Here is a 55,868-nt window from a genome sequence, read left to right as displayed (position 1 = left end):
CGCTGATGGAAATATCAAAGGCCGGCGCGCCGGAGAGAAGATAGGGCGCCGTAGCGCTGGCGTCTGACTCGGCGGACAACGCTTTTTGGCCGACGGATAATGCCGCCAGCCCAATTAAACATAAGGTTGCCCACTTCTTCATGCCCATCTTCCCTTTTTTTATCTGCTGACGATTAAAACGAGAACCGTCACGCTTGTCAAAAAGTCACGCCTTCAGGGTAAACTACGTCGGTGATGATGATAAGGAATAAAACATGACCCTACAGCAGTGGCTATTCTCAATTAAAGGGCGGATTGGACGTCGCGACTTCTGGATCTGGATCGCTATCTGGATAATGACCATGAGCGCGCTGTTCACGCTGGCCGGTAGTAACCTTCTCAATTTACAGACGGCGGCTTTTATTCTGGTGTGCCTGCTGTGGCCGACGGCGGCGGTGACCATTAAACGCCTGCACGATCGGGGTAAATCCGGGCTCTGGGCGCTGCTGATGATTCTGGCGTGGATGCTGCTGGCGGGCAACTGGTCGATGCTGCCTGGGGTCTGGCAGTGGGGCGTCGGGCGGTTTATACCGACGCTGATTATCGTCATGATGCTGATCGACCTGGGCGCGTTTGTCGGTACCCAGGGCGCGAATAAGTTTGGTAAAGAGACGCTGGACGTGCGCTGGAAAGCGGAATCCTGATTACCAGTAGTGTTCGGCGGTCATATGACCCGGCCGGCGACGCAGGTGCTTGCTCATCTGCCGGGTCTCTTTCAGCAGCTGCTGGGTGTCGCGCACCATCTGCGGGTTACCGCACAGCATGACGTGACTGCTCTCAGCGTTCATCGGCAGGCCGACGGCCTCTTCCAGCGCGCCGGTTTCAATCAGGAACGGGATACGTCCCGTGAGCATGCCCGGCGCGGTTTCCCGGCTCACGACAGACTGGATGCGCAGTTTGCCCGCATAGCGCGCTTCCAGCGCCTGCATCTGCGGCAGATAGCTGAGGTCGGCGGCATAGCGCGCGGCGTGCACCAGTACCAGGTTTTTAAAGCGATCCAGGTCCTTCCCTTCTTCCAGAATCGACAGGTACGGGCCAATTGCCGTGCCGGTGGCGAGCATCCATAGCGTGTCGCAATCCGGCACCTCTTCCAGCACGAAGAAACCGGCGGCTTCGCTGACCACCTGGACTTCATCGCCCGGCTTCAGTGCCGCCAGCCGCGGGCTGAGCTTGCCCTCCGGAACCGTCACCAGATAGAACTCAAGATCGGGGTTGCTGGGGGCGTTGACGTAGGAATAGGCGCGCTGCACGCGTTCTCCGTCTACGTCCAGCCCCAGTTTGGCAAACTGCCCAGCGGTGAAGGGCGCAACCGGCGCGTGAACGGTGAGGCTAAACAGTGCATCAGTCCAGTTCTGTACTTTTACCACTTTGCCCGTAACCCAGTTTGCCATAGCGACTCTCCTCTCAATCCTGTTAACGTATCTTCACCGCGACGAGAGCAGATTTCCAGCCCGAAAAGGCTGGAAAGCTCTATTGATCAAATGTTTTTACAGGATGTGCAGCTGAATATCCGGGTCTTTGCGATCGAGATAATGAATCGATTGAATACGGCGGATAGTGCGGGATTTACCGCGGATCAGCAGGGTTTCGGTGGTGGCCATATTGCCTTTACGGGTGATACCGTCCAGCAGATCGCCCTTGGTGATGCCGGTTGCCGAGAAAACCACGTTGTCGCTGCGCGCCATATCGTCCAGGCGCAGCACTTTGCCTGCTTCAATGCCCATCGCCTGACAGCGTGCCAGCTCGTTTTCGCCGATGCGGCGGTTCTCTTCGCTGTCGCCCTTCACGTGGTGACGCGCCAGCAGACGGCCGTTCATATCGCCGTCCAGCGCGCGGATCACCGCAGCGGAAACGACGCCTTCCGGCGCGCCGCCGATACCGTACATGACGTCAACTTCGCTGTCCGGCATACAGGTCAGAATAGAGGCGGCAACGTCGCCGTCGGGGATGGCGAACACGCGCACGCCCAGCTTTTGCAGCTCAACAATGACGTCGTCATGGCGTGGCTTGGCTAAGATGGTGACCGTTAATTCACTCAGCGGCTTATTCAGCGCGCGGGCGATATTATGCAGGTTCTCCGCCAGCGGCAGGTTCAGATCGATGGCGCCCTTCGCTCCCGGGCCGACAATCAGCTTTTCCATGTACATATCCGGCGCATTCAGGAAACAGCCCTTATCGCCTACCGCCATCACCGCCAGCGCGTTCGCCTGGCCCATCGCCGTCATGCGGGTGCCTTCGATGGGATCGACGGCGATATCTACCGCATCGCCGTGGCCGGTACCGACGCGCTCGCCAATGTACAGCATCGGCGCTTCGTCGATTTCGCCTTCGCCAATCACGATAGTGCCGTCGATGTTGATCAGGTTGAGCATAATGCGCATGGCGTTGACGGCGGCGCCGTCGGCGGTATTTTTATCACCGCGGCCTAACCATTTGTAGCCTGCCAGCGCGGCGGCTTCGGTTACGCGCGAAAATTCGATGGCCAGTTCTCGTTTCATAATCCACTCATCTGAATAAAAATTATGCGCAGCGTGGCGAGATGACGTTCGCGCTACGCGTTGGAATAGCGTTCGGTTTCCGGCATCCAGCGCTCTATCAGCGCCTGTGCCTGCTGGGGATAGCGTTCGTGAATATGGCGGGCGATGCGCTGAACTTCCGGGATCATGGCCTGATCGCGCAATAAGTCCGCGACTTTAAATTCAGCGTTGCCGGTCTGACGGGTGCCGAGCAGCTCGCCGGGACCGCGAATTTCCAGGTCTTTTTGGGCGATGACGAAACCGTCATTGCTATCGCGCAGAACCTGCAGGCGCTTCTGGGCGGTTTTTGACAGCGGCGATTTATAGAGCAGCACGCAGTGGGAGGCTACCGCACCGCGCCCGACGCGCCCTCGGAGCTGGTGCAGCTGCGCCAGCCCCAGACGCTCCGGGTTTTCGATGATCATCAGGCTGGAGTTGGGCACGTCCACGCCGACTTCAATCACCGTGGTGGCGACCAGCAGATGCAGCTCGCCCTGCTTGAACGCGCTCATTACCGCCTGCTTCTCGGCGGATTTCATACGCCCGTGCACCAGGCCGATATTCAGCTCCGGCAGGGCGAGCTTCAGCTCTTCCCAGGTGGCTTCCGCCGCCTGAGCTTCCAGCAGATCCGACTCTTCAATCAGCGTACAAACCCAGTAGGCCTGGCGGCCTTCGTGAGTGCAGGCGTTACGTACGCGGTCAATAATATCGCTGCGTCGCGTATCCGGAATGGCCACCGTCGTAACCGGCGTTCGGCCCGGCGGCAGTTCATCGATGACCGAGGTGTCGAGGTCGGCATACGCGGTCATCGCCAGGGTGCGCGGAATCGGCGTGGCGGTCATAATCAGCTGGTGCGGATGAAATCCCTGCTGTTGCCCTTTCTCCCACAGCGCCAGCCGCTGATGGACGCCAAAACGGTGCTGCTCGTCGATAATCACCAACGCGAGGCCGTTAAACTGGACCTGCTCCTGAAAGATGGCGTGGGTACCGACAATCATCTGCACCTGTCCGCTGGCGATAGCCTCCTGCTGCGCCAGGCGCGCTTTGCCTTTTTGTTTGCCCGCCAGCCAGCCCACCTCAACGCCCAGCGGTTCGAACCAGCTGCGGAAGTTATTGGCGTGCTGTTCAGCCAGCAGCTCGGTCGGCGCCATCAGCGCTACCTGTTTGCCGTGAGCGATGGCGCGCAGGGCGGCAAGCGCGGCGACCAGGGTTTTACCGGAGCCCACGTCCCCCTGCACCAGACGCATCATCGGCACGTCCAGCGCCATATCGCGCTCGATTTCAGCCGTGACGCGCGCCTGCGCGCCGGTCGGCGTAAAGGGGAGGGAGGCCAGCAGCTTATCTTTTAGCGTGTCGTTAGCGCTGAGCGCGAGGGCGTGGTAGCGCTGGGCGCCTGCCCGCAGCGCCAGCATGCTGAGGTTATGCGCCAGCAGCTCTTCCAGGATTAAGCGCCGCTGAGCCGGATGTTTGCCGCTTTCCAGCTCGCTAAGCTGTAAAGAGGGCGGCGGGCGATGCAGCGTGCGCAAGGCGTCCGGCAGGCTCATCATCCCCTGCGCCAGCTCAGGCGGCAGCAGTTCGGCGATCGCGCAGGTTTCAAGCAGCTCCAGCGCCTGGTCGGTGAGCTTACGCAGCGTAGCCTGCTTGATGCCTTCGGTGGTGGGATATACCGGGGTCAGCGTTTCCTGTAAATCAGGGGTACTCATGTCGCCCTGAACCCGATATTCCGGATGGATCATCTCCGCCCCGTGCTTACCGCGCTTCGCCTCTCCGTAGGCCAGCACGCGACGCCCGGTTGCCAGGCTATTTTTCATCGCTGCGCTGAAGTTAAAAAAGCGCATGGTGAGGATGCCGGAGCCGTCGCTTATCTGGCAGGTCATCATCCGGCGGCCGCCGAAAGTGATGTTGCAGTTGAGGACTTCGCCTTCAACGGTGGCGTAAACGCCGGGCAGCAGTTCGCCGATGTGATACAGATGGGTGCGGTCTTCGTAGCGCAGCGGCAGGTGCAGAAGCAGATCCTGTACCGTATGCAGGCCGATTTTTGCCAGCTTACTGCTCTGGGCCGCGCCAACGCCCGTCAGGGAATTGAGCGGCACCGCATCCAGCAGACGGCCCTGCATGATTACTTCGCCGCCTGCATGGTGGCCCACCACGCGGCATCGGCTTCGACTTCGCCCTGCTCGTTGACGTGGGGGTAGGGAAGTCCCTTGCGTTTAGCGACCTTCGCCAGCACCGGATAGCCGCCTTCAAACAGCAGGCGCTGCTGGTCTTCTTCCGGCAGCATACTGTTCTCGCGCCGGTACATGCCGGCATTCTGCCGCTGGCGCTGGGCTTCGTAGAGGATAAGCGCTGAGGCGACGGAAACGTTCAGCGACTGCACCATGCCAATCATCGGAATGATGATGTCCTGGTCCGCCAGGTCTAACGCTTCCTGCGTAATGCCGGTTTTCTCCTGCCCCATCAGGATACAGGTGGGACGGGTATAGTCGATTTCACGGAAATCGACGGCGTTATCAGAGAGATGGGTCGCCAGGATCTGCATGCCCTGGCCTTTTAAATGCGTGACAGCCTCGCCAATAGTACGGTGGGTTTTGACCTGCACCCAGCTATTGCTGCCGGCGGCCGCGGAGGCCATGGTACGCATACGGCTACCTGGCCAGATGGCGTGCACTTCATGCACACCAACGGCGTCTGCGGTACGAATGACCGCAGAGACGTTATGAGGCTTATGGACCTGCTCCATGCAGACTGTCAGGTCAGGCTGGCGCCTGGCGAGCATCTCGCAGATACGCGCATAACGCTGTAAATTCATGATACTTCCATCCTTCGAATGACTCTTTAATCGCTGCGGATTACGCGGCCCATTCCTGGGCCTTGCCCTTTACGGGGCCGCTGTAAGCAGCGTTCAAATCTGCTCCCGGCAGATTTGTCATTCGCTTGCCGCCTTGACGCAATTCGAATGATTTTGTGGAAGAGCTAGTTTCGGTTACGGGTGACTTTTATTACATCCGGCATGACGCGAATTTTGCGCATGATATTCGCCAGATGCACGCGGTCGCGCGCGGTAAGGCGAATAAAGGCGCTGTAAACGCGGCCATCTTTCTCTTCCGTATTCAGGCTTTGAATATTGGAAGAAGCGGTGTTGATCGCCGCGGTAAGATTTGCCAGGGCACCCTGATGGTTGAACATATCCACCTTGATTTCGGTGATAAATTCCTGCGCTGTCTCTTTGTCCCACTCGACCGCCATAAATTTCTCCGGCTCTTTCTGATAGCCGCGAATGTTACGACAGGACTCATGGTGAATAACCAGGCCTTTGCCCGGGCTGACGTGCGCGATAATCGGGTCACCGGGGATCGGACGGCAGCATTTGGCGAAGGTGATCAGCACGCCATCCGCGCCTTTAATCGGCAGATGATTATGGCCGACAGGCGCTGGCTGTACAGGCACGGCGGTGGTTTCACCCTGCTGCAGGTTTTTTGCTACCACGACGCTCATGGCGTTGCCGAGGCCGATTTCGGCCAGCAGATCGTCAAGCGTGGTCAGCTTCATGCGTTCAAGTTCACGCTGAATGTTCTCTGGCGGGATCTCGGCCAGCTTGCGGCTACCGCCGAGGGCGTGATTGAGCAGGCGGCGCCCGAGGCTTACGGAGTCGTCGCGCTTAAGATTTTTCAGCAGCTGGCGAATTTTGGCGCGCGCTTTCGAGCTGACGACAAAGTTCAGCCATGCGGCGTTCGGACGTGCGCCCGGCGCGGTGATGATTTCCACCGTCTGGCCGCTGGAGAGCGACTGCGACAGCGGATACGGCTGGCGGTCGACGCGGGCGCCGACGCAGGCATGGCCGATGTCGGTATGCACCGCGTAGGCGAAATCCACCGGCGTCGCGCCGGCGGGCAGTTCGACAATGCGCCCTTCCGGGGTGAAAACGTAAATCTCATCCGGGAACAGATCGGATTTCACGCTCTCAATAAATTCAAATGAACTACCGGCGCTCTGCTGGAGCTCCAGCAGGCTCTGCATCCAGCGCTGGGCGCGGATTTGCGCCGTGGTGCTGCTCTCGCCGCCGTGCTCTTTATAAGCCCAGTGCGCCGCCACCCCCATTTCCGCCATCTGGTCCATGTCTTCGGTACGAATTTGTACCTCAACCGGGACGCCGTGCGGGCCGATCATCGAGGTGTGCAAAGATTGATAGCCGTTCGCCTTTGGAATGGCAATATAGTCTTTGACGCGACCCGGACGCGGCTTGTAAAGGCTGTGCATCTGGCCAAGCACGCGGTAGCAGGTGTCGGAATCATGGACAATCACGCGGAAAGCGTAGATATCCATAATCGAGTGAAAGCGCTGCTCTTTGAGCACCATCTTGCAGTAGATGGAGTACAAATGCTTTTCGCGACCGCTAACGCGACAGGGAATTCCCGCTTCCTGCAAACGCCCTTCGATTTCGGAGAGGATCTTTTGAATCATCTCCTTACGGTTGCCGCGCGCCGCTTTAACCACCTCTTTAATGACGCGGTAGCGGTTAGGATACAGCGCCTCAAAGCCCAATTCTTCGAGCTCGGTTTTGATGTGATGGATACCTAAACGGTGCGCCAGAGGGCTGTAGATTTCCAGCGTTTCGCGGGCGATGCGGCGGCGCTTGTCCGGGCGCAATGAGCCCAGCGTGCGCATGTTATGGGTGCGGTCAGCGAGCTTGATAAGGATGACGCGGATATCCTGCACCATCGCCATAATCATTTTGCGAAAGTTCTCAGCCTGGGCCTCTTTCTTGTCGCGAAACTTAAGCTTATCAAGTTTTGACACCCCCTCTACCAGTTCAGCAACGCTTTTACCGAAAAGCTGCTCCATGTCCTGGTAGGTGGCGGGGGTATCTTCTATCACGTCGTGCAGCAGAGCGGCCATCAGCGTTTCATGGTCGAGTTTCATCTCGGCCAGGATACAGGCTACCGCTACCGGGTGCGTGATATAGGGTTCACCGCTTGAACGTGTCTGGCCCTCGTGAGCGTCACGTGCAACGAGATAAGCCTGCCGAAGACGTTTAATTTGCTCTTCGGGCAGGTAGTTTTGAATCAGCTGATTCAGGCTTTCAAACAGATACAAGGGCGACCCGCAGTGTGATTAACGACGACCTTCAGCAATAGCGGTAACGGCTTGTAATTCAGCGGCTTCCTGCTCTTGCTGTTCCTGGCGCTCACGAACGTCGAGGATCTTGTTGTTGATCAGACCTTCTTCGATTTCGCGCAGTGCGATAACGGTAGTTTTATCGTTTTCTTCCGGTACCAGCGGATCCTTTCCGCCTACCTGCATCTGACGAGCGCGACGCGCGGCGACCAGTACCAGGTCAAAACGGTTACCAATTTTCTCTACAGCGTCCTGAACAGTTACGCGTGCCATACTTAAAATGCTCCACAGGTGAAGAAATGACTGGGCATGATACTGAATGTGGGTTCAGTCTGCCAACAGTTTGGTGATTAAAGCGCCATGTCGCTGCTTTTGGCGGCTCATGCGCAGACGTTCGGCGCGAATAATAATTTTCAGATCGCTCAGCGCGGTATCAAAATCATCATTCACAATCAGGTAATCATACTCCGCGTAATGGCTCATTTCTGCAACTGCCTGCGCCATACGTTTTGCGATAACCTCTTCGCTGTCCTGACCGCGGCCGCGCAGGCGACGATCAAGCTCATCTTTTGACGGCGGCAGGATAAAAATGCTGCGCGCGCCGGGCATTCTGTTGCGGATTTGCTGCGCGCCCTGCCAGTCGATATCGAGGAAGACGTCGACGCCGGTCGCCAGTACCTGCTCGATAGCTTCGCGCGAGGTGCCGTAATAGTTGCCAAAGACTTCTGCATGTTCAAGAAAAGCGTCTCTGCCAATCATCGTCCTGAATTCGTCGTGATTCACAAAGAAATAGTGTTCACCGTGCACTTCACCCGGGCGCGGAGCGCGCGTGGTATGCGAAACAGAAACCTGAGAGTCGTACAACGGTTGGGTTTTTAATAAAGCCTGAATCAGGCTGGATTTACCCGCGCCGCTAGGGGCGGAAACAATATAAAGCGTGCCTTGAGCCATGAGTGTCTTTTGTATGTGGTGGTCGAAATAGAGCTTACATACGAGCCTATTATACACGGCGGCGCAGCGTGACGCAGTCCCTGTCACACTTTTTACGTTCTTTCTTTCATTTTGCTTGCTGTTTTCCTGATTTCTCCGGGCGTTGCAGAAACAACGCAGAAAAGCCGGAAGCATGCTCGCAGCGTTAAAAATCCCCTCTCGCCGATGAAAATAAGCCTGCGGCACAATTGCCGACGAGAAAACAGGAGGGCATCGCGATGCAAAAAGGAGTCTGGGCGCTGGTGCTGTGGATGCTGGTGGGATACGGGCAGGCAGCCTGCCCCGCGTGGCCGCAGGCCAGGGCCGATCGGGAGATTGAACGTCTCAGCCAGCAGATAACGGAATGGAAAAACGCCTACTGGCAGCAGGGGAGCAGTACGGTAAGCGATGAGGTCTATGATCAGCTTGCGGAGCGGCTGGCTTACTGGCGGCGCTGCTTCACCGGCGAGGCTCCCGCTCACGATGCGTCTCCTCCCCTAAAAGGGGAGGCCAGACATCCGGTGGCGCACACCGGCGTGCGTAAACTGGCAAATCATGCCGACGTGGCGCGCTGGATGCGCGGTCAATCCGGCCTGTGGGTACAGCCTAAAGTCGATGGCGTCGCGGTCACGCTCGTGTATCGGCAGGGGCGTCTGACCCAGGCGATAAGCCGGGGTAATGGCCTGGCCGGGGAAGACTGGACGGCCAGGGTCTTGCAGATCCCCTCCGTGCCTAAAGTCTCTGACGGCGTACTGGCGAATAGCGTTCTACAGGGTGAGCTGTTCCTGCTCCGCGAGGGGCACGTGCAAAAACAGATGGGCGGCATGAACGCGCGGGCAAAAGTTGCCGGCATGATGATGCGCCAGCAGGCTGCGGCGGATCTTAATCAGCTGGGTCTCTTTATCTGGGCATGGCCCGATGGGCCGCAGGATATGAAACAGCGGCTGGCGCTGCTGCGGCAGGGCGGCTTTCTTTACAGCACGCTTTTTTCGCACCCTGTCGCGGATGCGCAACAGGTTCAACAGTGGCGCCAGCGCTGGTTCACTTCACCGCTGCCTTTTGCCAGCGATGGCGTCGTAGTGCGGCGGGAAAAAGCATCTCCCGGACGCTTCTGGGTTCCGGGTCAGGGCGATTGGGTCATCGCCTGGAAATACCCGCCCGCCTCACGCGTCATGGAGGTTCGCCGTATCAGCTTTAGCGTCGGGCGCAGCGGTAAAATAGCCGTGGTGGCGCATCTGGAGCCGCAGATGCTGGACGATAAGCGCGTGCAGCGGGTGAGCGTCGGTTCGGTATCCCGCTGGTACAATCTGGATATCGGTATTGGCGACCAGCTGCAAATCAGCCTTGCCGGGCAGGGAATACCGCGCATCGATTCGGTCGTCTGGCGCACGGCTCAGCGTAATAAACCCCAGCCACCGGCGGCGCGTTTCAATGCCTTAACCTGCTATTTTGCCACGCCCGAGTGTGCGGAACAGTTTCTTTCGCGGCTGGTCTGGCTCTCATCCCGATCGGTTCTCGATATTGACGGCGTGGGAGAAGCGCTATGGCGGGCCCTGCATGACGCGCGCAGCATGGAGCATCTCTTTTCATGGCTGGCGTTTACGCCGGAGCGGCTGCAAGCTATACCGGGGGTCTCGACGCAGCGCGGGCAGAGGCTGTGGCATCAGTTCAATCTTGCGCGCGAACGGCCTTTTCTACGCTGGATCCAGGCGATGGGAGTCCCTATACCGAAGACGGCGTTTGCCCGGCTGAAGGAGGATGACTGGCAACGGATGCAGGAGCGAAACGAAGAGCAGTGGCGGCGCCTGCCGGGGATCGGGGCGGAAAGAGCGCGGCAGCTGGTGACGTTCTTACATCACCCGGATGTTGCCGCACTGGCGAAGTGGCTAAGCGGGCAACGCGTTCCGGGATTCTGAAAGCATTAATGTGCGCTATGGTTGTAGTTAAATACCGGCAGGCCCAGCTTCCAGCGCAGCGCCAGCATGCGGGCGGTAAAGCCGAACAGCAGGGTGGAGATCACCACCACATCGTGGCTGCTGACGTAATGCTGAAGCGCGATGTATAAAATCGCGGCGGCGAATGACACCCCGGCGTAAAGCTCTTTCTGGAATACCAGCGGGATACGCTTGCAGAACATATCGCGCAGCACGCCGCCAAAAACGCCGGTGATGACGGCGGCAATGGAGGCGATGACCGGGCCCTGGCCCATATCCAGCGCGATCTGGGCGCCAATGATAGAGAACACGATCAGGCCGAGCGCATCAAGCACCAGAAACAGACGGCGCAGATGCGGCATCACCGGCGCGGCAATCGTGGTCAGGACCGCAGCAATGGCGACAATAATGACGTACTCGGGGTGCTGCACCCAGCCCAGAGGATAGTGGCCGAGCAGAATATCGCGCACTGAACCGCCTCCGAGGGCCGTCGCGGTGGCAATGATAATGACGCCAAACGTATCCATACGACGGCGCCCGGCAGCCAGCGCGCCGGTCATGGCTTCCGCCGTAATCCCAATCAGATAAAGAATATGAAGCAGCATAAATCCCCCACGGTGATGGCGGAAGGTTAACGATTTGTGCGCAAGATCACGATTGAGATTTTCTAAAGTGAATGAATTTAACCTGATTAAACTAATGCACGATCGGTTTAAATCGGCTGAATTTAAAGGTTCGTTTGTCATTTATTCATTTTTACTGATTATAAAAAGTAATGTGAAAGCCGTCGATGCGTATCGATATTGAAAACGCGATGAATACCTGTTGTTTAACTCTCGACCTTTATCCTTTTATTTTCCTCCTTCAGGGCCTGAGAAAATGACTGCAGCAGCTGGCAATAAAAACTATCTCACCCGCCTGATTGCCGTTGTGCTGACGGGGCTGCTTGCCGGCCTCTCAGGCATGGTTCTGGCGCTGATTTTACACGCGATTCAGCACCTGGCCTTTGGCTACAGCCCCGGGCAGATCGTGAGCGCGGAGTCATTTCTACAGGGCGTCACGGATTCATCCTGGCCTCGTCGCCTCTCGGCAATCGTCGCGGGGGGAGCCATCGCAGGATTCGGCTGGTGGCTCCTTGGACGCTATGGGCAGAAGCGAGTCTCAATAGCGTCAGCGGTGGCGAATCCTTCGGTGGCAATGCCTGCGGGTACCACAACGATTCATGCCCTGTTGCAGATCGTCACCGTGGCGCTGGGCTCTCCGCTTGGCCGCGAGGTGGCTCCGCGGGAAATGGGCGCGCTGGGGGCAGGGATGGTGGCGCGTAAGCTGGGACTGATGGCGGATGAAACCCGAACGCTGGTTGCCTGCGGCGCCGGTGCGGGCCTGGCGGCGGTGTATAACGTTCCGCTGGCCGGTGCGTTATTCAGCCTTGAGGTAATGCTGCTGTCGTTTAGCTGGGAAAAAACGCTGGCGGCGATTATCACCTCGGCGATTGCCGCGTGGACGGCAACGCTCGGGTTAGGCGAGGAATCGCAATACCATTTTACTTCCGACATCCTGCCGCATTCATTTCTCTGGTGGGCGATTATCGCCGGCCCCATTCTTGGCGCCGGGGCCTGGCTCTTTCGCAAAGCGACCAGCACGGCCCGCTCGGGCGTTCGAAGCAACTGGCAGATGCCGGTTTTCTGTCTGCTGGCGTTTTCCCTGCTTGCCGTCCTCAGCCTCTATTTCCCCCAGCTTCCGGGAAACGGTAAAGGGCCTATGCAGTTGGCTCTCAGCGATGACCTGGGTTTCCCCGGGGCGGCGATGCTGCTGGCGCTGAAAATGGTGGTGATTCTGGCGGTGCTGCGCGGCGGCGCGGAGGGCGGCCTGCTGACGCCGGGGCTGGCGGTTGGCGGCCTGACCAGCCTGCTGCTGTGTATGCTCTGGCAACAGCTGCTTCCCGGCGGAGATTACGGCAGTTTTGCTCTCGTCGGCGCGGCGGCGTTTCTCGCTGCATCCATGCAGATGCCGCTCACGGCGGTCGCGCTGGTGATGGAGTTCACCCACATGGATCACAGCTATCTGGCCCCCACGCTGCTGTGCGCCGCAGGGGCATTTTTAACCTGCCGGATATTGGATAAGAACTACGCCTTCTGAAACGCAGCGAAAATAAAAGGCCATGATTTACCATGGCCTTTTGTCCGTGCGTGGGTTGGCGAGCGAAAAACCGTTACTCGATGTTCTGAATCTGCTCGCGCATTTGTTCGATCAGCACTTTTAGCTCAATGGCGGAGTTCGTCACTTCGGCATTGATTGATTTAGACGCCAGGGTGTTCGACTCGCGGTTGAACTCCTGCATCATAAAGTCGAGGCGGCGACCGACCGCTTCTTTCTTCTTCAGGATATTCCACGTCTCTTTTACGTGCGCTTCCAGACGATCCAGCTCTTCGGCGACGTCTATACGCTGCGCCATCAGCACCAGCTCCTGCTCGAGGCGGTTGTTTTCCAGCTGCACTTCCGCATCTTCCAGCTTGGCAACCAGACGCTCGCGCTGCCACTGCAAAATTTCCGGCATATGGGCACGTACTTTAGCCACCTCGGCCGTCACGCCGTCGAGACGCTGTTCAATCAGCGCTTTCAGCGCCTGTCCTTCGGTTTCGCGGGCGATGATAAAGTCATCCAGCGCACCGTTTAACGCGCCCAGAATTTCGGCGGCAATGGCGTCCAGATCCTGTTCATGGGCCGACATCACGCCAGGCCAGCGCAGAATATCGACCGGATTGATTTCGCCTTCGTCGCTCTGCATTTTGACCCAGTTGGCGGCGTTAACCAGCTGCTTTGCCAGTTTTTCGTTAAGGATCAGCTCACCCTGCGCGCTCGGGTCCTGCTCAAAACGCAGGGTACATTCGACTTTACCGCGGGTCAGACGGGAGCGAATACGTTCACGCACCACGGGCTCCAGGCTACGGAACTGCTCCGGCAGGCGGAAGTAGGTTTCCAGATATCGTTGGTTTACCGAGCGCAGTTCCCACGCGGCGCTACCCCATTCACCCTTGATTTCACGCCGGGCGTAGGCGGTCATACTGCGGATCATAGACGTTCCTGTTTTTAAAGGAGAGTGGGGTGGATTATAGCTTTCGAGGCCTTATCAGGATAGGAATAAGCGCGCATTATCCGTATAATGCGCAGCCACATTCGTTTCAAGCCGGAGAACATCATGCGTCCAGCAGGCCGTAGCGCTAATCAAGTGCGCCCAGTAACCCTGACCCGTAACTACACAAAACACGCAGAAGGCTCCGTGCTGGTCGAATTTGGTGACACGAAAGTATTGTGCACCGCTTCTATTGATGAAGGCGTGCCGCGCTTTCTGAAAGGCCAGGGCCAGGGGTGGATCACCGCCGAATACGGCATGCTGCCGCGTTCTACCCATACGCGTAACGCGCGTGAAGCCGCAAAAGGTAAGCAGGGCGGACGCACCATGGAAATCCAGCGCCTGATCGCGCGTGCGCTGCGCGCGGCGGTTGACCTGAAAGCGCTGGGTGAGTTCACCATCACTCTGGACTGCGATGTGCTGCAGGCAGACGGCGGCACCCGTACCGCGTCTATCACCGGAGCCTGCGTGGCGCTGGCCGATGCGCTGAATAAGCTGGTCGCGGCCGGTAAGCTGAAAACCAACCCGATGAAAGGAATGGTGGCGGCGGTCTCCGTAGGCATCGTGAATGGCGAAGCGATTTGCGATCTGGAATACGTTGAAGATTCCGCGGCGGAAACCGATATGAACGTGGTGATGACCGAAGATGGCCGCATCATTGAGGTGCAGGGTACGGCGGAAGGCGAGCCGTTCACCCATGAAGAACTCCTCACCCTGCTGGCATTGGCCCGGGGGGGTATCGAATCCATTGTCACGACGCAGAAAGCGGCGTTGCAAAACTAGTTTTTAAGGCGACTGAGAAGTCGCCTTTTTTTTGTCCGTAGAAAAGTAAGATGAGGAGCGAATCCATGAAACCGTATCAGCGCCAGTTTATTGAGTTTGCGCTTAACAAGCAGGTACTTAAGTTTGGCGAGTTTACGCTGAAATCCGGGCGCAAGAGTCCCTATTTCTTCAACGCCGGCCTGTTTAATACCGGGCGCGATCTGGCACTGTTAGGCCGTTTTTATGCCGAAGCGCTGGTGGATTCCGGGATTGATTTTGACCTGCTGTTTGGCCCGGCCTATAAAGGCATCCCTATCGCCACGACCACGGCGGTCGCGCTGGCGGAACATCATGACCGCGATCTGCCTTACTGCTTTAACCGCAAAGAGGCAAAGACCCACGGCGAGGGTGGAAATCTGGTGGGGAGCGCGCTGCAGGGCCGCGTCATGCTGGTGGATGATGTTATTACCGCAGGCACCGCGATTCGGGAATCGATGGAAATTATTCAGGCCAACGGCGCTGAGCTGGCCGGCGTACTGATCTCTCTGGATCGTCAGGAACGCGGACGCGGCGAAATCTCCGCGATTCAGGAAGTTGAGCGCGACTACGGCTGTAAAGTAATTTCCATCGTGACGCTGAAAGACCTGATTAGCTATCTGGAAGAGAAGCCGGAAATGGCTGAACACCTGACTGCCGTTCGCGCCTATCGCGAAGCGTACGGCGTATAAACATCTGCCCGGCAGGCAACGGTCTGTCGGGTCGATTGCTGGCAAAACGGCCAGCCGCGGCGAGAAGAGCGCCTGGGTATCAATGCGGATAATGCCGGGCATTCCTGCGGGAAGAGATGCAGCCCTTCGGGCTGCACAGAGACAGGCGAGAATTATTTCAGCTGGGCGGCGACCAGCGGCCAGCGGGCGTCAAAATCGTCCGTCGGGCGATATTTAAACTCGCTGCGCACAAAGCGCGATAGCATCCCTTCGCAGAATGCCAACAGCTGGCTGGCCAGCAGGGCTTCATCGACGGTATAGCCTTCGCCTTCGCGCATTTTCTTTTCACGCAACACCTGACGCAGCTGAACTTCAATGCGCTCGAACAGCTGATTGATGCGGTCCTGAAGCCGGTCCTGTTCAAACATCAGCGCATGGCCGGTCAGAATTCTTGTCAGCCCAGGATTACGCTCGCCAAACCCAAGAATCAACAGCACAATCAGACGCAGGCGCGCTGAGGTGTCTTTTTCATCTTTTAAAATCAAATTGATGCGCGTAATCAGGCTGTCTTCGATAAATTCAATCAGGCTGTCAAACATGCGGGTCTTGCTCGGGAAGTGCCGATACAGAGCCGCTTCGGATACGCCAACGGACGCCGCCAGTTTCGCTGTGGTAATGCGCTGACTTCCATCGCTGGATTCAAGCATTAGCGCCAGAGATTGAAGTATTTCTTCGCGACGATTCCTTTTCGCAGTTTGTTTTTCTGCCATGTTTTAAAATACCCCTGAAAAAAAGCACTTGTCAGGCAGGCACCCACAAAGCGACCGCAAGCTGTTGCCTGCGGTGATGTTATTGCATTAGTGCGCTTTGCGATGCTGGTTCCACTTCATCCTTCAGGCAGCCCTTTTGCCGGCAGCGCCCCGAAAGAGTTTTGTCTATCGCCGGGCTTATTGACGCCCTGAGTGACCGAAGCCGCCTTCGCCGCGATCGGTGGCGTCAAAATCTTCCACCAGGTTAAATTCTGCCTGCACAACGGGCACAAACACCATTTGCGCGATACGCTCGCCGGGTTCGATGCTGAAGCTCTGCTGGCTGCGGTTCCAGACGGAAACCATCAGCTGGCCCTGATAGTCAGAATCAATCAGACCGACCAGGTTACCCAGTACGACGCCGTGCTTATGGCCCAGTCCGGAGCGCGGCAGAATCACCGCCGCCAGAGAGGGATCGGCAATATGAATCGCCAGGCCGGTTGGCACGAGGGTCGTTGCGCCAGGAGCCAGCTCTACGGCGTCATCGAGACAGGCTCGCAGGTCAAGTCCGGCGGAGCCGGAGGTGGCATAGGTCGGCAGCGGAAATTGCTGACCAACACGCGGGTCCAGAATCTTAACGTCGATTTTTTTCATCATAACGGGTAACGATCTCGTCGAGTAATAATTGGCCCAGGAGTTCCTTGCGCTCAAGTGGTAAGCGCTTATCTCCCTCCTGCCAGAAAAGGTGTAATGCATTGCTGTCGCTATTAAATCCCTGATTTGGCTGAGAAACATCATTGGCGCAAATCAGATCAAGATTTTTGCGGGCTCGCTTTTGCCGTGCGTATTCTTCCACATTATTTGTTTCGGCGGCAAACCCAACGACGTAAGGGCGGTTGGCCTTAAGCGCGGCGACCCCTGCGACGATATCCGGATTTTTAACCATTTTCAGGGTTAATTCATCACCTTGTTTTTTGATTTTTTCTTCGGCGATGGCGACCGCACGGTAGTCAGCGACCGCCGCACAACCAATAAAAATATGCTGCTGAGGCGCGCTGTTTTGCACCGCGGCTTCCATTTCCAGCGCGGTGGTGACATCAATTCTGTGTACAAACGGCGGCGTAGGCAGCGAAACCGGGCCGCTCACCAGCGTGACGTTCGCCCCGCGGCGTGCGGCGGCGGCGGCAATCGCGAAGCCCATCTTACCAGAACTGTGATTGGTGATATAACGCACCGGATCCAGCGGCTCGCGGGTGGGGCCCGCGGTAATCATGATGTTCAGATGTTGCAAATCTTTGACAGGCGAGAAATGCTGCGCGGCCATATCCACAATGGTCAGCGGGTCCAGCATCCGCCCCGGGCCAACATCGCCGCAGGCCTGGCTGCCGCTGTCCGGGCCCCAGACCAGCAGACCGCGGGCGGCAATGACGTCCAGATTATGCTGGGTGGCGGCGGCGCGATACATCTGCTGATTCATGGCGGGCACGACGGCGACCGGCGACGGCGTCGCGAGACAAATCGTCGAAACGAGATCGTTGGCCATCCCTGCCGCGACGCGAGCGATTAGGTCGGCGGTGGCGGGGGCAAGAATGACCAGGTCGGCCCATTTCCCCAGCTCAATATGGCCCATCGCCGCTTCGGCGGCCGGGTCGAGCAGGCTGTCGGAAACCGGATAACCGGATACCGCCTGTAGACTTAATGGCGTAATGAAGGCTTTTGCGGCTTCCGTCATGGCGACGCGGACATCCGCGCCGCGGTCACGCAGGCGGCGCACCAGTTCCGGCGTTTTATAGGCAGCAATGCCGCCGCTCACGCCAAGAACGATCTTTTTACCAGCCAGACTCATCATGATTTTTTCCTGTTGCGGTACACCAGAATTCGCGCATCTTATCACAATCCTGACGGCATCGTGTGCCTCGCGCAGATACACTTTGCGAGGCGCTACGCAGGGATAAAACTTGCGTCTCGGCGGCGCAAAAAGGCTGTGCCAGGATAGCGCGCAGTGGGAAGGAGATGCCGCGATGGAAATACAAGAATCCCTGATGCCGAGGGAAAAGATGCAGCGCTACGGTATCGAAGTTTTGTCGGATATTGAGCTGTTGGCGCTATTTTTACGTACCGGTACCCGCACGCAGGACGTGATGACATTTTCGCGGGAGCTGCTACAGCGTTTTGGCTCGCTTTACGGTCTGCTATCGGCGGAGGAGTCGCAGTTTGCTGAGGTGGAAGGCATTGGTCTGGCGAAATATGCGCAGCTAAAAGGGATTGCTGAACTGGCGCGACGCTATTTTAGCCTGCGAATGACGGAAGAACCCTCTCTGGTTACCCCGTCGATGACGCGGGAATTTCTGCAAAGCCAGCTGGCCGACGAAGAGCGTGAGATCTTCATGGTGATCTTTTTAGATAATCAGAACCGGGTATTGAAACATAGCCGCCTTTTTTCTGGTACTCTTAGCCACGTTGAGGTGCATCCGCGAGAAATCGTACGCGAAGCCATCAAAGTGAACGCCGCCGCGGTGATCCTGGCACATAATCATCCATCCGGTAGTCCTGAGCCGAGCAAGGCCGACAGGTTGATTACCGAAAGAGTGATAAAATGTTGTCGATTCATGGATATACGTGTGCTGGATCACCTTGTTATTGGCCGCGGAGCGTACGTATCTTTTGCTGAACGCGGCTGGATTTAGCCCCGATCGCGCGATCCATCGGGATCTTTGTCTGTTCGGGACTTGAGCACATCGCCGAGTCAGCGTATACTACGCCACCTTTGAGAATCTCGGGTTTGGCATTTGGGCCTGGCAATCGAGAGTTCGCTTAGAACTGCGATGACCGGGCTGTAAAGCCTGACGAGGCGCCAATACCCCATACGAAGCTCGAGCTAATTTGATTTTTGGAGAATAGACATGTCCCGAGTCTGCCAAGTTACTGGCAAGCGTCCGGTGACCGGTAACAACCGTTCCCACGCACTGAACGCGACTAAACGCCGTTTCCTGCCGAACCTGCACTCTCACCGTTTCTGGGTTGAGAGCGAGAAGCGTTTTGTCACCCTGCGCGTATCTGCTAAAGGTATGCGTGTTATTGATAAGAAAGGCATCGATACAGTTCTGTCCGAACTGCGTGCCCGTGGCGAAAAGTACTAAGTACTTAGAGGAAATAAGTCATGGCTAAAGGTATTCGTGAGAAAATCAAGCTGGTTTCTTCTGCTGGTACTGGTCACTTCTATACCACCACGAAGAACAAACGTACTAAGCCGGAAAAACTGGAACTGAAAAAGTTCGATCCAGTTGTCCGTCAGCACGTTTTATACAAAGAAGCTAAAATCAAATAATTTTAGATTCCTTGTAAAGAAAAACCCCGCCTCGGCGGGGTTTTTTGTTATCAAGACTACGCTACCGTCTACACCGTTGGCGCTGGCGAACGTTTACCCCCTGCGCCAGGCGGAAGAGCATGCTGAACAATAATTGCCCTGAACCTCGTCGCTGAACGCGGTAAGATAGTGCATCCTGCCGTTTTTGTTCGAGAAAAGAATGCCTGAATTACCTGAAGTAGAAACCAGCCGCCGCGGCATTGAGCCGCACCTGGTGGGAGCCACCATCCTGCACGCCGTTGTGCGCAACGGGCGCCTGCGTTGGCCGGTCTCCGAAGAGATCTATCGTCTGAGCGACGTTCCGGTGTTCAGCGTACGCCGCCGCGCTAAATATCTGCTGCTGGAACTGCCCGACGGCTGGATTATCGTCCACCTTGGGATGTCGGGAAGCCTGCGTATCCTGAGCGAAGAGCTGCCCGCGGAAAAACACGATCACGTGGACCTGGTGATGAGTAACGGCAAGGTGCTGCGCTATACCGACCCGCGTCGTTTTGGCGCCTGGCTGTGGACCAAAGCGCTGGAAGGGCATCCGGTGCTGGCGCATCTGGGGCCGGAGCCGCTGAGCGATGAGTTCAACGCCGATTATCTGCAGGCGAAGTGCGCGAAGAAAAAAACCGCGATTAAGCCCTGGCTAATGGATAATAAGCTGGTGGTCGGGGTGGGCAATATCTACGCCAGCGAATCGCTCTTTTCGGCGGGCATTCACCCCGACAGGCTGGCCTCTTCACTGTCGCGCGAGGAGTGCGAGCAGCTGGTGAAAGTGATTAAGCTGGTCCTGCTGCGCTCTATCGAACAGGGTGGGACGACGCTGAAAGATTTCCTGCAAAGCGACGGTAAACCGGGCTACTTTGCCCAGGAGCTGCAGGTGTATGGCCGCAAGGGCGAGCCGTGCCGCATTTGCGGGACGCTGGTTATCGGCAGTAAACACGCCCAGCGGGCGACGTTTTATTGTCGCCAGTGCCAGAAGTAAAGTGCGGGGGTTGCCGTGAACCCGGCTTGCGCTGCGCTTAGCCGGGCTACAGGGCTGCGCTTGGTCCGGTAGCCCGGACAGATGCGCAGCATCGCCTCCGGGAAGAGCCCCGATGGCGCAGGATTACAGCTTCTTCAGCAGCGCCTGGTGAACGTTTGCCGGCAGAAAGTGAGAGACGTCGCCCTGGTGGCGCGCCACTTCTTTCACCAGCGAAGAGGAGATAAACGACCACTCTTTGCACGGCATCAGAAACACGCTCTCCAGCGTCGGCATCAAATGACGGTTCATATGCGCCAGCTGCATCTCATATTCAAAATCCGCCACCGCCCGCAGGCCGCGAATTAAAATGTTCGCCTGCTGTGCGCGGGCAAAATTGGCCATTAAATCGCTGAAGCCAATAACCTCAACGTTGACCAGATGCGCCGTTGCCTGGGTGGCCAGCGCGATGCGCTCGTCGAGAGTGAACATCGGCTTTTTGCTCGGGCTGGCGGCGATAGCCAGCAGCACCTTATCGAACATGCTGGCCGCGCGGGTGACGATATCGATATGGCCGTTGGTGATAGGGTCGAAGGTTCCCGGATAGATCGCTTTTGTGCTCATAATCACACTTTCTCCGAGTAGCCGCGGCTCAGGGCCCACAGCTCGGTGTATTTATTAAACGTGTATTGCGCGTTGACCACCGCCAGCAGCCAACCTTGTTTCCCATCCAGAATGCCCCCGCGCAGCAGCAGCGTTTTCACAAAGGCGCCCAGCGTATGGCCGAAGATAGCGGCCAGCGAGGTCTTTTTGCCTCTCTGATGGCGCTCCTGCGCCCAGGCGGCGGCGTAGGCCAGCTGCTTTTGCTGAAAGCCGGAGAAATCACGGCAGGTCAGATGCAGCAGGTCGCCCGCGAGTTCGATAACCCGCGCGCCCTGGGCGTCGAGAGATTCGTGGACCAGATTATCGTTATAGCGGTAACGGTCGCGTTCGTACAGGCGCATCACGCGGTCGGGGTACCAGCCGCTGTGGCGCATAAAGCGGCCAAGGAAATAGTTGCGCCGGGCGATGCTGTATATCGCGCCGGTTTGCGGCGCGGCCAGCACGCTGCGGATAGACTGCGCAAGCTCCGGAGTGACGCGCTCGTCGGTATCGATCATCAGCACGTAGTCGCCGGTGGCGTAGGCCTGAGCGCGCTGGCGCTGAATACCGTAGCCCTGCCAGTCGCGATTGACATGCACCTGAACGCCCTGGCTACGGGCGAGTTCGACGGTGTTGTCGCTGCTGCCGGAATCCAGCAGCACTATCTCATCGGCCCAGCTTACCGACGCCAGACAATCAGGCAGCAGATCCGCCGCGTTTTTGGCGATCATCACGACCGAGAGTCGAGGCGACATTAGTGGCTCCGCTGCGGCAGATAGGGTTGCAATAACTGTAGCAGACGGGAGAGCGCGCCCTGGTTTTGGTGCAGAACTTCCACCGCATGGCGACCGTACCACAGACGGTAATCTTCATCGGTCAGCAGGTTAGACACCTGCGTTACCAGCGAGTCGGCGTCGGTGACGGTAATCAGTCCATCGTCCTGCTGCAGCTTGGCGCAGATATCTTTGAAGTTGAACGTGTGCGGACCCATCAGTACCGGTATCGCATGGGCGGCGGGCTCCAGCGGGTTATGGCCGCCGCGCTCCACCAGGCTACCGCCGACAAACGCGAGGTCGGCAATACCGTACAGCAGCATCAGCTCGCCCATGGTATCGCCAATCACCACCTGGGTACTGTTAGACGGGATTTCGCCGGTGCTGCGCAGGGTGTAGCTCATTCCCGCTTTCTGCACCATCTCGCGGGCGTCGCCGAAGCGCTCCGGATGGCGAGGGACAAGGATCAGCAGCAGGTTGGGGAAACGCTCCAGCAGCTGCTTATGCGCCTGAAGAATAATTTGTTCTTCGCCGTCGTGGGTGCTGGTGGCAATCCATACCTGGCGGTGCGGCGCCCACTGGCGGCGCAGGGTGATGGCGCGAGCCGCCAGCTCCGGCGTGACCGAAATATCAAACTTCAGGCTGCCGGTGACCGCCAGCTGATTGCGTTTCAGGCCAAGAGCGATAAAGCGGCTGGCGTCTTCTTCATTCTGCGCGGCGATAAGGGTAATGCGGCTCAGCAGCCGACGCATAAATTTCCCCAGTTTGGCATAGCCTTTCGCCGAGCGTTCGGAGAGGCGGGCGTTGGCGATTACCAGCGGGATTTTACGCTTGTGCAGCGTGGCGACCATGTTCGGCCACAGTTCGGTTTCCATGACGATAACCAGCTTCGGCTGAACGGTATTGAAGAAACGGTTCATCGCGCCGGGCAGATCGTAAGGCAGATAGACGTGATGCACGTCTTTGCCGAAAGCGGACATGGCGCGTTCAGAGCCGGTTGGCGTCATGGTGGTGACGGTGATCGGCAGATAGGGGTAACGGTGGCGTAGCGCGCGCACCAGCGGAATCGCCGCCAGCGTTTCACCTACGGAAACGGAATGCAGCAGGATGCCACCCGGTTCTACCTTGTTCTGGCAGAAGCCATAACGTTCCTTCCAGCGTTTACGATAGGCAGGGGCCTTACGGCTGCGTAACAGCAGTCGCAGCCACACCAGCGGCTGAATGAGGTAAAGTAGGGCGGTATAAAGCAATTCCAAGCGATTTATCCGTATTTATGTTTTTGCGGGCAAATTCTAAGCATTTAACCCGCGTAAAGCTATCTCTTTGGCGGAAACTAAGGGATTCAGTATTAAGCCGCGTCGCGATAGCGCTTGATGCGCAGATAGCGGCGTCCAAGACGCCAGCGTAGACGGAACGTACGGGCGTTTTTCCAGATCAGGCGCCAGATACCGCGGTCAAAGAACTCTTTAATGATAATATGCTTTTTTGACTCATCTTTCATGCTATCGAAGGTATGAATAATTCCCAGCCCCTCTTTGGCGATCTGCCAGCGGCAGGCGGAAATATCGCGAACCTTGTCCGGATAACGCTGGTTGATGGCGTCCAGCATCTCAAGAATCTTCATATAGTGGCGCGCTGAACGCATCAGCGTGTCGTCGTTGTCCGGCTTATGCGACACCGATTCCGAGTGAATATAGTAATCGTAGAACTGCTCGCTGGTGTACTGCACGCGTTCTGCCGCCAGCAGCACTTCGGTGGTCCAGGGAATATCCTGATGGCGCAGGCCAGGCTCAAAGTGGAAGCGGTGGCTGGCGATAAACTCCCGGCGGTAGATATTCAGCCAGGTGACATGCAGGAACTTACGAGAATCCAGCGCCTGCTTTAACCAGACGTGGCCGGGCAAAACGCCGGTCGACTGCAGCCGGTCCAGCGGAAAAATAGGATGGATATCTTTTTTCGTCTCGTAGACGTAGCGGCCGTTGCAGGTGGCGACGTCTAGATTGCCCTTTTCCGCCATCTCCAGAAGCGTACGGTACATGCCCGGGTAAAGCTTATCGTCGATATCCGGGAAGGTCAGGTACTTACCCGTCGCCGCGGCGAGGCCGGTATTGCGCGCCACCGACACGCCCTGGTTTTCCTGCTCCAGCACGAGCACGTTTTGCAGGCGGTCTTTCCACTGGTCGATAACCGCAAGGCTGTCGTCCGTCGACCCGTCGTTCACCAGGATCAGTTCATAGCTTTCCAGCTGCTGTTGCTCAAGGCACTCAAAGAATTGCGCAAGGAATTTTTCGCCGTTATAGACGGCGGCTACGATGCTTAGTAAAGGCGTTTGACTCATAACTCATTCGATCCTGGTTGAATAACGGCGTCAGGCGCTGCGCAGCTGACGATACTGCTGACAAATCGATGCCACGCTGAACTTCTCCAGCGCCGCTGCGTCGATGGCCGGCGGGCTATGGTAAATGCTTTGCATCGTCTGAGCCAGCGCCGGGCTGTTGAGATCCGCCAGGCCACGCGACAGCTCGCCGGTGAGGATCTCGGTCACGCCGCCCGGGCAGCGGGTGCTGGCGACCGGCGTATCCAGCAGCAGCGCCTCAACCACCACGTTGCCAAAGCCTTCGCTATCGGAGCTGAGGACCAGCATCCGCGCGCCTTTAATCCACGGCAGCGGGTTTTTCTGGAAGCCCTTAAACAGGACGCGATCGGCAACCTGTAGCTGCTGCGCCAGCTGGCGCAGGCGCTGTTCTTGTTCCGGTTTTCCCTGCCCCAGCAGCACCAGCGGCGCATCGATACCGCTTTGCGCATACGCCTCAATCAGGCGGTCGTGGCGTTTACCGGGATGAAAGCGGCCCACGTGGATAATATAGTCGCCGTCGGGGCGCTGGCTGGGCTCTTCAGCCGCGGCGCGCAGAGCGGGGATATCAAACGGGTTATAGATGGTTTTAAGCTGGGCCGGGCGAATGGCGAACTGCTCGACCAGGTCTTGACCTACCGCATCGGAGACGGCGACGACGTTACGTCCCTGGTAAACGCGCCCGATTTTCTGCTGTTTCAGCCAGCGGTCAAAACCGCTGCGGTGTCCGAGATAGGACGCGGAGAACACGCCGTGCAGGCAAAACCAGACGTTGCGTCCGTTCAGCAGGCGGCTGCGGGAGACAATGCGGTCGGTTTTATGCAGATTCGAGAGCACCAGATCGAAACGGCCCTGCCGTTCTGCTTTCTCAATTGCCGCATCAAGCTGGCGCGCGCGCCGGGACAGCTCCGTCAGCTTGCGCCACGGCTTGCGGCAGCGATCGGCGATGACCTGATAATCCAGCCCTTCCGGCAGCGGATAATCGCAGACGTCGCGCAGGGAAAAAAGCGATACCTGTTCACCCTGGCTGAGAAAATGCGCTGCCAGCGTCAGCACGACTTTTTCCGCGCCGCCGCCGGGCAGGCCGTCGATAACAAACAGTATGCGCATCGTTATTTCACCAAATCCTGATAGAGGGAGAGCAGCTGCGCCGAGAGACGTTCGCTGGTGCAGGTCATGATGCGCTCGCGGGCGCGTTCGCCTTGCGCAGAGCCTAACGCCCGGGCGGGCAGGGCGATAACCGACTCCTGCAGGGCCGGGATATCCAGCGCATCGCAAACGTAGCCATTGCTGCCCTGAACAATAAACTCCGCGCCGCCGCAGCCGGTAGTCGTAATCACCGGCAGGCCGCAGGCCATCGCTTCGAGAATGACGTTGGGAAACGGATCGTACAGCGTCGGCAGCAGCAGGCCGTCGGCCATCTGATAGAACGGCAGGGTTTCCGATTGCATGCCGAAGAAGCGCACCCGCTCCTCGCAGTTCAGCGTTTTCGCCAGCTGCTGATAGCGGCCCTGCTCTTTATCTTTGCCCACCACCAGCAGGTAGCGGTTGGTCGGCGCGATGGCGCGGATCGCCGCATCCAGTCCCTTGCGCTCAAAGCCGGAGCCGACGTAGATCAGGCAGGTCGCCTGGCGCGGCAGATTCCATTTGGCGCGCAGCGCGACAAAGGCTTCTTCCGTCGGCGGCAGAAAACGCTGGTTATCGATAGCGTTATAGATAACGTGGATTTTTTCCGCCGGCAGGCCGAAGTCTTCAATAATCTCGCGTTTAATCATCTCCGCGTTGCAGATAACGCCGCGCAGGTGCGCGTCCTGGTACATGTCGCGCTCGGCCTGCATCACATAGCGATGGTAGCGGTCGGCAAACAGCAGGCGGCTTTTCCAGCCGGGCAAAATGCGCGAGCGCTGCTGCAGCCAGCGGCGGTGCACGCCGTCTCCGGCGCGGTACAGGTCGCAGCCGGGGATACGCTCGTGGCTTTGCACCAGATCGAAGGCTTCGCGCTGCCATAGCTGGCGGGCGGCGTCGGCAAATCCTCGCTCGCGGCTGATCCGCCCCCATTTGCGCGGATTGCAGATGTGGATGTTCCACTCGGGCTTCACCGGCCCCTGCCATTCGCGGGTGATGACGTTCAGTTCAAGATCGCTGTCGTCGAGGGCTTCCAGCGCGCGGGAGACAAAGCGCTCCGCGCCGCCGTCCGGGCGATACTTCTGGCGTACCAGAGCCAGCCTGAATTTACTCATGCCAGTACCTTTTTCGCCGCCGCGATAACCGCGTCGGTGGGGATTAAATCGAGAAAGCGTTCGTTGGTGTTGGTATCAATGTCGTCAGGATCGGGAATCGATCCGAAATCACCCGCCCAAATCACCTCGCCCTGCGCCTGCCATGGACGCCAGAAGGTGAGCTTGGAGGGGCCGAATAGCGCCACCAGCGGCGTACCGAGCGCGGCGGCCATATGCATCGGCACGGAGTCGACGCCGATAAACAGGCGGGCATGGTCGATGACGGACGCCAGCTGGCGCAGGGTGAGCAGCCCGGCGAGGGAGTGCAGGCGAGCATTGGGGCAGCCCGCCATAATGGTGTCGATCATCTGCTTCTCTCTGGCGTCAGGGCCGGAGGTCAGCACGACCGGGTAGCCTGCTTCAGAAAGCGCGTTTATCAGGGCGCTCATCCGCCCTTCGCGCCAGCACTTAAAGAACCAGCGGGAGGTTGGCTGAATGACGATATAGTTATCCTGAAATCCTGCCGGCAGCAGCGCGCGGCTGGCGCGCCAGTCCTGCTCGCTGTAGCCCATCGTCGCCGGCGCGTCAGCAATATCCAGCCCAAGCGGCGCCAGAATCGACAGATTCTGCTGCACGGTATGCAGCTGGTTATGCCGCTCGGTTGAGGCGAGGGCGGTATGGCAAAAACGCCAGGCCGGGTGGCGACGCTTCGGAAAGTCAAAGCCGATACGGATGGCAGCCCCGGTCAGTTTGGTGATGATCGCGCTGGGCCACTGATCGGCAAGATTGAGCACCATATCGTAGCGCTGCTGGCGGAGCGTGCGAATCAGCCGCCACTCCATCTTCAGCTGATGGCCGGCGCCCTGTTTTTTCCAGCGCCGGTCAATGCCGTAAATGTGGCGGATATCGGTATTCGCTGCGAGCATATCCCGGGTTTCTTCATAAAGCAGCACATCCACGCAGGCGGCGGGATATTGCTGCTTAAGCGCGTGAATAAGCGGCGTTATCAATAACATATCGCCATGATGGCGAAGCTTAATAACCAGGATTCGCGCCGGGTTCACGCGGCCGGAAGTGCGGGTTTCAGGCGTCATTCTCTATTCTTCATTCAGGGGCAGGGCTCCGATTCTAGGGGATCAGATAGATTGAGAGAAGCCTTGTCTTGCTCTACCATGACCCGATACGTATGGCCTGAGGACGTTTTCGTGCACAAACCCGCATTTCTCATCACGATTGATACAGAGGGTGATAACCTCTGGCAAAAACATGACAGCATCACCACCGAGAATGCGCGCTATCTACCGCGTTTTCAGCAGCTTTGCGAAAAGTATGGTTTTAAACCGGTCTGGTTGACCAACTATGAAATGGCCATCGACCCGGTTTATATCGAATTTGCCAAAGATGCGATCGCCCGGGGAACCGCGGAAATCGGTATGCATCTCCACGCGTGGAACAGCCCGCCGACCGATCCGCTCACCGATGACGACTGGCGACATAAACCGTATTTGATCGAGTACAGCGATGCGGCGATGCGGGCAAAAGTCGACTATATGACCCGTCTGCTGGAGGATACCTTCCAGACCAAAATGGTCAGCCATCGCGCCGGGCGCTGGGCGTTTGACGAGCGCTACGCGCGTCTGCTGGTGGAGTATGGCTATCTGGTGGATTGCTCGGTTACCCCGAGGGTGAACTGGAAGACGGCGAAAGGCGCGCCGCAGGGCGACGGCGGTACCGATTACCGTGATTTCCCGCAGCACGCCTATTTTCTTGACGAGAATGATATCCGTCGTGAAGGGCAATCATCGCTGCTGGAAGTGCCGATGAGCATTCAGTACAAGCATTCCGCGTGGATGAATAGCCTGAAGCAGGGCTACGATCGCCTGCGCGGCAAAGTACGCTCGCCGTCGGTACACTGGCTGCGTCCGATGGGCGGCAACGTTGAGACGATGAAAAAAGTGGTCGAACAAACGTTGACTCAGGGTAATGACTACGTCGAATATATGCTCCACTCTTCAGAGTACATGCCCGGCGGCAGCCCAACGTTTAAAAACGAGCAGGATATCGAGCGCTTATATGCCGATCTGGACGCTTTTTTCAGCTGGCTGGCGCCGCAGGTGAAGGGAATGACGTTGGCGGAGTACTACCAACAGAAACTCACACAGCGATAAAAGATCACAACCAGGTACCGTATGCGTATCGTGAAGCAGTTTACGCGGAAGAAAAATGCCTTCTTCCGCGAAATTAAGTTTAATTTAATTAACTATCGTTACAGAAATAAAAGCGCACGCCAGCCCTTTAATTCCGCGAAGATTCAGCATGTTTTATTATTGCGCCTGGATGACAAAGTTGGGGATATGGTCGTAACGACCGGCTGCGCAAAGCTTTTAGCTGACCGGGGCTATAAGGTTTCGGTTCTTACCGGGCCGGTTTGTAAGCAGATGCTTGCCGGTGCGGATTTTCTTGAGCAGGTTTATTTATATCAGCCGCGGATGCCGTTAAACGCACTGCGTGCGGCAGGATTTGACGCGGTCGTTGATTTTGATGACGTGAAAACCTACGAGCGTTTTAAACTGCTGGCTGATTTACGCCCTGGCTGCGTTATCGGTTTTAATAAACAAGAATATAAGCTTTACGATCACTCTATCCCTTTTCTGGATAGCAGCAGCCATATTTCCGCGCGCTATAAAGCCGTCGCCAGGCTATTTGGCATAGAACACCCTCATTACCACTATCATCTGCCCGGCGATGCTTTTGAGCGGGAAAGAGTCAAAACACTGCTGGCTCAGCACAAGGGGAGTCAGCTCTGTATTGCCATAAACCCGTTTACCGCCTCAACGGATAAAGACTTTTGCCGTCATCAGGTTTCTGCTCTGATTGAACGCTTATATACGCTCCCTTATAAAATCAGCGTCGTGATGGTCGGGCATAGCGAGAAAATTCGTCAGCTTAATCTGGAAACGGCGCTGCATCTGCCAGATAGCAATATTAATTCAGCGGTTGAGATTGTTCGCCACTGCGATCTGGTGATTACGGCGGATACCGCCATCGTGCATATTGCTCGCGCGTTCGACAAGCCCATGGTGGCGGTTTACAACAAACGTAAACTCAAAGATACCGGTTTGCCGGGCTATACCATTTGGGCGCCTGGTTATGACAAGGCCAGACAAATTGTCTGCGAAGAGACTAACGTCGCCGACATGACCATTGACGCGGTCTGGCCGGCGATCAAAGCGCAGGCGGATGCCCTGATCGCCGCTCGCCAGCAGGCATAAAAAAGGGCCCGCTGCGGGCCCTTCTCTTAGCGTTTCGCCTTCAGGCTGCCGCTCAGCGCGATGCCCAGCGGCAGCCAAAACAGCGGCCAGCTTTCGCGAGGGTTGCTGATGATAAACATGCCCTGCGAGGCCATAAAAATCAGCGCATAGATAAAAATCGCCAGCCCGTAGCGGCCATCCTGCTGTTTACGCCATGCCTGCCATAACCCTCCGGCAATGACCGCCAGCAGCAGCGCCAGGCCGATTATGCCGCCTTTCAACAGTGCGCCAAGATAGACGCTGTGGGTGGTAGTGATATGCTCGCCGCTGTAGTTGGTAAAGTTCAGCTCGTAGTCAAAACCCCGACCCAGCCACGGCTGGCTGGCCACTTCCTGGAGCGTATGGTGCCAGATACTCAAGCGCAATCCGCTTTGGGTGCCCAGCTCTTCAAAGCGCGCCAGCAGCAGGTCTCCCGTTGGCGTAAAGAAGAAAAGCGCGCCCAGAACCAACGCTAACGCGGCGACAATCAGAAGGTTGCGGCGGGTAAAGACGTGCAGGTGCAGGGTGCAAACAAACGCCACCAGCAGCGCGATAATCGGGCCGCGGCTTTGGGTCAGAAACAGCATCACCAGCATGATGGCCATCGGCACATACAGCAGGTGGCTGCCTTTCTCCTTCAGCAGCATCGCGCAAATAAGGATACCGATACCGCAATAGCCCGCCAGGTCGATCACGTTGGTCGGGCCGGGATTCTCTGGCGAAACCAGGCGTTCCTTGAGGACCAGCGTGAAGTCGATCGCCATCGTCCAGACGGAGAGCACTGTGATCCCGGCCACGACGCTCAGCAGCGCCAGATGTCGGGTCCGGGGATGGCCAAGTAGCGTTGTCAGCAGCAGAAGATAGAAAATTAAATAGGTGCCGTGGGTCAGAGGGGAATCGATATGCTGCGGCGTCTGCCCCCAAATATTGCTCAGCGCATAGTACACGCAGAATACCACCAGCAGGCTATAAACCGGCCACCGCTGGCGGATGCTTTCCGCTATTGCCTGACGATTGTCTTTGTTAAGCAGTGAAAGCAAAAAGAGCAAAATAGATAAATGAAGGAGGTTATTTGTCCGGGTTGATACGCAGAAAATAGCGCTAAAAAACAGAAACAAAGTGAAGAAAACGGTGTAGCCCTGTCTGGCGTAATTACTTATTTTTAAAGTACTCATCAAAAGAAACCTTTTCGAAAATCGTTTCCGGAACCGCGCTTTCTAACGAGAAGTTGACGACCCGAATATGGTTTTGTTGCAGCACGTTGGCAGCGTGCGAAAAGGACGGCATGACCAGGTCATCCACCTTATTTGCCAGCCAGGAGGGGAGTTTATCCTGTTCCGTTTCGTAGAATCGCGGCTGGTTGAAATTACTCATATCCAGCCCGCTTATCAGAATGGTTTTAAATCCCAGCCACATCAGAATTTGCAGTGCCCAGTAGACCACGGTTCCGGCATCGAAAATGCCGTGACGAATGTCGGTGCTAAAGCAAATATCCTGCCTTTGCGGATGAAAGCGTAGCGCGGGGACGCCGCGCCAGGCCTGCTGTATCGCATTTTTGGCGACTTTAGGCTGATAAATTTTATAACAGGCGTCTTCAATTAATGCCAAACGACAGCGAAGCTCTGCGCCGTGGCGGTCGAGGATTTTGGCGATACCGTGCATGGTGGTGAAGAGCACAATGTCAGCCTGGCTAATCACCGAACGGATCACGTCCGGTTTTTTATCGTAAAACTCCATATCCACGATGGTATAGAGCGAAAATTTAATTTTATCAGAGAGATGCCAGGCGCCGTTCACCCCCATCACCGGAATACTTTTCGGCAGCAGCGTAAAATCGATGCGGCGCGTAGAGGGGCCGGTGGCGGTCAGCAGCACCTCGCCCTGAGCGCTATCCTTCAGTTCGCTGAGATTGACCAGCGGAACCGCTTTTCCTTTGTATTTCAGGGTGCGGATTTCGCCGCTCGCCGCGCGCGTGATATGGGTAAACGGCCAGAGATTTTCGTTATGGCGAAAGGCGCGTCGATGCGTGTAGCGATAGATCTGCTTAAATAATGAACCCATTAAGCCAGTTCCTGAGATTTCAACAGTTGCCGAACCCGGGACGCGGGAATATCGCCCGTGCTGCTGCCGCTTTCCGGGCGCACCACGTGCTGATTTTTACCGTAGCCGCCAATTAGCCCCGGATCGGTCGGGCCGTATAGCGTGAAGTTCGGTTTATCGAGCGCGGCGGTGAGGTGGCTCAGCCCCGTGTCGACGGAAACGACCCCGCGCGCGCCGGCCAGCACCTGGGCTACCTGCTCCAGGCTCATGCGCGGCAGGACGTCGACAAAATCGTGCCCTTCCGCCAGGCGTCCGGCCCGCGCCTCTTCATGGGGGGCGCCCCACGGCAGTTTGATGCGTATGCCGCTGTCGGCAAGCAGGGCGATAAGCGCCCGCCAGTTCTCTTCCGGCCAGTGTTTATCATCGCGCGTCGTGGCGTGAAGGAACACCAGATACGGCGCAGCGGACGGGTCAGCCTGACGCAAAAAATGGCGGGCGATCGCGTAGTCGCCCTGGGTTTCCGGCTTCGCGTAGCCGAGGCTTTTCGCAAACAGCTCGCGGGTGCGCTCAACGGCGTGCTGCTGTTTAGCGATATGGTGACGCCGGTTGTAAAACAGGCTCGCCAGCGGCTCGCGGGCGGTCTGCCAGTCCATACCGTGCTTCACGCCGCGGGCCAGTCGGGTGACCAGCGCGGCGCTCTTCACCAGCCCCTGGGCATCGATGATAGCGTCGTACTTTTCCGCGCGCACGGCCTCGCGGAACGCCTTGCGCTCGGCTTTGATCGGCGCGGAAAACCACGCCTTACGCCAGCGGCGAATCGCCACCGGGATGACCCGGTCGACGCTCTCATGCCAGGAAGGGATCTGCGCGAAGCCTTCTTCAACCACCCAGTCGAAACGAATGCCGGGAAAGGCCAGCGCGGCGTCGCTCAGCGCGGGCAGCGTGTGCAGCACGTCGCCCATGGACGAGGTTTTTACGATCAGTACCCGCATCCGTCAGGCTTCCTCTTGTTCCGTTTTTTCCAGCAGCAGGTCGTTTAATTCTTCCAGTACGCGCTGCGGCGTAATGTCGATCAAACTCTGATGATAGCCTTCGGCGGCGTCGCCTTTACGCACTTTGTGGTAGCCGCTGATCAGGCGGATCACGCGCGCTTTGTGCGACAGCGGTGGAGTGAAGTCCGGGCTGCTGGGCCCGTAGAGCGCCACCAGCGGACGGTCCAGCGCCGCGGCGACGTGCATCAGGCCGGAATCGTTGCTGACTACCGCTTTACAGGCGGCGATCAGAATAACGGCCTGCTCAAGCTGGGTTTCGCCGGCCAGATTGCGGCACCATGCCTGCTGTTCGGTCGTGAGCGTGGCGAGGATTTCATTGCCCGCTTCGTGGTCTTTCGCGGAGCCAAACAGTACGATCTGAAAGCCTTCGTCGATCAGCTGTTTCGCCAGCTCGGCGTAGTGATAGTGCGGCCAGCGTTTTGCCGGGCCGAACTCTGCGCCGGGGCAGAAGCCGATAATCGGGCGCTCGGCTGAGAGATTAAAAGCGCTGCAGGCCTGCGATTTTTCGCCTTCATGCACCTGCAGCTGCGGCCAGAGAAGCGGCTGCGGCAGATCTTTCGCGCAGCGCATCACGCCTTTGTCGTATGCGAGACCGACGTAGCGTTCGACCATCAGCGGCCAGGCGTCTTTATCCAGCTTACGGGCGTCGTTCAGCAGGCCGTAGCGCATTTCGCCGAGCCAGCCTGTGCGATGCGGTATTCCCGCAAAGAACGGCACGAGGGCCGATTTAAACGAGTTGGGCAGCACGAAAGCGCGATCGTAGCGACGTTCGCGCAGGCTGTGCCCAAGCTTACGCCGTTCACCGATTTCCAGCGCGCCGTGGCCGAGCGGCATCGGGATCGCTTCGTTGACTTCCGGCATGCGCGATAGCAGCGGACGGCACCATGCGGGCGCCATCACGTCGATTATCGCCTGGGGATAGCGCGCCCTGAGCGTACGGTAAAGACTTTGCGACATCATCATGTCGCCCACCCATGACGGGCCAACCACCAATATTTTCATTCATTCCATCCTTCAAGCTGTCTCTGCGTTGGCTGCCTGCGTTCCCTCCGGTCACTGATTTTAGTCAGCTCCCGGAGAATCACTGAGTTGCCGCCTTGATACCGCTCGAATGATTTTATGAATTCGCATGATTGTCGCGATTGAGCCAGGCCATATATTCCGTTACGCCTTCGGCAACGGTCTTAAACGGTTTATCGTAGCCCGCTGCGCGCAGGTTAGTCAGATCCGCTTGGGTAAACGCCTGATAGCGGCCTTTGAGTTTATCCGGGAACGGAATGTACTCGATGCTGCCTTTCTGGTGATAAGCCAGCGTTGCGTCTGCAACGGCCTGGAAAGACTCCGCGCGCCCGGTGCCGAGGTTGAAGATGCCGGAAACGCCGTTTTCCCAGAACCACAGGTTCACCGCCGCGACGTCGCCGACGTAGACGAAGTCGCGCTTGAAGCCGTCGCTGCCTTCGAACAGTTTCGGACTTTCGCCATTATTCAACTGGGTGTTCAGATGGAAAGCGACGCTGGCCATGCTGCCTTTATGGCCTTCGCGCGGCCCGTAGACGTTGAAATAGCGGAAGCCGACAATCTGCGAGTTCGCTTCCGGCAGGATCTGACGGACGTATTCATCAAACAGAAACTTGGAGTAGCCGTAAACGTTGAGCGGCTGCTCGTATTCGCGGGATTCAATAAAGTCGCTGGTGCGGCCGCCGTAGGTCGCTGCGGAAGAGGCGTACAGGAACGGGATTTCACGCTCCAGACAGTAGTGCAGTACCTCTTTGGAATACTGATAGTTGTTATCCATCATGTACTTGCCGTCCCACTCCGTGGTGGAAGAGCAGGCGCCTTCATGGAAAATAGCGTCGATATCGCCAAACTCTTCGCCCGCCATAATCTGGATCAGAAAGTCTTCTTTATCCATGTAGTCGGCAATGTTCAAATCCACCAGATTGATGAATTTGGTCCCGTCTTTCAGATTATCTACGACCAGAATGTCGGTAATACCCTGGTCATTCAGCGCTTTAACGATATTGCTGCCGATAAAGCCTGCGCCGCCGGTAACGATGATCATAACTGTAACCTTTGAAGTTGGTAGTCCAGAGACAATCCGGACATGAATACTCCTATCATATCACTACATCGGAAAGGCTTCAGCCATTCGCCGATAAGGTAGAGAGGGACTCGTGATTTATGCTGCAAATAATTCATGCAGTAATGCATCATCTCGTATCAGCGTATAGCTTTAGGTAATATGTGCCAAATTTTGCCGAATCTGGAGAGTTGCAATGCGTGGGGATTTCTACAAACAGTTAACCAATGACCTGGATACCGCGCGCGCGGAAGGGTTGTTTAAAGAAGAACGGATTATCACTTCGGCGCAGCAGGCGGATATCACCGTCGGCGGCAGCCAGGTCATTAACTTCTGCGCCAATAACTATCTCGGCCTCGCGAACCACCCGGAATTGATTGCCGCCGCGAAAAGCGGGATGGACAGCCACGGCTTCGGCATGGCCTCCGTGCGCTTTATCTGCGGTACCCAGGACAGCCACAAAGCGCTTGAGAAGAAGCTGGCCGATTTTCTCGGTATGGAAGATGCGATTCTGTACTCCTCCTGCTTCGACGCCAACGGCGGCCTGTTTGAAACCCTGCTCGGCGCAGAGGACGCGATTATCTCCGATGCCCTGAACCACGCGTCGATCATCGACGGCGTGCGCCTGTGTAAAGCGAAGCGCTTCCGCTATGCCAACAACGATATGCAGGAGCTGGAAGCCCGTCTGAAAGAGGCGCGTGAAGCCGGCGCGCGCCATATGCTGATCGCCACCGACGGCGTGTTCTCCATGGACGGGGTGATCGCCAACCTGAAGGGCGTCTGCGATCTGGCGGATAAATACGACGCGCTGGTGATGGTCGATGATTCGCACGCCGTAGGTTTTGTGGGTGAAAACGGCCGCGGCTCCCATGAGTACTGCGACGTGATGGGCCGCGTCGACATTATCACCGGTACGCTGGGTAAAGCGCTGGGCGGCGCGTCCGGCGGCTATACCGCCGCGCGTAAAGAAGTCGTCGAGTGGCTGCGCCAGCGCTCGCGTCCGTATCTGTTCTCCAACTCGCTGGCGCCGGCGATTGTCGCCGCCTCCATCAAAGTGCTGGAGATGGTGGAAGCGGGCAGCGAGCTGCGCGATCGTCTGTGGGCTAACGCGCGCCTGTTCCGTGAAAAAATGACCGCGGCAGGGTTTACCCTTGCGGGCGCCGATCACGCCATTATCCCGGTGATGCTCGGTGAAGCCACCGTGGCGCAGCAGTTCGCTCGCGAGCTGCAAAAAGAAGGTATTTACGTCACCGGATTCTTCTACCCGGTGGTACCAAAAGGCCAGGCGCGTATCCGTACCCAGATGTCTGCGGCGCATACCCCTGAACAAATTGAACGTGCGGTGGAAGCCTTTACCCGCATCGGTAAACAACTGGGCGTCATTGCCTGAGGGTGTGAGATGAAAGCGTTATCCAAACTGAAGGCGGAAGAAGGCATCTGGATGACCGACGTACCGGAACCGGAAGTCGGCCACAACGATCTGCTGATTAAAATTCGCAAGACCGCGATTTGCGGTACCGACGTGCATATCTACAACTGGGACGAGTGGTCGCAAAAGACCATTCCGGTTCCGATGGTGGTGGGGCATGAATACGTCGGCGAAGTGGTGGGTATCGGTCAGGAAGTTCGCGGCTTTAAGCTGGGCGACCGCGTTTCCGGCGAAGGGCATATCACCTGCGGCCACTGCCGTAACTGCCGCGCCGGGCGTACGCATCTGTGCCGCAATACGACGGGCGTCGGCGTCAACCGTCCGGGCTGTTTTGCCGAATATCTGGTGATCCCGGCGTTTAACGCCTTTAAAATCCCCGACAATATCTCTGACGATCTGGCGTCGATTTTCGATCCGTTTGGCAACGCCGTCCATACCGCGCTTTCATTCGACCTCGTCGGTGAAGATGTGCTGGTTTCCGGCGCCGGCCCGATCGGCGTGATGGCCGCCGCGGTGGCGAAACACGTTGGCGCGCGCAACGTCGTGATTACCGACGTTAACGAATATCGCCTGGAGCTGGCGCGCAAAATGGGCGTCACCCGGGCGGTGAACGTGGCGAAAGAGAACCTTAACGATGTGATGGCCGAGCTGGGCATGACCGAGGGTTTCGACGTGGGTCTGGAGATGTCCGGCGCGCCGCCGGCGTTCCGCACCATGCTCGATACCATGAACCACGGCGGGCGTATTGCCATGCTGGGTATTCCGCCGTCGGATATGTCTATCGACTGGACCAAGGTGATTTTCAAGGGGCTGTTTATCAAAGGGATTTATGGTCGCGAAATGTTCGAAACATGGTACAAGATGGCCGCGCTCATCCAGTCCGGGCTCGATCTGTCGCCGATCATCACCCACCGCTTTGGCATTGATGATTTCCAGCAGGGCTTTGACGCGATGCGCTCCGGCCAGTCTGGCAAAGTCATTCTCAGCTGGGATTAATTCCGCCCCGGTCAGGTTGGTAAAAAGCGCCCACGGGCGCTTTTTTGAGAGTTATCCTACAATTTTGTGATACTTAATCCACTCCGCACTTTTTCTAAATCGCTTTCTCGCCTATTCGTTTATACAGTCAGTTTAACCATGGTTTAACCCTATAAAGATTATGCTTAAACTTTCTGTATGCTTATTGACCTGTAATTCATCCCGCTTATTACGGGAGGTGTTACCACCGCTGCTCAGGGTGGCTGATGAATTTATCGTCGTCGATTCAGGCAGTACGGATGCTACGCTGCAGATTTGCCAACAGTTCGGTCTCTCCGTTCACCATCATCCTTATACCGCTCACGGTACGCAGATGAATTATGCGACCTCCCTGGCCCGCCACGACTGGGTGCTGTGTGTGGACAGCGATGAGATCCTTGACGACGAGGTGGTGGCGGCAATTCTGGCGCTCAAGGCCGGCGATGAGCCGGACCCCGCCTGCGCATGGCGTCTGCCGCGCTACTGGTTCGTGCTGGGTGAAGAGGTGCGCACCATTTATCCGGTATCATCGCCGGATTTCCCGGTTCGCTTGTTTAATCGCTCCGTCGCCAGGTTCAACGATCGGCCGGTAGACGATCAGGTGGTTGGCTTTACGCACTCTGCCCGGCTACCGGGATTCGTGCGCCACAATACCTTCTACTCCCTGCATGAAGTGTTTAGTAAGCTCAATAGCTACACCACGCGGCTGGTTAAACACCAGAAAATCAGGCCGTCTCTTGCGCGCGGAGCGATCAGCGCGATTGGCGCTTTCTTTAAGTGGTATCTGTTCAGCGGAGCGTGGCGAAAGGGCAAGGTTGGCGTGGTCACCGGGCTTTACGCGACCTGTTACAGCTTTCTTAAATACTTTAAAGCCTGGTATGCCCATCAGGACAAGCCGGAGTCCGCGGCGGATAAGCACACGGATTCCCGGATGATTTAGTTTGTGGGCTTATCCCAGCCCTGCCACTTTAGCTGGTAATACTGCACCAGCGTGCTCTGAGTGATGCTTTCGCTAAGAATGGTAAAGAAGCGGCTGGCGTTGACCGGCTCCGGCGGGCGCTTAGATTTGCACTGTTTCACGCCGCGGAACGGATTGCGCGGCGGCTGAACGGACGGCGGCGCTGTGTTCGGCGTTGAGGTATCCACCTGCGGCTCGTTGAGCAGGCTGCTCGGGCGAACCAGAGTGATATCCGGCGGCAGGTTATACACCATCTGCTGCAGCACGCGCACCGTTGTCGGGTGCGGGTGGCCGATAGCAATGGCGGAGCCGTTGCGCCGCGCCAAAGCGATAGCGCGGTTGAACTGATAGCGGATATCCGCTTCGTTTTGGGTATCGTCGAGGAAAACCTTACGCTTAATCACCTTTACGCCGGTGCCCTGCGCCGCGCGCATGGCCTGGGTATTGCCGATGGTGACGCTATCGAGGAAGTAGAGATTGTAGCGCTCGAGCGCCTGCATCACCTTCTGCATACCGAAGAGATTCGACGTCATGGCGCTGCCCATATGGTTATTCAGCCCCACGGCGTACGGAACCTTACCGTAGGCTTCGCGGATAATGCGCTCTATCTCGCTGCTGTTCATATCCGGGCGGAGGGTGTCTTTTTCCAGCGGCTGTTTGCTGAGCGGCGCCATTGGCAGGTGGATGAGCACCTCGTGGCCGAGATTATGCGCTTTGGTCGCCATTTCTCGGGCGTGGGGCGCATTAGGAAGGACGGCAACGGAGATCGTCGCTGGCAGCGCCAGCACCTGGTTTTCCGTTTGTGGACGATAGCCAAAGTCGTCGATAACAATGGAGAGTTTGCCGGCAAAAACCGGCGACGCCATAACCAGCGTACCGGTTACCGCGAGTGCAATTCTGCGAAATTGAAGCAAAACTTATCTTCCCAACCACGGCTGTGGATTGACCGCCTGACCCTGGCGGCGAATTTCGAAATAGAGCGACGGACGGCCCTGACCGCCGCTGCTGCCTACGAGAGCGATCGGCTGGCCCGCCCGGACCTGAGTGCCGACGCTGACCAGCGCGCTTTGGTTATAGCCGTAAAGACTCATGTCGCCTTTGCCGTGTTCAACGACCACCACCAGGCCATAGCCCTGCAGCCAGTCGGCGAGAATAACCCGACCATCGGCAACGGCTTTGACCTCGGTGCCTTCAGACGCAGCGATAACCATCCCCTTCCAACGTAGTTCACCTTGCAGCTGTTCGCCATAGCGATGGAGAATTGAGCCGCGAACCGGCCAGAATGCCTGGCCGCGCGGTGAGCCAAGTCCGCCGGTGCGGGACATCAGCGAGCGTTCGCTTTCGGTAGGTTTGTAGGTGGTGCCTTTACGCGAGGCTTCCTGCTGGCGATCGCGCACATCCTGCGCTTCGCGGGCTTCGCGATCCGCCCGCGCTTTGGCCGCCGCCGCCGCCTGGGCGATACGGCCGCGCAGGCGTGATTCGTTAGCCCGCATCTCGCTGAGCTGCTGCTGGCCTTGCTGAATGGAGGATTCCAGGCTGGCGAGGGTCTTTTTACGCTCGTTGCGCGCCTGCTCCAGCTTGCTCTGCTGGGCGCGCTGTTCGTACACCAGGGTTTGCTGCTGGCTCTGTTTCTCTTCCAGCATCGATTTTTGCACCGCCACGTCTTCGCGGGTTTTCTTCAGCTGGGCGATGGTTTCCTGGCGCGCCTGGTTCAGATAGCCAAAGTAGGCCTGCAGGCGCTGATTACGCTGCCCCTCTTCGCCGCTGAGGATCATCTGGATGCCGGTATGCGGCCCCTGACGAAACGCGGCGTCGAGCTGCGCGGAAAGGTTACGCTCCTGCGAGGCGCGCTGACGCTCCAGCTTGGCCAGCGCGGCGTTCATTTCGTCGATCTGCTTATTCAGCTGGTTCAGCGTTTCCTGGGTTTCGCGCAGCTTGCGCGCGGCGGCGGAGATGGCCTCCTCCTGCGCTTTTAGCTGGGCGACCAGGGAAGCGCGCTGCTGCTGCTGCTGCTTAATCGCCCGCTGTTTAGCGGCGATATCGGCCTGAATGGATTTAAGCTGGTCGCGATCGTCGGCGTGAGCAGATGCGGCGCACAGCAATACGCCAGCGCTAAGCGCGCTGGCGTAAAAGACGGATCGAACTGCCGTTGCGATCCATGTAGTTGAATACGTCGCCTTTCCCCTCATGGGGAAGGATTATTCCACGATGAACAGCGGCTTGCCAGTCATCTCTTGCGGGATTTCCATTCCCATCAGCGTCAGCATGGTCGGCGCGATGTCGGAAAGTTTGCCGCCGCTGACCGCTTTGACGTTTTTATCGCCAACGTAAATCAGCGGAACCGGCAGGTTGGTGTGCGCGGTGTGCGCCTGGCCGGTGGCCGGATCGCGCATCTGCTCGGCGTTGCCGTGGTCTGCGGTGATCAGCAGCTGTCCGCCAACGGATTCAACGGCTTTGCTCACCTGGTCGATGCAGTCATCCAGCGCTTCGACCGCTTTAACGGCGGCTTCCATTACGCCGGTGTGGCCAACCATATCGCCATTCGGGTAGTTACAGATGATGGTGTCGAACTGACCGCCCTTGATGGCGGCAACCAGTTTTTCGGTCAGCTCAGCGGAGCTCATTTCCGGCTGCAGATCGTAGGTGGCGACCTTCGGTGAATTGATCAGAATGCGCTCTTCGCCTTTGAACGGCTCTTCAACGCCGCCGTTGAAGAAGAAGGTCACGTGAGCGTATTTTTCAGTTTCGGAGATGCGCAGCTGGGTTTTGTCGTTCTTCGCCATCCATTCGCCGAAGGTGTTCACCAGAGATGCCGGCGGATAAGCGCAGGCGACTTTAATGTCCGCGGCGTACTCGGTCAGCATGACGAAATCGAGGTTCACCACTTTCTTACGGGCGAAGCCGTCGAAATCGGCGTTAACGAAGGCGCGGGTAATTTCGCGCGCGCGGTCGGCGCGGAAGTTCATGAAAATCAGCGCATCGCCGTCTTCCATCGCCGCATCGGCCTGGCCTTCAGCGCGAATAACGGTCGCTTTCACGAACTCATCGTTTTCATCGCGCGCATAAGCGGCCTGCAGGCCCGCAACGGCGGTATCGGCCTGGAACTCGCCTTTTGCCAGGGTCATCAGATCGTAAGCCTGCTCAACGCGGTCCCAACGGTTGTCGCGGTCCATGGCGTAGTAGCGGCCAACGATCGAGGCGACGCGGCCTTTGCCCAGCGCGGCAAATTTGTCTTCGAATTTCGCCAGCGTCTTTTCAGCGCTGCGCGGCGGAGTATCGCGGCCGTCGAGGAAGGCGTGCAGATAGATTTTATCCGCGCCGCGTTCGGCTGCCAGCTCAACCATCGCCATGATGTGGTCTTCGTGGCTGTGGACGCCGCCCGGAGACATCAGGCCCATGATATGCACGGCTTTGCCTGCGGCAACGGCTTTATCGACCGCGCCGGTCAGTACCGGGTTGGCGAAGAAGGTGCGTTCTTTGATTTCAACGTCCAGGCGGGTGAGATCCTGATACACGATACGGCCCGCGCCGAGGTTGACGTGGCCCACTTCGGAGTTGCCCATTTGACGATCCGGCAGACCGACTTCCAGGCCTGAAGCATCAATCAGGGTATGCGGACGTTTCGCCCACAGTGCGTCCATAACAGGGGTTTTGGCGCTGTAAATAGCATTATCCTGCTGGTCTTCACGATAGCCATAGCCATCCAGAATGACCAGTACCATAGGTTTTTTAGAAACCGACATTGCGACAACCTCATGCTCAAAGACAGAAAATTTGCGTAATTTTACTACAGCTGAATCGATCAAATCACCGTAAAAGATCAAAGAAAGAGGGCGGCCAGAGCGCATTGCCGCGGCGAGAGCGGTTTTTTTTCGTGACGGGCCGCAGAAAATACATTACATCGCGCTCACTGGCTGTATTTGCCGCAATGCACAGGTATACTCCTTCCCTGGTTTTTTTATCACTTAGTCGGGAGTTGTAACCCCCCATGCAAGAAATTATGCAATTCATCAGCCGTCACCCCGTCCTGAGCATCGCGTGGGTCGCGCTGCTGGTGGCGGTGCTGTTCACCACCTTTAAAGGGCTGATGTCGAAAGTTAAAGTCATCACCCGCGGTGAAGCGACGCGCCTGATCAACAAAGAAGATGCCGTGGTTGTCGACCTGCGTCAGCGTGACGATTTCCGTAAAGGCCACATTGCGGGTTCTATTAACCTGCTGCCGAGCGATATCAAAGCAAATAACGTCGGCGAGTTGGAAAAGCACAAAGCACAACCCATTATAGTGGTAGACGGCTCAGGTATGCAGGCGCAAGAACCCGCCAGCGCGCTGAACAAAGCCGGTTTTGAAAAGGTCTTCGTACTGAAAGAAGGCATCGCTGGCTGGAGCGGCGAGAACCTTCCGCTGGTACGCGGTAAATAATTTACCCGCGTCTTTATGGCGTAGCGCGGTTTTCCCTGCGGCGGCTATTCGTCAGCGGGAAAACAACGCCTGCGGCGTAAAACTCTCGGGGGTAAAAACAGGAGTGAAGTCATGGCCAATATTGATATCTATACCAAAGCGACCTGCCCGTTCTGCGTACGTGCAAAAGCGCTGCTGAACAGCAAGGGCGTGACGTTCAACGAGTTGCCTATCGATGGCGATGCTGCGAAGCGTGAAGAGATGATTCAGCGCAGCGGTCGAACGACGGTTCCGCAGATTTTTATTGATGCGCAGCACATTGGCGGCTGTGACGACTTGTACGCGCTTGATTCACGTGGTGGACTCGATCCCCTCCTGCGCTAATTTTTGCGCTCATCCCCATTGGACGGGCGTACTTAAGGACAACACGAAAGGGTTTTACTATGTCAGAACAAAACAGCACCGAAATGACTTTCCAGATTCAGCGCATCTACACCAAAGATATTTCTTTTGAAGCGCCGAACGCGCCGCAAGTTTTCCAGAAAGATTGGCAGCCGGAAGTTAAACTTGATCTGGATACCGCTTCCAGCCAGCTGGCTGAAGGCGTGTATGAAGTGGTGCTGCGCGTGACCGTAACCGCCTCTCTGGGCGAAGAAACCGCATTCCTGTGCGAAGTACAGCAGGGCGGTATTTTCTCCATCGAAGGCATCGACGGCACCCAGATGGCGCACTGCCTCGGCGCATACTGCCCGAACATTCTGTTCCCGTACGCGCGTGAGTGCATCACCAGCCTGGTTTCCCGCGGCACCTTCCCGCAACTGAACCTTGCGCCAGTGAACTTCGATGCGCTGTTTATGAACTATCTGCAGCAGCAGGCTGGCGAAGGTGCTGAACAACATCAGGATGCCTGATGAACGCGCTTAACGCTGCAATGACTGTGATCGGTGCCGGCTCTTACGGCACCGCTCTTGCCATCACCCTGGCAAGAAATGGCCACCACGTTGTGCTGTGGGGCCATGACCCGAAACATATTGCGACGCTGCAGCACGACCGCTGCAACGCCGCATTTCTTCCTGACGTTCCTTTCCCCGACACGCTGCATCTGGAAAGCGATCTGGCGACCGCGCTGGCGGCCAGCCGCGATATCCTCGTCGTCGTGCCGAGCCACGTTTTCGGCCAGGTGCTGCGGCAGATTAAACCGCTGATGCGCCCCGACGCTCGCCTGGTGTGGGCGACGAAAGGTCTGGAAGCGGAAACCGGGCGCCTGCTGCAGGACGTGGCCCGTGAAGCGCTGGGCGACGCTATCCCCCTGGCGGTGATTTCCGGCCCGACCTTCGCGAAAGAGCTGGCGGCAGGCCTGCCGACGGCGATCTCGCTGGCGTCGACGGATCCGCAGTTCGCTGACGATTTGCAAAGCCTGCTGCACTGCGGCAAGAGCTTCCGCGTCTATATCAACCCGGACTTTATCGGCGTGCAGCTCGGCGGGGCGGTGAAAAACGTCATCGCTATCGGCGCCGGCATGTCTGACGGCATCGGCTTTGGCGCCAACGCGCGTACCGCGCTGATTACCCGCGGGCTGGTTGAGATGTCGCGCCTCGGGGAGGCCCTGGGCGCCGATCCGGAGACCTTTATGGGGATGGCGGGCTTAGGCGATCTGGTGCTCACCTGCACCGATAACCAGTCGCGTAACCGCCGCTTCGGCATGATGCTCGGTCAGGGCATGGATGTGCAAAGCGCGCAGGAGAAGATTGGCCAGGTGGTTGAAGGCTATCGCAATACCAAAGAGGTTCGCGTTCTGGCGCAGCGTTTAGGCGTCGAAATGCCAATAACCGAGGAAATTTATCAGGTATTGTATTGCGGAAAAATTGCGCGCGAGGCAGCATTGACCTTATTAGGTCGTGCACGCAAGGACGAGCGTAGCAACTAACTGCGATGGAACCTGGATCACCTGAATGACCCGGCCAGCAAAGAACTGGCCGGTCATTATTATATCGTCTGGAGTCAGCAATGCCGTGTGAAGAACTGGATATCGTCTGGAATAATATTAAAGCCGAAGCTCGGGCTTTAGCTGACTGTGAGCCAATGCTCGCCAGTTTTTACCACGCCACGCTACTCAAGCACGAAAATCTCGGCAGCGCCCTGAGCTATATGCTGGCGAATAAACTGGCTTCTCCGATCATGCCCGCCATCGCGATTCGTGAAGTGGTGGAAGAGGCCTACGCCGCCGACCCGGAAATGATCGCCTCCGCCGCCTGCGATATTCAGGCGGTGCGAACGCGCGACCCGGCGGTGGATAAATACTCCACCCCGCTGCTCTATCTGAAAGGATTCCACGCGCTGCAGGCCTATCGTATCGGCCACTGGCTGTGGAATCAGGGGCGTCGGGCGCTGGCGATCTTCCTGCAAAATCAGGTTTCCGTATCGTTCCAGGTGGATATCCACCCGGCGGCGAAGATTGGTCGCGGGATCATGCTGGACCACGCCACCGGCATCGTCGTCGGCGAAACGGCGGTGATTGAAGACGACGTATCGATTCTGCAATCCGTGACCCTGGGCGGTACCGGTAAAACCAGCGGCGATCGTCATCCGAAAATTCGCGAAGGGGTGATGATTGGCGCCGGGGCGAAAATCCTCGGCAATATCGAAGTCGGACGCGGGGCAAAAATCGGCGCGGGTTCGGTGGTGCTACAGCCGGTGCCGCCGCATACTACCGCCGCAGGCGTTCCCGCACGCATTGTGGGCAAGCCGGAGAGCGATAAGCCCGCGATGGATATGGATCAGCACTTTAACGGCATACACCATACCTTCGAGTACGGCGACGGTATTTGATTGATTTCCCGGAGGCGATGCTGCGCATCTGTCTGGGCTACAAAACCGAGCGCTGTCTGGTAGCCCGGACAGGCGCTACGCGCCGCCTCCGGGAGAAAGCGAGCTCAGCTGCGCAGCACCGCGCCGGGATAGCCCAGCTGGCGCCAGGCTTCATAGACCACCACCGACACCGCATTTGACAGGTTCATGCTGCGGCTGTCCGGCATCATCGGAATACGGATTTTTTGTTCTGCCGGCAGAGCATCAAGAATGCTGCCCGGCAGTCCGCGGGTTTCCGGGCCAAACAGCAGAAAATCGCCGTCCTGATAGCTTACCGCGCTGTGCGCCGGCGTGCCTTTGGTCGTCAGGGCGAACAGGCGCTGCGGCTTTGCGCTTTCAATAAAGGCGGCGTAATCACCATGGCGCTGGACGGCGGCAAACTCGTGGTAATCCAGACCTGCGCGGCGAAGACGCTTATCGTCCCAGGCAAAACCCATGGGTTCGATAATATGCAGATTGAAGCCGGTGTTGGCGCACAGGCGGATGATATTCCCGGTATTTGGCGGGATTTCTGGTTCGAATAAGACGATGTTAAGCATGCTGCCCCCTTAATTGCGGGGGCAGAATAGCAGATATTTGGCTAACCCTCATCCCGCCCCTTTCCCGAAAAGGGGGCGGGAGAAAACCGGCGCCGGCCTGTGAGCCGGATGGCCTGATGAGGACGTTAACCCGCCTGCCGGACGGTTCCCTCTCCCTGTGGGTGAGGGTCAGGGATAACCGCCGCGTTTCCCGCTTTGATCGCATCAAAGGTCCGCAGCGCATCGGCGTTCTGGACTAAAGATTCACGGCTGATTTCGCCGATGGTTTTCGCGCCGGTCAGCGTCATCGCCACCTTCATCTCTTTCTCGATCAGGTTCAGCAGATTGGCGACGCCCTGTTTGCCGTGCGTGGCCAGCGCATACAGATAAGCCCGGCCCAGCAGCACGCTATCGGCGCCGAGGGCAATCATCCGCACCACATCAAGGCCGTTGCGAATACCGCTGTCGGCAAGAATTGTGATATCGCCTTTAACCGCGTCGGCAATCGCGGGCAGAGCGCGAGCGGAAGAGAGCACGCCGTCGAGCTGGCGGCCGCCGTGGTTGGAAACCACGATCCCGTCAGCGCCGAAACGCACCGCATCGCGGGCGTCTTCCGGATCGAGGATCCCCTTGATCACCATCGGACCGTCCCAAAAGTCGCGGATCCACTCAAGGTCTTTCCAGGAAATCGAAGGATCGAAGTTATTCGCCAGCCAGCCGATATAATCCTCCAGACCGGTCGGCTTGCCGAGGTAGGTGGAGATGTTGCCCAAATCGTGCGGACGGCCGTTTAACCCGACGTCCCATGCCCACTGCGGATGGGTCACTGCCTGCCAGTAGCGGCGCATTGCCGCGTTCGGGCCGCTCATCCCGGAGTGAGCATCGCGATAGCGCGCGCCGGGGGTCGGCATATCGACGGTAAAGACCAGCGTTGAACAGCCCGCCGCCTTCGCCCGCTCCAGCGCATTGCGCATAAAACCGCGGTCGCGCAGGACGTACAGCTGGAACCACATCGGGCGCTTAATGGTCGGGGCGACCTCTTCAATCGGGCAGACGGAAACGGTAGAGAGGGTAAACGGAATACCTTTTTCATCCGCCGCGCCGGCGGCCTGCACTTCACCGCGGCGGGCGTACATCCCGCACAGCCCCACCGGCGCCAGCGCCGTTGGCATCGCCAGCTTTTCGTTGAATAAGGTGGTTTCCAGGCTCAGGTCCGACATATTGCGCAGAATGCGCTGGCGGAGCGCGACGTCGGACAGGTCCTCAACGTTGCGGCGCAGGGTGTGCTCGGCGTAAGCGCCGCCGTCGATATAGTGGAACAGGAACGGTGGCAGGATACGCTGTGCGGCGGCGCGGTAGTCGCTGGCGGCGGAAATAATCATCACAAGTTCTCCCTGGAATTTTCGTTATGGTCACCGGGCAGGCGGGTAATTCGCGCCTGGCGGGCCTGGTCTTCATCAAAGCGTTTGATGGTGGCGTGAACAAAGCCCAAATGGGCCATCATCGCCTGTCTGGCACCTTCCGGGTCACCGGCGATAATCGCCTCCATGACCGCCTGGTGCTGTTCGGTCAGGCGAGCGAAGACCGGCGGGACGAGATACATCCGCTGGCGGCTCTCCTTGACTGAGGACTGTAAAAGGTCAAAAAAACCGCGCATGGTTTGCAGCAGCACCACGTTGTGCGACGCTTCGGCGATCGCCAGATGGAAGCGGACATCGGCCTGCGAGGCCAGGTCAGGGTCTTCGCTTTGGGTGGCTTCAAAGCAGAGGCGGATTTTCTCTTTTTCGGCATCGGTTGCCCGCATCGCCGCATGCCAGGCGGTACTGGCTTCGATGGCGTGACGGGCTTCGAGAATATCAAAGCTGTAATCGGGGTCGTCGGAGAGCAGCGTCTTCAGCGGTTGAACGATGTTTTGCTCCGACCACGCTTCGTGCTGCCAGCGCACGAAGGTGCCGCCGCCGCGACGGCTGAGCAGCACCCCTTCGTTGACCAGCATCGCCAGCGCTTCGCGCAGCGAATTGCGCGATACGCCCAGCTGCGCCGCCAGCTGACGTTCGGCGGGCAATCGCATGCCAGCCTCCAGCTTTTGTTCTTCAATCAGCGCCCGCACACGACGGGCGACGTCGTCGGCAAGGCGTTTTGGCATCACTATCACGGGATCATCCAGGTTAAGACATACGCCTGCAGCGTGGTGATAACACCGACCATACAGGTGAAAATCAGGCTGTGTTTGACGGTAAAACGGAACAGATCGGACTCCTTACCTACCAGACCGACCGCCGCACAGGCGATGGCGATAGACTGCGGAGAGATCATTTTCCCGGTCACGCCGCCGGTGGTGTTCGCTGCGACCAGCAGGATATCGGAGACGCCAATCTGCTGGGCCGCCGTAGCCTGCAGCGCGGCAAAGAGCGCGTTAGACGAGGTATCCGAACCGGTCAGAAATACCCCCAGCCAGCCGAGGAACGGCGAGAAGAAGGTAAATGCATGACCGGTGTGCGCCAGCGCAAGCGCCAGCGTTGAGGATAGACCGGAATAGTTGGAAATAAAGGCGAACGCCAGCACCATGCCGATGGAGTAAATCGGCAGCGCCAGCTCTTTCAGCGTGCTGCCAAAGGTCGAGATCGCGTCTTTTGGCTTCATGCGCAGCCAGACGATGGAAAGCAGCGCGGCGAACAGGATGGCGGTGCCGGTGGCGGAGAGCCAGTCAAACTTATAGACCGCGGCGTACGGCGTGGCTTCGCTAACCACCGGCGGCATGCGGGCCACCATCTTGTCGAGGAACGGCACGGAAATATTAATCACAAAATCGTACATCGCGCCGCCGGGGGCGAAGAGCGCTTTGAACGGCGGCACGCTCCACAGGGTCACCGTCGCGGTCAGAAACAGGAACGGCGACCAGGCGCGAACCACCTGTCCCGGCGTGTAATGCGTGCGGGCCAGGTTCATATCGACCTGCGATGCGCCCATATCGCCGAAGCGGAAGATGCGTACCGGCTGCCAGCGTTTGAGGAACAGCGTCAGACAGACCAGCGATACCAGCGAAGAGATAATGTCCGGCAGCTCCGGGCCGAGGAAGTTAGAGCTGAGGTACTGAGCGATAGCAAAGGAGCCGCCGGCGACCATGACCGCAGGCCAGGTCTCTTTAATGCCGCGCCAGCCGTCCATAATCGCCATGATCCAGAACAGGACGATGATGGTCAGGAACGGCAGCTGACGGCCAACCATCTGGCCGATTTCGAAGCTGTCGAGGCCCGTCACCTGTCCGGCGACCAGAATCGGAATGCCCATCGCGCCAAACGCGACCGGCGCGGTGTTAACGATCAGACACAGGCCCGCCGCATACAGCGGGTTAAAGCCGAGCCCCACCAGCAGCGCTGCGGTGATGGCGACCGGCGCGCCAAAACCGGCGGCCCCTTCGAGGAACGCGCCGAAGGAGAAACCGACAATCAGCATTTGCAGACGCTGATCCGGGGTAATCGACAAAATCGATGAGCGGATAATGTCGAACTGCCCGGTTTTCACCGAGATTTTATAGACGAAGACCGCGGCGATAATAATCCACGCGATTGGCCACAGGCCGTAGAAGAAGCCGTAGATGACGGAGGCCAGCGCGTGGTCAACCGGCATTTTGTAGAACAGCAGGGCGACGGAGAGCGCAATGAGCACGGTCCAGGTCGCGGCAACGTACCCTTTCAGCTTGAGCTTTATCAGGGCAAAAAAGAAAAACAGAATCGGTAGCGATGCGATAAGACTCGATAGCCAGATGTTGCCGGCCGGATCGTAATTTTGTTGCCAGAGGTTCATGCAGGTCTCCATCGGGCCGTTATGATGCCGTGCTGAGTCTTGCGCTCTTAGCAGGTCACATCATTTGTAAAACTGGCCCAGCCAAATTGCGATTGTAGGATTAACGACAACGAATAGTTAATCAAATGTTATTGATGAGCAATATGTCTGTGACGAAAAATGATGGATATGTGAACCATTGGACGATTTAAGAAAACATTGGTAGGGCCAATTAGTGGGGAATGACGTTTGAAACAGAGCCTGTCCCGGAGGCGATGCTGCGCATCTGTCCGGGCTACCGGCCCGCAGACGGCGGTGAACCCGTAGCCCCGGTAAGGCGTTAGCCGCGACCGGGGAGCAGAGCGCAGAGTAGCTGAATTTCCCGGAGGCGATGCTGCGCATCTATCCGGGCTACCGGTCCGCAGAGGGCAGTGAACCCGTAGCCCGGCTAAGCGTAGCGCGAGCCGGGAGATTCACGGGATGAAGATATCAGAACGCGGTTTTTGAGAAGCCGGTCATCTCTTTGAGGCCCATTTCGCGGCCCAGCGCGGTCATCGGGTGGACAACAACCAGACCGCGTACGCTTTTCTTGAGCTTACCCATATCGGCCTGCTCTTTTTTGGTGATGGCGCGGCGATGCGGCATGCTCATCAGCTTTTGCGCTTCTTTGCTCAGCTTCTGGCCCTGAACCTCACGCAGGCGAACGAGTTCCGTCTCAATGGTGGCTTTCTCTTTTTCCAGCTCGGCGTATTTTTCTGCGGCGTCGACCAGGGACAGGTCGGCCTGCTGGTGGTGGATAGCGTCGAGACGATCGCTCAGACGTTTAATTTCGTTTTTTTCGACTTCTTTCATGGTGGCTTAATCTATTAAGAAAGGGGCGTTATCAGACTATAGTATGTGCTGTCGCTTGGGTTGTGGGTAGTTATTTATCAAAACGTCGCCGTTTTTTGCTCATAACAACCGCAGCGGCATATTATAACTTATTGAACATAAAAATCATTTTAACCCAGAGTCGGCGAATATCCATTTCTGTGAAGCCTGACGGCCATTCAGCACGTTTTCCTCATCTGAAACCCTGTTTTTGGCTAATCCTTAATAGGATCATTCCCCCAAAGGAGGAGAGCGTGATGGCAAAAATAGGCGACAGCGTACCGCGCATTATTGATAAAGCCGTAGATTTTATGGCTTCAAGTCAGGCTTTTATGGAATATCTAAAAAAATCTCCGCGTTTGCAGCATATACCGCCGGATATCCCGGCAGATAAAGAAGCGCTATTTCTGCGGCGTCTTGAGTATTATCGTCAGCTTTATCGGCCGACGTGCGACCAGCAAGAGCCAGAATCAGAGCGTTGATTTTTGAAAGGCTTTTTTTAAGCTGATTTTAGAAATCAGCTCGGTCAGAGATAGCATCATTGTGGAACGTACGACCTGCTGGTAGCGCAGCTTTTGCATTGCCAGCAGTTCAGCATCGCTCTCATCAAATTGCGGCGTGGGCGGCAGGGCGGCGACGCAGTGCAGCTCGCCGAACGGTCCGAGGATCTCATCGTCGGTAAAGCTATACTCATTACCGTCGTGATTCAGCTCTTCGCGCAGGGCCATCAGCAGTTCAGCGTCTTCATATTCGGCGCGGCTAATCACCCCAAGGCCGTAAATCAGCTTCAGGCGTACAGAAAGGTCGCCAAGCGGCCCGTCGCCGTCCAGCAACGGCTCCACTGCGTATTTCACCGCGTAGTCGTCTTTACGGAATACCTGAAGCACCAGAATATTGACCGCTTCCGTCAGCAGTTCAACGGTGGCGATCAGGAAGCTTCTTACGGTTTTGCCAGCATTCAGACGTTCAAGCACACGGTTTTCAAATGCCTGTGTTTCTTCCATTATTGCCTGCATATCTGACATGAGTAATGGGCGCGGTTCGGACCGCGCCAGGTCTTGCCTCATTTGGTGGCGTTATAGTCGTTAACGGCTTCCGCCACCACCTCGCTTGCTGCGTCCAGACCCGAAATCTGCGCCAGCGCGGCCTGTGGGCCTTTCTCGGCAATCAGCGCCGCCAGTTCCTGCGCCTGCGGGTCTTCTTCGCTGCGGAAGTGCATGGCAGCGGCGATCCCTTTCACCAGATTGCGGTGCGGCAGGCCGTATTCCAGCGTACCGAGCAGCGGCTTAATTAAGCGGTCGCCCGCGCTCAGTTTGCGCAGCGGCTGGCGGCCAACGCGCTCAACGTCATCCTTCAGATACGGGTTCTCAAAACGACCGATAATTTTCTGGATGTAAGCGGCGTGCTTTTGCGCATCAAAGGCATAGCGTTTGATCAGCACCGCGCCGCTCTCTTCCATGGCGCCTTTGACCACGGCGCGAATGTGCTCATCAAGAATCGCGTCGCGAATCGTCTGATGACCCGCCAGTTTTCCGAGGTAGGCGGTTATAGCATGTCCGGTGTTTAAGGTGAATAGCTTACGTTCGACAAATGCCATCAGGTTATCGGTTAATTCCATACCTGGGATGTTTGGCAGTTCGCCTTTGAACTGGGTCTTATCGACAATCCACTCGCTGAAGGTTTCCACGGTGACTTCCAGCGGATCGTGAGTGGCGGAAGCAGATGGCGGAACGATGCGGTCAACGGCGGAATCAACGAAGCCGACGTTGGCTTCAACCCAGGCTTTGTCTTCTTCGGCGAGGGCGTTAAAAACGTGACCCTTCAGCTGGGTGGTGCCGCGGACCATGTTCTCGCAGGCGATGATATTCAGCGGGGCGGTAATCCCCTGCGCCTTACGTTTGGCCAGGCCTTTGGCAATCGCCGGGGCGATGCGTTCCAGCACGACCGGGCCGACGGCGGTGGTCACCAGATCCACGCTGGCAATCAGCTCTACAACTTCGTCGCCGATGCTGCTGACGGCGTCAACGCCGGAAACGGTATCGACCTGCTCATTCTCGCCGACCACGTGAACCTGGTAGCTATGACGGGCATTCAGGGCATCGAGCACGACCTGATTTACATCCGCAAACGTCAGCTGTATCCCCGCGTCCGCCAGCAGTTTGCCGATAAAGCCACGACCGATATTACCTGCGCCAAAATGTAATGCTTTCATAGTATTAACCTTCAATTAATGTTTTTACCTGAGAGGGCTGGGGTCAGGCGTTTCCCTCACCCCAGCCCTCTCTCCCCACGCGTAAGGAGAGAGGGGGGCGTTGCCCGGCGCACCGCCGGGTGACGGATTACGCTTTCAGCAGCGTCAGAACTTCTTCAACGCTGGTGGTTTTTGCCAGACGCTCAATGACCGATTCATCGTCCAGGGCGTTGGTCAGGCTGGTAATCACCTGGATATGCTCGTTATTACGCGCGGCAATACCGATAACCAGGCGAGCCACCTCGTCCTCTTCTTCGCCGAAGCGTACGCCTTCCGGGTACTGGCAGAAGACGATGCCGGTTTTCAGAACGCGATCTTTGGCTTCGATAGTGCCGTGCGGGACCGCGATGGACTCACCCAGATAGGTGGAGGTCAGCTTTTCACGGTCCAGCATCGCCTGGACGTATTCCGGCTCAACGTAGCCGCCTTTCACCAGCTGCTCGCCGGCAAACAGAATCGCTTCTTCTTTGGTCGCCGCTTTACGACCGAGGAAGATGTTTTCCGCGCCGAGTTTGAACAGATTGGTGTCAGACGCATCGAAGCTGTCTTTCAGGCTGTCGCGGACTTTCTCTTCGTTATCCGTGTGGCGCTGCGCCGAAACCAGACGTTCGGTCAGGCTGGTGTACAGGCCGCTGTCGAGGAAGTTGGTCAGCGAAATATGCTGCGCCTGCGGCACCTGACGCATCGCACGCTCGGTCAGGTCGCGGTGGGTGATGACCAGGTCAACATCCGGCGGCAGGTTGTTGATCGCACTGTTAGTCACGGAGATGTTGCTCAGCCCGGCATCCTGCACTTTTTTACGCAGCACGCCTGCGCCCATCGCGCTGGAGCCCATACCGGCGTCGCAGGCGACGATGATTTTACGCACGTGGCTCAGGTCGTTCGCGACATCGCCAGCGGCCAGCGGCGTGGCGCCGCCTTTGGACTGCGCTTTCATATCCTGCATGCGACGGGTCGCGGCTTCGATATCATCTTCTTCTTTAACTTTGCTGGTTTTCAGCAGCACGGCTGCGACCACGAAGGAGACGGCCATCGCCGCAATAATCGCCGCGATGTTAGCAAAGTAAGCGCCTTTCGGCGTCATCGCCAGCACGGCGAGGATAGAACCCGGAGAAGCCGGAGAGACCAGCCCGCCGTTGAGGATAGTCAGGGTGAATACGCCGGTCATCCCGCCGAGGATAACGGCCAGAATCAGACGCGGGTTCATCAGCACGTACGGGAAGTAAATCTCGTGAATACCGCCGAGGAAGTGGATGATTGCCGCACCGCCTGCAGACTGTTTCGCGCTGCCGCGGCCGAAGAACATATACGCCAGCAGGACGCCCATCCCCGGACCCGGGTTAGCTTCAATCAGGAAGAAGATGGATTTGCCCAGCTCGTGGGATTGCTGAATACCCAGCGGCGAGAAAATACCGTGGTTAATGGCGTTGTTGAGGAACAGGATTTTCGCCGGTTCAACAAAGATAGAGGCCAGCGGCAGCATCTCGTGCGCCACCATGAAGTTAACGCCTGCGGCCAGAATTTTCGACAGGACTTCAACCGCCGGGCCAATGCCGAGGAACGCCAGAATGGCGAGGATCATACCGATGATGCCCGCGGAGAAGTTATTCACCAGCATCTCAAAACCGGATTTGATCTTACCGTCTACCCAGACGTCGAATTTTTTAATTGCCCAGCCGCCCAGCGGACCGGCGATCATGGAGCCGAGGAACATCGGCATATCCGCGCCGACGATAACGCCCATGGTGGTAATCGCGCCGACCACGCCGCCGCGCTCGCCGCCAACCAGCTTACCGCCGGTATAACCGATCAGCAGCGGCAGCAGATAGGTGATCATCGGACCGACCAGCTTCGCCAGCGTTTCGTTCGGTAACCATCCTGTCGGAATGAATAGTGCGGTGATAATACCCCACGCGATAAACGCGCCGATATTTGGCATCACCATATTGCTGAGGAAACGACCAAAGCTTTGCACTTTGATCTTGATATCGGATGACATAAAACACCCCTTCTTCTGTTTTTGCTATCGGCAGGCTGAAAGCCCGAGGCTTGTTGTTAATAAGGCGGCAGAGGTAGCCGGGCCCTGAGTGATAGTGCGAAATCTGGCACTGAATCGTTAAGCTGTCCAGTCGGTGGATTTTTATGTGATTTGGATCACATGAATATAGGGCGGTGATGGTCTTTTGTAGTGATCTCCATCACAAAATGGATGTGTAAAAAAACAACAGACCGGGTTTTAAGGGGGGATAATGCATTTTTATGTGATGAAAATCACAAATTTACTTTGACGTTTTGTTATTTGTTTGTGATGTTTATCACAAAATATTTTCACCAGGATTTAGCCCGGTGTGATCTCGCGCAGGTTATGCCGCGTTCCGCTTGCTGATACGTCACTCAGTAACGCAATCGCTTAAAGAACATTTTAGTCGTCAATGGCGAAAATGATACGGGTGAATTATGCTCATTTTGTCGGCCTTTTTTCATCCGGCCCGGCACACATCCTGAAAATAATTAGCGTAAATCCGAGGAAATTATGTTTCTCAATTATTTTGCGCTCGGCGTTCTGATCTTTGTATTTCTGGTGATTTTTTATGGAATCATCATTCTCCATGATATTCCTTACCTGATCGCGAAGAAACGTAATCACCCGCATGCCGATGCGATTCACGTCGCGGGCTGGGTGAGCCTTTTTACGCTGCACGTCATTTGGCCGTTTTTATGGATCTGGGCCACGCTTTACCGGCCAGAACGCGGCTGGGGCATGCAGCATCGGCGGGACGAGACGCCGTCTGAGGCGGCGGAAGAGGGGGACGACATCAGCGAACTGCGCCAGCGGGTTATCGCGCTCGAGCAGCAAATAACCGGTCTCAGACCGTCAGCTCAACCTCCTTCGGTGGAGAAATAACTCATGGATCTGCTGATTATTTTGACCTATGTGGCGATTGCCTGGTCGATATTTAAAATATTTAAGATCCCGGTAAATAAATGGACGGTTCCCACCGCGGCGCTGGGCGGCGTATTTATTGTTAGCGCGCTTATCTTATTAATGAACTACAACCATCCGTATACCTTTACCGCGCAAAAAGCGG

General features: G+C 57.3%; 58 protein-coding genes (2 of these 58 only partly in view). 22 read left to right on the top strand and 36 right to left on the bottom strand.

The genetic code is table 11. From position 1 onward, the window contains the following. Positions 1–142, bottom strand: the beginning of a protein-coding gene (locus tag F8562_RS22480) for a DUF1454 family protein (RefSeq protein ID WP_004855520.1). The gene continues 458 nt to the left of window position 1, outside the view; 142 of the gene's 600 nt are visible here — the first part of the coding sequence; its start codon is at positions 140–142; its stop codon lies off the left edge, out of view. Positions 143–254: 112 nt separating this feature from the next. Here F8562_RS22480 and F8562_RS22475 point away from each other — a divergent pair, with 112 nt between their 5' ends. Continuing rightward, complete coding sequence (locus F8562_RS22475; RefSeq protein WP_004126694.1) at positions 255–683, top strand: DUF805 domain-containing protein; 429 nt, start codon at positions 255–257, stop codon at positions 681–683. Here F8562_RS22475 and fpr read toward each other — a convergent pair whose 3' ends face one another. From fpr to gmk, 7 genes are all read right to left on the bottom strand, one after another. Next, positions 684–1,430 (bottom strand): ferredoxin--NADP(+) reductase, encoded by a 747-nt coding sequence (gene fpr / locus F8562_RS22470; protein WP_014227260.1) that lies wholly within the window; start codon positions 1,428–1,430, stop codon positions 684–686. A 96-nt stretch (positions 1,431–1,526) separates the two neighbouring features. Then, complete coding sequence (gene glpX, locus F8562_RS22465) at positions 1,527–2,537, bottom strand: class II fructose-bisphosphatase (RefSeq protein ID WP_014839800.1); 1,011 nt, start codon at positions 2,535–2,537, stop codon at positions 1,527–1,529. Positions 2,538–2,590: 53 nt separating this feature from the next. Then, positions 2,591–4,672 (bottom strand): ATP-dependent DNA helicase RecG, encoded by a 2,082-nt coding sequence (recG, locus tag F8562_RS22460; protein WP_014839799.1) that lies wholly within the window; start codon positions 4,670–4,672, stop codon positions 2,591–2,593. Between the two features lie 2 nt (positions 4,673–4,674). Then, entirely contained in the window at positions 4,675–5,364 is a 690-nt protein-coding gene (trmH, locus tag F8562_RS22455; RefSeq protein WP_004855515.1) for a tRNA (guanosine(18)-2'-O)-methyltransferase TrmH, read from the bottom strand. A 164-nt stretch (positions 5,365–5,528) separates the two neighbouring features. Continuing rightward, the gene (gene spoT, locus F8562_RS22450) at positions 5,529–7,649 is read right to left on the bottom strand and encodes a bifunctional GTP diphosphokinase/guanosine-3',5'-bis pyrophosphate 3'-pyrophosphohydrolase (RefSeq protein WP_004855514.1); all 2,121 of its coding nucleotides are present in this window, start codon (positions 7,647–7,649) and stop codon (positions 5,529–5,531) included. Positions 7,650–7,667: 18 nt separating this feature from the next. Continuing rightward, positions 7,668–7,943: a DNA-directed RNA polymerase subunit omega gene (rpoZ, locus tag F8562_RS22445; RefSeq protein ID WP_004106927.1), complete on the bottom strand. Its 276-nt coding sequence runs from the start codon at positions 7,941–7,943 to the stop codon at positions 7,668–7,670. A 54-nt stretch (positions 7,944–7,997) separates the two neighbouring features. Further along, positions 7,998–8,621, bottom strand: coding sequence for a guanylate kinase (gene gmk / locus F8562_RS22440; RefSeq protein WP_004126677.1), 624 nt, complete (start codon positions 8,619–8,621; stop codon positions 7,998–8,000). 257 nt (positions 8,622–8,878) lie between these two features. Here gmk and ligB point away from each other — a divergent pair, with 257 nt between their 5' ends. Then, a complete protein-coding gene (ligB, locus tag F8562_RS22435) occupies positions 8,879–10,555 on the top strand; it encodes an NAD-dependent DNA ligase LigB (RefSeq protein ID WP_014839798.1) in 1,677 nt (558 codons plus the stop codon). Positions 10,556–10,560: 5 nt separating this feature from the next. Here ligB and F8562_RS22430 read toward each other — a convergent pair whose 3' ends face one another. Further along, positions 10,561–11,178: a trimeric intracellular cation channel family protein gene (locus F8562_RS22430; protein WP_014839797.1), complete on the bottom strand. Its 618-nt coding sequence runs from the start codon at positions 11,176–11,178 to the stop codon at positions 10,561–10,563. 274 nt (positions 11,179–11,452) lie between these two features. Here F8562_RS22430 and F8562_RS22425 point away from each other — a divergent pair, with 274 nt between their 5' ends. After that, a complete protein-coding gene (locus F8562_RS22425) occupies positions 11,453–12,712 on the top strand; it encodes a chloride channel protein (RefSeq protein ID WP_014839795.1) in 1,260 nt (419 codons plus the stop codon). Between the two features lie 73 nt (positions 12,713–12,785). Here the strand turns inward: F8562_RS22425 and F8562_RS22420 are convergent, their stop codons facing one another. Continuing rightward, positions 12,786–13,649 (bottom strand): YicC/YloC family endoribonuclease, encoded by an 864-nt coding sequence (locus F8562_RS22420; protein WP_004855510.1) that lies wholly within the window; start codon positions 13,647–13,649, stop codon positions 12,786–12,788. A 123-nt stretch (positions 13,650–13,772) separates the two neighbouring features. Between F8562_RS22420 and rph the strand changes: the two genes are divergently transcribed. After that, positions 13,773–14,489: a ribonuclease PH gene (gene rph, locus F8562_RS22415; protein WP_004106921.1), complete on the top strand. Its 717-nt coding sequence runs from the start codon at positions 13,773–13,775 to the stop codon at positions 14,487–14,489. Positions 14,490–14,554: 65 nt separating this feature from the next. Continuing rightward, complete coding sequence (pyrE, locus tag F8562_RS22410; RefSeq protein ID WP_004855508.1) at positions 14,555–15,196, top strand: orotate phosphoribosyltransferase; 642 nt, start codon at positions 14,555–14,557, stop codon at positions 15,194–15,196. Between the two features lie 152 nt (positions 15,197–15,348). Here pyrE and slmA read toward each other — a convergent pair whose 3' ends face one another. The 3 genes from slmA to coaBC all read right to left on the bottom strand — a co-directional run bounded on the left by slmA (position 15,349) and on the right by coaBC (position 17,770). Next, the gene (gene slmA / locus F8562_RS22405; RefSeq protein ID WP_004855507.1) at positions 15,349–15,945 is read right to left on the bottom strand and encodes a nucleoid occlusion factor SlmA; all 597 of its coding nucleotides are present in this window, start codon (positions 15,943–15,945) and stop codon (positions 15,349–15,351) included. Between the two features lie 177 nt (positions 15,946–16,122). Further along, positions 16,123–16,581, bottom strand: coding sequence for a dUTP diphosphatase (gene dut / locus F8562_RS22400; RefSeq protein ID WP_004855506.1), 459 nt, complete (start codon positions 16,579–16,581; stop codon positions 16,123–16,125). After that, entirely contained in the window at positions 16,559–17,770 is a 1,212-nt protein-coding gene (coaBC, locus tag F8562_RS22395) for a bifunctional phosphopantothenoylcysteine decarboxylase/phosphopantothenate--cysteine ligase CoaBC (RefSeq protein WP_014227252.1), read from the bottom strand. Before coaBC ends, dut begins: the two co-directional genes overlap by 23 nt. Positions 17,771–17,945: 175 nt before the next feature. Between coaBC and radC the strand changes: the two genes are divergently transcribed. The 4 genes from radC (at position 17,946) to mutM (ending at position 20,261) form a co-directional block, all read left to right on the top strand. After that, positions 17,946–18,611, top strand: a complete 666-nt coding sequence (gene radC, locus F8562_RS22390; protein WP_004126657.1) for a RadC family protein — start codon at positions 17,946–17,948, stop codon at positions 18,609–18,611. A gap of 216 nt (positions 18,612–18,827) precedes the next feature. Beyond that, a complete protein-coding gene (gene rpmB / locus F8562_RS22385) occupies positions 18,828–19,064 on the top strand; it encodes a 50S ribosomal protein L28 (protein ID WP_002436699.1) in 237 nt (78 codons plus the stop codon). A 20-nt stretch (positions 19,065–19,084) separates the two neighbouring features. After that, positions 19,085–19,252, top strand: a complete 168-nt coding sequence (rpmG, locus tag F8562_RS22380; RefSeq protein ID WP_003024094.1) for a 50S ribosomal protein L33 — start codon at positions 19,085–19,087, stop codon at positions 19,250–19,252. 199 nt (positions 19,253–19,451) lie between these two features. Next, on the top strand, positions 19,452–20,261 hold the full coding sequence (gene mutM, locus F8562_RS22375) for a bifunctional DNA-formamidopyrimidine glycosylase/DNA-(apurinic or apyrimidinic site) lyase (RefSeq protein ID WP_014839792.1): 810 nt from the start codon (positions 19,452–19,454) through the stop codon (positions 20,259–20,261). Positions 20,262–20,384: 123 nt separating this feature from the next. On the opposite strand, the gene coaD is transcribed toward mutM, so the two are convergent. The 7 genes from coaD to rfaQ all read right to left on the bottom strand — a co-directional run bounded on the left by coaD (position 20,385) and on the right by rfaQ (position 27,318). Beyond that, positions 20,385–20,861, bottom strand: coding sequence for a pantetheine-phosphate adenylyltransferase (gene coaD / locus F8562_RS22370; RefSeq protein WP_004106901.1), 477 nt, complete (start codon positions 20,859–20,861; stop codon positions 20,385–20,387). A 2-nt stretch (positions 20,862–20,863) separates the two neighbouring features. Then, positions 20,864–21,634: a glycosyltransferase family 2 protein gene (locus tag F8562_RS22365; RefSeq protein ID WP_014227250.1), complete on the bottom strand. Its 771-nt coding sequence runs from the start codon at positions 21,632–21,634 to the stop codon at positions 20,864–20,866. Beyond that, a complete protein-coding gene (gene waaA, locus F8562_RS22360; RefSeq protein WP_014227249.1) occupies positions 21,634–22,908 on the bottom strand; it encodes a lipid IV(A) 3-deoxy-D-manno-octulosonic acid transferase in 1,275 nt (424 codons plus the stop codon). Before waaA ends, F8562_RS22365 begins: the two co-directional genes overlap by 1 nt. 92 nt (positions 22,909–23,000) lie before the next feature. Then, the gene (locus F8562_RS22355; RefSeq protein ID WP_014839791.1) at positions 23,001–23,990 is read right to left on the bottom strand and encodes a glycosyltransferase; all 990 of its coding nucleotides are present in this window, start codon (positions 23,988–23,990) and stop codon (positions 23,001–23,003) included. Between the two features lie 30 nt (positions 23,991–24,020). Further along, positions 24,021–25,115, bottom strand: coding sequence for a glycosyltransferase (locus F8562_RS22350; protein WP_014839790.1), 1,095 nt, complete (start codon positions 25,113–25,115; stop codon positions 24,021–24,023). Between the two features lie 2 nt (positions 25,116–25,117). Next, on the bottom strand, positions 25,118–26,245 hold the full coding sequence (locus tag F8562_RS22345) for a glycosyltransferase family 4 protein (protein ID WP_014227246.1): 1,128 nt from the start codon (positions 26,243–26,245) through the stop codon (positions 25,118–25,120). Next, positions 26,242–27,318, bottom strand: a complete 1,077-nt coding sequence (gene rfaQ / locus F8562_RS22340) for a putative lipopolysaccharide heptosyltransferase III (protein WP_014839789.1) — start codon at positions 27,316–27,318, stop codon at positions 26,242–26,244. The genes F8562_RS22345 and rfaQ overlap by 4 nt, the downstream gene beginning before the upstream one ends. 111 nt (positions 27,319–27,429) lie before the next feature. Here rfaQ and F8562_RS22335 point away from each other — a divergent pair, with 111 nt between their 5' ends. Further along, on the top strand, positions 27,430–28,392 hold the full coding sequence (locus F8562_RS22335) for a polysaccharide deacetylase family protein (RefSeq protein WP_014227244.1): 963 nt from the start codon (positions 27,430–27,432) through the stop codon (positions 28,390–28,392). A gap of 21 nt (positions 28,393–28,413) precedes the next feature. After that, entirely contained in the window at positions 28,414–29,496 is a 1,083-nt protein-coding gene (locus tag F8562_RS22330; RefSeq protein WP_014227243.1) for a glycosyltransferase family 9 protein, read from the top strand. Positions 29,497–29,522: 26 nt separating this feature from the next. Here the strand turns inward: F8562_RS22330 and F8562_RS22325 are convergent, their stop codons facing one another. From F8562_RS22325 to rfaD, 5 genes are all read right to left on the bottom strand, one after another. Beyond that, entirely contained in the window at positions 29,523–30,689 is a 1,167-nt protein-coding gene (locus F8562_RS22325; protein ID WP_014839788.1) for an O-antigen ligase family protein, read from the bottom strand. Then, positions 30,667–31,575 carry a sugar glycosyltransferase gene (locus tag F8562_RS22320; RefSeq protein ID WP_014839787.1) on the bottom strand — a complete coding sequence of 303 codons (909 nt, stop codon included), beginning with the start codon at positions 31,573–31,575 and terminating at the stop codon, positions 30,667–30,669. Before F8562_RS22320 ends, F8562_RS22325 begins: the two co-directional genes overlap by 23 nt. After that, positions 31,575–32,546 (bottom strand): lipopolysaccharide heptosyltransferase RfaC, encoded by a 972-nt coding sequence (rfaC, locus tag F8562_RS22315; protein ID WP_009652757.1) that lies wholly within the window; start codon positions 32,544–32,546, stop codon positions 31,575–31,577. The genes F8562_RS22320 and rfaC overlap by 1 nt, the downstream gene beginning before the upstream one ends. Positions 32,547–32,549: 3 nt before the next feature. After that, entirely contained in the window at positions 32,550–33,608 is a 1,059-nt protein-coding gene (gene rfaF, locus F8562_RS22310) for an ADP-heptose--LPS heptosyltransferase RfaF (protein WP_094909489.1), read from the bottom strand. A 115-nt stretch (positions 33,609–33,723) separates the two neighbouring features. Next, positions 33,724–34,668, bottom strand: coding sequence for an ADP-glyceromanno-heptose 6-epimerase (gene rfaD, locus F8562_RS22305; protein ID WP_014227239.1), 945 nt, complete (start codon positions 34,666–34,668; stop codon positions 33,724–33,726). 214 nt (positions 34,669–34,882) lie between these two features. Between rfaD and kbl the strand changes: the two genes are divergently transcribed. The 3 genes from kbl (at position 34,883) to F8562_RS22290 (ending at position 38,069) form a co-directional block, all read left to right on the top strand. Then, entirely contained in the window at positions 34,883–36,076 is a 1,194-nt protein-coding gene (gene kbl, locus F8562_RS22300) for a glycine C-acetyltransferase (RefSeq protein ID WP_014839786.1), read from the top strand. 9 nt (positions 36,077–36,085) lie between these two features. Further along, a complete protein-coding gene (gene tdh, locus F8562_RS22295; RefSeq protein WP_004855475.1) occupies positions 36,086–37,111 on the top strand; it encodes an L-threonine 3-dehydrogenase in 1,026 nt (341 codons plus the stop codon). Positions 37,112–37,271: 160 nt separating this feature from the next. Beyond that, entirely contained in the window at positions 37,272–38,069 is a 798-nt protein-coding gene (locus F8562_RS22290) for a glycosyltransferase family 2 protein (protein ID WP_042934221.1), read from the top strand. Here the strand turns inward: F8562_RS22290 and F8562_RS22285 are convergent. From F8562_RS22285 to gpmM, 3 genes are read right to left on the bottom strand one after another with little or no spacing between them, the layout of a single operon-like run. After that, a complete protein-coding gene (locus tag F8562_RS22285; protein ID WP_025107809.1) occupies positions 38,066–39,001 on the bottom strand; it encodes a divergent polysaccharide deacetylase family protein in 936 nt (311 codons plus the stop codon). The two genes, F8562_RS22290 and F8562_RS22285, sit on opposite strands and share 4 nt — an antisense overlap. 3 nt (positions 39,002–39,004) lie before the next feature. After that, complete coding sequence (gene envC / locus F8562_RS22280) at positions 39,005–40,276, bottom strand: murein hydrolase activator EnvC (protein ID WP_025107808.1); 1,272 nt, start codon at positions 40,274–40,276, stop codon at positions 39,005–39,007. A gap of 9 nt (positions 40,277–40,285) precedes the next feature. Beyond that, a complete protein-coding gene (gpmM, locus tag F8562_RS22275; protein ID WP_014839784.1) occupies positions 40,286–41,830 on the bottom strand; it encodes a 2,3-bisphosphoglycerate-independent phosphoglycerate mutase in 1,545 nt (514 codons plus the stop codon). Between the two features lie 245 nt (positions 41,831–42,075). Here gpmM and F8562_RS22270 point away from each other — a divergent pair, with 245 nt between their 5' ends. The 5 genes from F8562_RS22270 (at position 42,076) to cysE (ending at position 45,315) form a co-directional block, all read left to right on the top strand. Next, complete coding sequence (locus F8562_RS22270; protein ID WP_004126582.1) at positions 42,076–42,507, top strand: rhodanese-like domain-containing protein; 432 nt, start codon at positions 42,076–42,078, stop codon at positions 42,505–42,507. A gap of 111 nt (positions 42,508–42,618) precedes the next feature. Further along, complete coding sequence (gene grxC, locus F8562_RS22265; protein ID WP_004106850.1) at positions 42,619–42,870, top strand: glutaredoxin 3; 252 nt, start codon at positions 42,619–42,621, stop codon at positions 42,868–42,870. Positions 42,871–42,929: 59 nt separating this feature from the next. Further along, a complete protein-coding gene (gene secB, locus F8562_RS22260) occupies positions 42,930–43,397 on the top strand; it encodes a protein-export chaperone SecB (RefSeq protein ID WP_004106849.1) in 468 nt (155 codons plus the stop codon). After that, on the top strand, positions 43,397–44,413 hold the full coding sequence (gene gpsA, locus F8562_RS22255) for an NAD(P)H-dependent glycerol-3-phosphate dehydrogenase (RefSeq protein ID WP_004855462.1): 1,017 nt from the start codon (positions 43,397–43,399) through the stop codon (positions 44,411–44,413). The genes secB and gpsA overlap by 1 nt, the downstream gene beginning before the upstream one ends. Positions 44,414–44,493: 80 nt before the next feature. Next, positions 44,494–45,315: a serine O-acetyltransferase gene (gene cysE, locus F8562_RS22250; RefSeq protein WP_004106845.1), complete on the top strand. Its 822-nt coding sequence runs from the start codon at positions 44,494–44,496 to the stop codon at positions 45,313–45,315. 104 nt (positions 45,316–45,419) lie between these two features. On the opposite strand, the gene trmL is transcribed toward cysE, so the two are convergent. The 5 genes from trmL to F8562_RS22225 form a co-directional block, all read right to left on the bottom strand. After that, the gene (gene trmL / locus F8562_RS22245; RefSeq protein ID WP_014227233.1) at positions 45,420–45,893 is read right to left on the bottom strand and encodes a tRNA (uridine(34)/cytosine(34)/5-carboxymethylaminomethyluridine(34)-2'-O)-methyltransferase TrmL; all 474 of its coding nucleotides are present in this window, start codon (positions 45,891–45,893) and stop codon (positions 45,420–45,422) included. A gap of 125 nt (positions 45,894–46,018) precedes the next feature. Further along, positions 46,019–47,254: an FMN-dependent L-lactate dehydrogenase LldD gene (lldD, locus tag F8562_RS22240; RefSeq protein ID WP_014839783.1), complete on the bottom strand. Its 1,236-nt coding sequence runs from the start codon at positions 47,252–47,254 to the stop codon at positions 46,019–46,021. Then, positions 47,254–48,027 carry a transcriptional regulator LldR gene (lldR, locus tag F8562_RS22235; RefSeq protein WP_014227231.1) on the bottom strand — a complete coding sequence of 258 codons (774 nt, stop codon included), beginning with the start codon at positions 48,025–48,027 and terminating at the stop codon, positions 47,254–47,256. The genes lldD and lldR overlap by 1 nt, the downstream gene beginning before the upstream one ends. Next, positions 48,024–49,679, bottom strand: coding sequence for an L-lactate permease (gene lldP / locus F8562_RS22230; protein ID WP_038423856.1), 1,656 nt, complete (start codon positions 49,677–49,679; stop codon positions 48,024–48,026). The genes lldR and lldP overlap by 4 nt, the downstream gene beginning before the upstream one ends. 468 nt (positions 49,680–50,147) lie before the next feature. Beyond that, positions 50,148–50,510: a YibL family ribosome-associated protein gene (locus tag F8562_RS22225; protein ID WP_014227229.1), complete on the bottom strand. Its 363-nt coding sequence runs from the start codon at positions 50,508–50,510 to the stop codon at positions 50,148–50,150. Between the two features lie 275 nt (positions 50,511–50,785). Between F8562_RS22225 and F8562_RS22220 the strand changes: the two genes are divergently transcribed. Next, positions 50,786–51,010, top strand: a complete 225-nt coding sequence (locus F8562_RS22220; RefSeq protein WP_004855451.1) for a hypothetical protein — start codon at positions 50,786–50,788, stop codon at positions 51,008–51,010. On the opposite strand, the gene mtlR is transcribed toward F8562_RS22220, so the two are convergent. The 3 genes from mtlR to mtlA all read right to left on the bottom strand — a co-directional run bounded on the left by mtlR (position 50,999) and on the right by mtlA (position 54,778). Next, positions 50,999–51,595: a mannitol operon repressor MtlR gene (gene mtlR / locus F8562_RS22215; RefSeq protein ID WP_014227228.1), complete on the bottom strand. Its 597-nt coding sequence runs from the start codon at positions 51,593–51,595 to the stop codon at positions 50,999–51,001. The two genes, F8562_RS22220 and mtlR, sit on opposite strands and share 12 nt — an antisense overlap. After that, the gene (mtlD, locus tag F8562_RS22210) at positions 51,592–52,740 is read right to left on the bottom strand and encodes a mannitol-1-phosphate 5-dehydrogenase (RefSeq protein ID WP_032751687.1); all 1,149 of its coding nucleotides are present in this window, start codon (positions 52,738–52,740) and stop codon (positions 51,592–51,594) included. Before mtlD ends, mtlR begins: the two co-directional genes overlap by 4 nt. A 127-nt stretch (positions 52,741–52,867) precedes the next feature. Then, positions 52,868–54,778, bottom strand: coding sequence for a PTS mannitol transporter subunit IICBA (gene mtlA, locus F8562_RS22205; RefSeq protein ID WP_004855446.1), 1,911 nt, complete (start codon positions 54,776–54,778; stop codon positions 52,868–52,870). Positions 54,779–55,312: 534 nt separating this feature from the next. Here mtlA and F8562_RS22200 point away from each other — a divergent pair. Both F8562_RS22200 and F8562_RS22195 read left to right on the top strand, forming a co-directional pair. Continuing rightward, on the top strand, positions 55,313–55,684 hold the full coding sequence (locus tag F8562_RS22200) for a DUF3302 domain-containing protein (protein ID WP_004855444.1): 372 nt from the start codon (positions 55,313–55,315) through the stop codon (positions 55,682–55,684). 3 nt (positions 55,685–55,687) lie between these two features. After that, positions 55,688–55,868 carry the 5' portion of an HlyD family secretion protein gene (locus tag F8562_RS22195; RefSeq protein WP_004855442.1) on the top strand. It continues 956 nt past the right edge of the window, so 181 of the gene's 1,137 nt are visible here — the first part of the coding sequence; it begins with the start codon at positions 55,688–55,690; the stop codon falls past the right edge of the window.

This window comes from Klebsiella sp. RCJ4, from assembly GCF_009025755.1.
Classification (GTDB): domain Bacteria; phylum Pseudomonadota; class Gammaproteobacteria; order Enterobacterales; family Enterobacteriaceae; genus Klebsiella; species Klebsiella michiganensis.
This window is presented reverse-complemented; position numbering and strand designations above follow the sequence as displayed.

Coding starts and splice junctions, on each gene's coding strand:
- F8562_RS22475 (WP_004126694.1), top strand. CDS start 255: ATGACCCTACAGCAGTGGCTATTCTCAATTAAAGGGCGGATTGGACGT.
- fpr (WP_014227260.1), bottom strand. CDS start 1,430: ATGGCAAACTGGGTTACGGGCAAAGTGGTAAAAGTACAGAACTGGACT.
- glpX (WP_014839800.1), bottom strand. CDS start 2,537: ATGAAACGAGAACTGGCCATCGAATTTTCGCGCGTAACCGAAGCCGCC.
- recG (WP_014839799.1), bottom strand. CDS start 4,672: ATGCAGGGCCGTCTGCTGGATGCGGTGCCGCTCAATTCCCTGACGGGC.
- trmH (WP_004855515.1), bottom strand. CDS start 5,364: ATGAATTTACAGCGTTATGCGCGTATCTGCGAGATGCTCGCCAGGCGC.
- rpoZ (WP_004106927.1), bottom strand. CDS start 7,943: ATGGCACGCGTAACTGTTCAGGACGCTGTAGAGAAAATTGGTAACCGT.
- gmk (WP_004126677.1), bottom strand. CDS start 8,621: ATGGCTCAAGGCACGCTTTATATTGTTTCCGCCCCTAGCGGCGCGGGT.
- ligB (WP_014839798.1), top strand. CDS start 8,879: ATGCAAAAAGGAGTCTGGGCGCTGGTGCTGTGGATGCTGGTGGGATAC.
- F8562_RS22430 (WP_014839797.1), bottom strand. CDS start 11,178: ATGCTGCTTCATATTCTTTATCTGATTGGGATTACGGCGGAAGCCATG.
- F8562_RS22425 (WP_014839795.1), top strand. CDS start 11,453: ATGACTGCAGCAGCTGGCAATAAAAACTATCTCACCCGCCTGATTGCC.
- F8562_RS22420 (WP_004855510.1), bottom strand. CDS start 13,649: ATGATCCGCAGTATGACCGCCTACGCCCGGCGTGAAATCAAGGGTGAA.
- rph (WP_004106921.1), top strand. CDS start 13,773: ATGCGTCCAGCAGGCCGTAGCGCTAATCAAGTGCGCCCAGTAACCCTG.
- pyrE (WP_004855508.1), top strand. CDS start 14,555: ATGAAACCGTATCAGCGCCAGTTTATTGAGTTTGCGCTTAACAAGCAG.
- slmA (WP_004855507.1), bottom strand. CDS start 15,945: ATGGCAGAAAAACAAACTGCGAAAAGGAATCGTCGCGAAGAAATACTT.
- dut (WP_004855506.1), bottom strand. CDS start 16,581: ATGATGAAAAAAATCGACGTTAAGATTCTGGACCCGCGTGTTGGTCAG.
- coaBC (WP_014227252.1), bottom strand. CDS start 17,770: ATGAGTCTGGCTGGTAAAAAGATCGTTCTTGGCGTGAGCGGCGGCATT.
- radC (WP_004126657.1), top strand. CDS start 17,946: ATGGAAATACAAGAATCCCTGATGCCGAGGGAAAAGATGCAGCGCTAC.
- rpmB (WP_002436699.1), top strand. CDS start 18,828: ATGTCCCGAGTCTGCCAAGTTACTGGCAAGCGTCCGGTGACCGGTAAC.
- rpmG (WP_003024094.1), top strand. CDS start 19,085: ATGGCTAAAGGTATTCGTGAGAAAATCAAGCTGGTTTCTTCTGCTGGT.
- mutM (WP_014839792.1), top strand. CDS start 19,452: ATGCCTGAATTACCTGAAGTAGAAACCAGCCGCCGCGGCATTGAGCCG.
- coaD (WP_004106901.1), bottom strand. CDS start 20,861: ATGAGCACAAAAGCGATCTATCCGGGAACCTTCGACCCTATCACCAAC.
- F8562_RS22365 (WP_014227250.1), bottom strand. CDS start 21,634: ATGTCGCCTCGACTCTCGGTCGTGATGATCGCCAAAAACGCGGCGGAT.
- F8562_RS22355 (WP_014839791.1), bottom strand. CDS start 23,990: ATGAGTCAAACGCCTTTACTAAGCATCGTAGCCGCCGTCTATAACGGC.
- F8562_RS22350 (WP_014839790.1), bottom strand. CDS start 25,115: ATGCGCATACTGTTTGTTATCGACGGCCTGCCCGGCGGCGGCGCGGAA.
- F8562_RS22345 (WP_014227246.1), bottom strand. CDS start 26,245: ATGAGTAAATTCAGGCTGGCTCTGGTACGCCAGAAGTATCGCCCGGAC.
- rfaQ (WP_014839789.1), bottom strand. CDS start 27,318: ATGACGCCTGAAACCCGCACTTCCGGCCGCGTGAACCCGGCGCGAATC.
- F8562_RS22330 (WP_014227243.1), top strand. CDS start 28,414: ATGCGTATCGTGAAGCAGTTTACGCGGAAGAAAAATGCCTTCTTCCGC.
- F8562_RS22325 (WP_014839788.1), bottom strand. CDS start 30,689: ATGAGTACTTTAAAAATAAGTAATTACGCCAGACAGGGCTACACCGTT.
- F8562_RS22320 (WP_014839787.1), bottom strand. CDS start 31,575: ATGGGTTCATTATTTAAGCAGATCTATCGCTACACGCATCGACGCGCC.
- rfaC (WP_009652757.1), bottom strand. CDS start 32,546: ATGCGGGTACTGATCGTAAAAACCTCGTCCATGGGCGACGTGCTGCAC.
- rfaF (WP_094909489.1), bottom strand. CDS start 33,608: ATGAAAATATTGGTGGTTGGCCCGTCATGGGTGGGCGACATGATGATG.
- rfaD (WP_014227239.1), bottom strand. CDS start 34,668: ATGATCATCGTTACCGGCGGCGCAGGCTTTATCGGCAGCAATATCGTT.
- kbl (WP_014839786.1), top strand. CDS start 34,883: ATGCGTGGGGATTTCTACAAACAGTTAACCAATGACCTGGATACCGCG.
- tdh (WP_004855475.1), top strand. CDS start 36,086: ATGAAAGCGTTATCCAAACTGAAGGCGGAAGAAGGCATCTGGATGACC.
- F8562_RS22290 (WP_042934221.1), top strand. CDS start 37,272: ATGCTTAAACTTTCTGTATGCTTATTGACCTGTAATTCATCCCGCTTA.
- envC (WP_025107808.1), bottom strand. CDS start 40,276: ATGAGGGGAAAGGCGACGTATTCAACTACATGGATCGCAACGGCAGTT.
- gpmM (WP_014839784.1), bottom strand. CDS start 41,830: ATGTCGGTTTCTAAAAAACCTATGGTACTGGTCATTCTGGATGGCTAT.
- F8562_RS22270 (WP_004126582.1), top strand. CDS start 42,076: ATGCAAGAAATTATGCAATTCATCAGCCGTCACCCCGTCCTGAGCATC.
- grxC (WP_004106850.1), top strand. CDS start 42,619: ATGGCCAATATTGATATCTATACCAAAGCGACCTGCCCGTTCTGCGTA.
- secB (WP_004106849.1), top strand. CDS start 42,930: ATGTCAGAACAAAACAGCACCGAAATGACTTTCCAGATTCAGCGCATC.
- gpsA (WP_004855462.1), top strand. CDS start 43,397: ATGAACGCGCTTAACGCTGCAATGACTGTGATCGGTGCCGGCTCTTAC.
- cysE (WP_004106845.1), top strand. CDS start 44,494: ATGCCGTGTGAAGAACTGGATATCGTCTGGAATAATATTAAAGCCGAA.
- trmL (WP_014227233.1), bottom strand. CDS start 45,893: ATGCTTAACATCGTCTTATTCGAACCAGAAATCCCGCCAAATACCGGG.
- lldD (WP_014839783.1), bottom strand. CDS start 47,254: ATGATTATTTCCGCCGCCAGCGACTACCGCGCCGCCGCACAGCGTATC.
- lldP (WP_038423856.1), bottom strand. CDS start 49,679: ATGAACCTCTGGCAACAAAATTACGATCCGGCCGGCAACATCTGGCTA.
- F8562_RS22225 (WP_014227229.1), bottom strand. CDS start 50,510: ATGAAAGAAGTCGAAAAAAACGAAATTAAACGTCTGAGCGATCGTCTC.
- F8562_RS22220 (WP_004855451.1), top strand. CDS start 50,786: ATGGCAAAAATAGGCGACAGCGTACCGCGCATTATTGATAAAGCCGTA.
- mtlR (WP_014227228.1), bottom strand. CDS start 51,595: ATGAGGCAAGACCTGGCGCGGTCCGAACCGCGCCCATTACTCATGTCA.
- mtlD (WP_032751687.1), bottom strand. CDS start 52,740: ATGAAAGCATTACATTTTGGCGCAGGTAATATCGGTCGTGGCTTTATC.
- mtlA (WP_004855446.1), bottom strand. CDS start 54,778: ATGTCATCCGATATCAAGATCAAAGTGCAAAGCTTTGGTCGTTTCCTC.
- F8562_RS22200 (WP_004855444.1), top strand. CDS start 55,313: ATGTTTCTCAATTATTTTGCGCTCGGCGTTCTGATCTTTGTATTTCTG.